At 66.5% G+C, this 56,988-nt stretch carries 51 protein-coding genes, 8 pseudogenes and 3 other annotated features (1 of these 62 only partly in view); of the genes and pseudogenes, 27 read left to right on the forward strand and 32 right to left on the reverse strand.

The window, feature by feature from the left end:
- Positions 1 to 8: 8 nt before the first annotated feature.
- Positions 9 to 1,000: pseudogene (locus GBRO_RS03370) on the forward strand (IS481 family transposase).
- 5 nt (positions 1,001 to 1,005) lie between these two features.
- On the opposite strand, the pseudogene GBRO_RS03375 reads toward GBRO_RS03370, so the two are convergent.
- Together GBRO_RS03375 and GBRO_RS03380 are read right to left on the reverse strand one after the other, a co-directional pair.
- A pseudogene (locus GBRO_RS03375) lies at positions 1,006 to 1,758 on the reverse strand (LLM class flavin-dependent oxidoreductase); the annotation flags it as partial.
- Positions 1,755 to 2,954, reverse strand: a complete 1,200-nt coding sequence (locus GBRO_RS03380; RefSeq protein ID WP_052298356.1) for an LLM class flavin-dependent oxidoreductase — start codon at positions 2,952 to 2,954, stop codon at positions 1,755 to 1,757. The gene GBRO_RS03380 and the pseudogene GBRO_RS03375, both read right to left, overlap by 4 nt.
- 164 nt (positions 2,955 to 3,118) lie before the next feature.
- Between GBRO_RS03380 and GBRO_RS26220 the strand changes: the two genes are divergently transcribed.
- Complete coding sequence (locus GBRO_RS26220; protein ID WP_012832596.1) at positions 3,119 to 3,295, forward strand: hypothetical protein; 177 nt, start codon at positions 3,119 to 3,121, stop codon at positions 3,293 to 3,295.
- Positions 3,283 to 4,406 (forward strand): annotated as a pseudogene (locus GBRO_RS03385) (LLM class flavin-dependent oxidoreductase). Before GBRO_RS26220 ends, GBRO_RS03385 begins: the two are co-directional and overlap by 13 nt.
- A 341-nt stretch (positions 4,407 to 4,747) precedes the next feature.
- Here GBRO_RS03385 and GBRO_RS03390 read toward each other — a convergent pair.
- Entirely contained in the window at positions 4,748 to 5,860 is a 1,113-nt protein-coding gene (locus tag GBRO_RS03390; protein ID WP_012832598.1) for an acyl-CoA dehydrogenase family protein, read from the reverse strand.
- A 52-nt stretch (positions 5,861 to 5,912) separates the two neighbouring features.
- Positions 5,913 to 7,109, reverse strand: a complete 1,197-nt coding sequence (locus tag GBRO_RS03395) for an acyl-CoA dehydrogenase family protein (RefSeq protein ID WP_012832599.1) — start codon at positions 7,107 to 7,109, stop codon at positions 5,913 to 5,915.
- Positions 7,110 to 7,237: 128 nt separating this feature from the next.
- On the opposite strand from GBRO_RS03395, the gene GBRO_RS03400 reads away from it, so the two are divergent.
- Positions 7,238 to 7,846 (forward strand): TetR/AcrR family transcriptional regulator, encoded by a 609-nt coding sequence (locus GBRO_RS03400; protein WP_012832600.1) that lies wholly within the window; start codon positions 7,238 to 7,240, stop codon positions 7,844 to 7,846.
- Between the two features lie 211 nt (positions 7,847 to 8,057).
- Entirely contained in the window at positions 8,058 to 9,476 is a 1,419-nt protein-coding gene (locus GBRO_RS03405) for an amidase (RefSeq protein ID WP_012832601.1), read from the forward strand.
- Between the two features lie 444 nt (positions 9,477 to 9,920).
- Here the strand turns inward: GBRO_RS03405 and GBRO_RS03415 are convergent, their stop codons facing one another.
- Positions 9,921 to 11,552, reverse strand: coding sequence for a solute symporter family protein (locus tag GBRO_RS03415; RefSeq protein ID WP_012832603.1), 1,632 nt, complete (start codon positions 11,550 to 11,552; stop codon positions 9,921 to 9,923).
- On the reverse strand, positions 11,549 to 11,905 hold the full coding sequence (locus GBRO_RS03420; protein WP_012832604.1) for a DUF485 domain-containing protein: 357 nt from the start codon (positions 11,903 to 11,905) through the stop codon (positions 11,549 to 11,551). Before GBRO_RS03420 ends, GBRO_RS03415 begins: the two co-directional genes overlap by 4 nt.
- Positions 11,906 to 11,934: 29 nt before the next feature.
- Here GBRO_RS03420 and GBRO_RS03425 point away from each other — a divergent pair, with 29 nt between their 5' ends.
- Positions 11,935 to 12,282 (forward strand): PIN domain-containing protein, encoded by a 348-nt coding sequence (locus GBRO_RS03425; RefSeq protein WP_052298214.1) that lies wholly within the window; start codon positions 11,935 to 11,937, stop codon positions 12,280 to 12,282.
- Here GBRO_RS03425 and GBRO_RS03430 read toward each other — a convergent pair whose 3' ends face one another.
- The 9 genes from GBRO_RS03430 to GBRO_RS03470 all read right to left on the reverse strand — a co-directional run bounded on the left by GBRO_RS03430 (position 12,283) and on the right by GBRO_RS03470 (position 20,426).
- The gene (locus GBRO_RS03430; RefSeq protein ID WP_012832606.1) at positions 12,283 to 14,025 is read right to left on the reverse strand and encodes a sodium/solute symporter; all 1,743 of its coding nucleotides are present in this window, start codon (positions 14,023 to 14,025) and stop codon (positions 12,283 to 12,285) included.
- Positions 14,022 to 14,432 (reverse strand): DUF485 domain-containing protein, encoded by a 411-nt coding sequence (locus tag GBRO_RS03435; protein WP_012832607.1) that lies wholly within the window; start codon positions 14,430 to 14,432, stop codon positions 14,022 to 14,024. The genes GBRO_RS03430 and GBRO_RS03435 overlap by 4 nt, the downstream gene beginning before the upstream one ends.
- Positions 14,429 to 15,256, reverse strand: a complete 828-nt coding sequence (locus GBRO_RS03440; RefSeq protein ID WP_012832608.1) for a LytR/AlgR family response regulator transcription factor — start codon at positions 15,254 to 15,256, stop codon at positions 14,429 to 14,431. Before GBRO_RS03440 ends, GBRO_RS03435 begins: the two co-directional genes overlap by 4 nt.
- A gap of 10 nt (positions 15,257 to 15,266) precedes the next feature.
- Positions 15,267 to 16,475 carry a histidine kinase gene (locus GBRO_RS03445; RefSeq protein ID WP_012832609.1) on the reverse strand — a complete coding sequence of 403 codons (1,209 nt, stop codon included), beginning with the start codon at positions 16,473 to 16,475 and terminating at the stop codon, positions 15,267 to 15,269.
- A gap of 163 nt (positions 16,476 to 16,638) precedes the next feature.
- Positions 16,639 to 18,192 carry a polyamine aminopropyltransferase gene (locus GBRO_RS03450; RefSeq protein WP_041920193.1) on the reverse strand — a complete coding sequence of 518 codons (1,554 nt, stop codon included), beginning with the start codon at positions 18,190 to 18,192 and terminating at the stop codon, positions 16,639 to 16,641.
- Positions 18,193 to 18,246: 54 nt separating this feature from the next.
- Entirely contained in the window at positions 18,247 to 18,678 is a 432-nt protein-coding gene (locus GBRO_RS03455) for a DUF350 domain-containing protein (RefSeq protein ID WP_012832611.1), read from the reverse strand.
- Between the two features lie 52 nt (positions 18,679 to 18,730).
- Positions 18,731 to 19,243, reverse strand: coding sequence for a DUF4247 domain-containing protein (locus tag GBRO_RS03460; protein ID WP_012832612.1), 513 nt, complete (start codon positions 19,241 to 19,243; stop codon positions 18,731 to 18,733).
- Complete coding sequence (locus GBRO_RS03465; protein ID WP_012832613.1) at positions 19,240 to 19,794, reverse strand: DUF2617 family protein; 555 nt, start codon at positions 19,792 to 19,794, stop codon at positions 19,240 to 19,242. The genes GBRO_RS03460 and GBRO_RS03465 overlap by 4 nt, the downstream gene beginning before the upstream one ends.
- Entirely contained in the window at positions 19,791 to 20,426 is a 636-nt protein-coding gene (locus tag GBRO_RS03470) for a DUF4178 domain-containing protein (protein WP_012832614.1), read from the reverse strand. The genes GBRO_RS03465 and GBRO_RS03470 overlap by 4 nt, the downstream gene beginning before the upstream one ends.
- A gap of 279 nt (positions 20,427 to 20,705) precedes the next feature.
- On the opposite strand from GBRO_RS03470, the gene groL reads away from it, so the two are divergent.
- Entirely contained in the window at positions 20,706 to 22,331 is a 1,626-nt protein-coding gene (gene groL, locus GBRO_RS03475; RefSeq protein WP_012832615.1) for a chaperonin GroEL, read from the forward strand.
- 265 nt (positions 22,332 to 22,596) lie between these two features.
- Positions 22,597 to 23,061, forward strand: coding sequence for a hypothetical protein (locus tag GBRO_RS03480; RefSeq protein WP_012832616.1), 465 nt, complete (start codon positions 22,597 to 22,599; stop codon positions 23,059 to 23,061).
- 114 nt (positions 23,062 to 23,175) lie between these two features.
- On the opposite strand, the gene GBRO_RS03485 is transcribed toward GBRO_RS03480, so the two are convergent.
- Positions 23,176 to 24,132 carry an ABC transporter substrate-binding protein gene (locus GBRO_RS03485; protein ID WP_012832617.1) on the reverse strand — a complete coding sequence of 319 codons (957 nt, stop codon included), beginning with the start codon at positions 24,130 to 24,132 and terminating at the stop codon, positions 23,176 to 23,178.
- Between the two features lie 82 nt (positions 24,133 to 24,214).
- Positions 24,215 to 24,832: a TetR family transcriptional regulator gene (locus GBRO_RS03490; protein WP_041920194.1), complete on the reverse strand. Its 618-nt coding sequence runs from the start codon at positions 24,830 to 24,832 to the stop codon at positions 24,215 to 24,217.
- Positions 24,833 to 25,069: 237 nt separating this feature from the next.
- Between GBRO_RS03490 and GBRO_RS03495 the strand changes: the two genes are divergently transcribed.
- A complete protein-coding gene (locus GBRO_RS03495) occupies positions 25,070 to 26,278 on the forward strand; it encodes an MFS transporter (RefSeq protein WP_223373281.1) in 1,209 nt (402 codons plus the stop codon).
- A 28-nt stretch (positions 26,279 to 26,306) separates the two neighbouring features.
- On the opposite strand, the pseudogene GBRO_RS03500 reads toward GBRO_RS03495, so the two are convergent.
- Positions 26,307 to 26,606: pseudogene (locus GBRO_RS03500) on the reverse strand (transposase); the annotation flags it as partial.
- 67 nt (positions 26,607 to 26,673) lie between these two features.
- Between GBRO_RS03500 and GBRO_RS03505 the strand changes: the two are divergent.
- The 3 genes and pseudogenes from GBRO_RS03505 to GBRO_RS25715 all read left to right on the forward strand — a co-directional run.
- Positions 26,674 to 27,912, forward strand: a pseudogene (locus GBRO_RS03505) (IS30 family transposase); the annotation flags it as partial.
- Between the two features lie 52 nt (positions 27,913 to 27,964).
- Positions 27,965 to 29,247, forward strand: a protein-coding gene (locus GBRO_RS03515) for an IS3 family transposase (RefSeq protein ID WP_370452859.1) whose coding sequence is annotated in 2 segments (ribosomal slippage) — positions 27,965 to 28,247 and positions 28,247 to 29,247 — 1,284 coding nt in all. Because the reading frame shifts where the segments join, the coding sequence is not laid out codon by codon here.
- Positions 28,243 to 28,371 (forward strand) — a sequence feature (AL1L pseudoknot). It overlaps the preceding gene by 129 nt.
- A gap of 28 nt (positions 29,248 to 29,275) precedes the next feature.
- Positions 29,276 to 29,419 (forward strand): annotated as a pseudogene (locus tag GBRO_RS25715) (IS30 family transposase); the annotation flags it as partial.
- A 7-nt stretch (positions 29,420 to 29,426) separates the two neighbouring features.
- Here GBRO_RS25715 and GBRO_RS26745 read toward each other — a convergent pair.
- Positions 29,427 to 30,382: pseudogene (locus GBRO_RS26745) on the reverse strand (IS3 family transposase); the annotation flags it as partial.
- Positions 29,967 to 30,098: a sequence feature (AL1L pseudoknot), on the reverse strand. It overlaps the preceding pseudogene by 132 nt.
- 80 nt (positions 30,383 to 30,462) lie before the next feature.
- On the opposite strand from GBRO_RS26745, the gene GBRO_RS03530 reads away from it, so the two are divergent.
- Entirely contained in the window at positions 30,463 to 30,744 is a 282-nt protein-coding gene (locus GBRO_RS03530; RefSeq protein WP_041919705.1) for a hypothetical protein, read from the forward strand.
- A 70-nt stretch (positions 30,745 to 30,814) separates the two neighbouring features.
- Here GBRO_RS03530 and GBRO_RS03535 read toward each other — a convergent pair whose 3' ends face one another.
- Together GBRO_RS03535 and GBRO_RS27345 are read right to left on the reverse strand one after the other, a co-directional pair.
- Positions 30,815 to 31,402, reverse strand: a complete 588-nt coding sequence (locus tag GBRO_RS03535; protein ID WP_256596628.1) for an MmyB family transcriptional regulator — start codon at positions 31,400 to 31,402, stop codon at positions 30,815 to 30,817.
- A gap of 18 nt (positions 31,403 to 31,420) precedes the next feature.
- Positions 31,421 to 31,636 (reverse strand): annotated as a pseudogene (locus GBRO_RS27345) (helix-turn-helix domain-containing protein); the annotation flags it as partial.
- A 173-nt stretch (positions 31,637 to 31,809) separates the two neighbouring features.
- Here GBRO_RS27345 and GBRO_RS26225 point away from each other — a divergent pair.
- The 4 genes from GBRO_RS26225 (at position 31,810) to GBRO_RS24580 (ending at position 35,533) form a co-directional block, all read left to right on the forward strand.
- The gene (locus GBRO_RS26225; RefSeq protein ID WP_155825219.1) at positions 31,810 to 31,974 is read left to right on the forward strand and encodes a hypothetical protein; all 165 of its coding nucleotides are present in this window, start codon (positions 31,810 to 31,812) and stop codon (positions 31,972 to 31,974) included.
- A 72-nt stretch (positions 31,975 to 32,046) separates the two neighbouring features.
- Entirely contained in the window at positions 32,047 to 32,856 is an 810-nt protein-coding gene (locus GBRO_RS03545) for a tyrosine-protein phosphatase (RefSeq protein WP_012832621.1), read from the forward strand.
- 17 nt (positions 32,857 to 32,873) lie between these two features.
- On the forward strand, positions 32,874 to 33,686 hold the full coding sequence (locus GBRO_RS03550; protein WP_012832622.1) for a tyrosine-protein phosphatase: 813 nt from the start codon (positions 32,874 to 32,876) through the stop codon (positions 33,684 to 33,686).
- Between the two features lie 92 nt (positions 33,687 to 33,778).
- Entirely contained in the window at positions 33,779 to 35,533 is a 1,755-nt protein-coding gene (locus GBRO_RS24580) for a protein kinase domain-containing protein (RefSeq protein ID WP_012832623.1), read from the forward strand.
- Between the two features lie 14 nt (positions 35,534 to 35,547).
- On the opposite strand, the gene GBRO_RS03560 is transcribed toward GBRO_RS24580, so the two are convergent.
- The 5 genes from GBRO_RS03560 to GBRO_RS03580 all read right to left on the reverse strand — a co-directional run bounded on the left by GBRO_RS03560 (position 35,548) and on the right by GBRO_RS03580 (position 40,102).
- Positions 35,548 to 36,375, reverse strand: a complete 828-nt coding sequence (locus tag GBRO_RS03560) for a glycosyltransferase family 2 protein (protein WP_012832624.1) — start codon at positions 36,373 to 36,375, stop codon at positions 35,548 to 35,550.
- A complete protein-coding gene (locus tag GBRO_RS03565) occupies positions 36,372 to 37,346 on the reverse strand; it encodes a glycosyltransferase family protein (RefSeq protein ID WP_012832625.1) in 975 nt (324 codons plus the stop codon). Before GBRO_RS03565 ends, GBRO_RS03560 begins: the two co-directional genes overlap by 4 nt.
- Entirely contained in the window at positions 37,343 to 38,434 is a 1,092-nt protein-coding gene (locus GBRO_RS03570; RefSeq protein ID WP_012832626.1) for a glycosyltransferase, read from the reverse strand. Before GBRO_RS03570 ends, GBRO_RS03565 begins: the two co-directional genes overlap by 4 nt.
- Entirely contained in the window at positions 38,427 to 39,506 is a 1,080-nt protein-coding gene (locus GBRO_RS03575) for a glycosyltransferase family protein (RefSeq protein WP_012832627.1), read from the reverse strand. Before GBRO_RS03575 ends, GBRO_RS03570 begins: the two co-directional genes overlap by 8 nt.
- A 116-nt stretch (positions 39,507 to 39,622) precedes the next feature.
- A complete protein-coding gene (locus GBRO_RS03580; protein WP_012832628.1) occupies positions 39,623 to 40,102 on the reverse strand; it encodes a PaaI family thioesterase in 480 nt (159 codons plus the stop codon).
- Positions 40,103 to 40,140: 38 nt separating this feature from the next.
- Here GBRO_RS03580 and GBRO_RS03585 point away from each other — a divergent pair, with 38 nt between their 5' ends.
- The 7 genes from GBRO_RS03585 (at position 40,141) to GBRO_RS03615 (ending at position 45,642) form a co-directional block, all read left to right on the forward strand.
- Complete coding sequence (locus GBRO_RS03585; RefSeq protein ID WP_012832629.1) at positions 40,141 to 40,743, forward strand: TetR/AcrR family transcriptional regulator; 603 nt, start codon at positions 40,141 to 40,143, stop codon at positions 40,741 to 40,743.
- A gap of 265 nt (positions 40,744 to 41,008) precedes the next feature.
- Positions 41,009 to 41,686, forward strand: coding sequence for a DUF4166 domain-containing protein (locus tag GBRO_RS03590; protein ID WP_012832630.1), 678 nt, complete (start codon positions 41,009 to 41,011; stop codon positions 41,684 to 41,686).
- Positions 41,687 to 41,751: 65 nt separating this feature from the next.
- Positions 41,752 to 42,192 carry an SRPBCC family protein gene (locus GBRO_RS03595; RefSeq protein WP_012832631.1) on the forward strand — a complete coding sequence of 147 codons (441 nt, stop codon included), beginning with the start codon at positions 41,752 to 41,754 and terminating at the stop codon, positions 42,190 to 42,192.
- Between the two features lie 168 nt (positions 42,193 to 42,360).
- Positions 42,361 to 42,876 (forward strand): DUF6764 family protein, encoded by a 516-nt coding sequence (locus GBRO_RS03600; protein ID WP_012832632.1) that lies wholly within the window; start codon positions 42,361 to 42,363, stop codon positions 42,874 to 42,876.
- A gap of 82 nt (positions 42,877 to 42,958) precedes the next feature.
- Entirely contained in the window at positions 42,959 to 43,906 is a 948-nt protein-coding gene (gene ppk2, locus GBRO_RS03605; protein WP_041920200.1) for a polyphosphate kinase 2, read from the forward strand.
- 49 nt (positions 43,907 to 43,955) lie between these two features.
- Positions 43,956 to 44,855 (forward strand): hypothetical protein, encoded by a 900-nt coding sequence (locus tag GBRO_RS03610; protein ID WP_012832634.1) that lies wholly within the window; start codon positions 43,956 to 43,958, stop codon positions 44,853 to 44,855.
- Positions 44,856 to 44,946: 91 nt separating this feature from the next.
- Positions 44,947 to 45,642, forward strand: coding sequence for a rhomboid-like protein (locus tag GBRO_RS03615; protein ID WP_012832635.1), 696 nt, complete (start codon positions 44,947 to 44,949; stop codon positions 45,640 to 45,642).
- A 10-nt stretch (positions 45,643 to 45,652) separates the two neighbouring features.
- Here the strand turns inward: GBRO_RS03615 and GBRO_RS03620 are convergent, their stop codons facing one another.
- Positions 45,653 to 46,807, reverse strand: a complete 1,155-nt coding sequence (locus tag GBRO_RS03620) for an alpha/beta hydrolase family protein (protein ID WP_085950391.1) — start codon at positions 46,805 to 46,807, stop codon at positions 45,653 to 45,655.
- 242 nt (positions 46,808 to 47,049) lie between these two features.
- Positions 47,050 to 49,095: a prolyl oligopeptidase family serine peptidase gene (locus GBRO_RS03625; RefSeq protein WP_012832637.1), complete on the reverse strand. Its 2,046-nt coding sequence runs from the start codon at positions 49,093 to 49,095 to the stop codon at positions 47,050 to 47,052.
- Positions 49,096 to 49,233: 138 nt separating this feature from the next.
- Here GBRO_RS03625 and GBRO_RS03630 point away from each other — a divergent pair, with 138 nt between their 5' ends.
- A complete protein-coding gene (locus GBRO_RS03630; RefSeq protein WP_012832638.1) occupies positions 49,234 to 50,889 on the forward strand; it encodes a serine hydrolase in 1,656 nt (551 codons plus the stop codon).
- A 45-nt stretch (positions 50,890 to 50,934) separates the two neighbouring features.
- Here the strand turns inward: GBRO_RS03630 and GBRO_RS03635 are convergent, their stop codons facing one another.
- Positions 50,935 to 51,951 carry an IS30 family transposase gene (locus GBRO_RS03635; RefSeq protein ID WP_012832639.1) on the reverse strand — a complete coding sequence of 339 codons (1,017 nt, stop codon included), beginning with the start codon at positions 51,949 to 51,951 and terminating at the stop codon, positions 50,935 to 50,937.
- Positions 51,952 to 52,042: 91 nt separating this feature from the next.
- The gene (locus tag GBRO_RS03640; protein ID WP_083775521.1) at positions 52,043 to 53,005 is read right to left on the reverse strand and encodes an IS3 family transposase; all 963 of its coding nucleotides are present in this window, start codon (positions 53,003 to 53,005) and stop codon (positions 52,043 to 52,045) included.
- Positions 52,919 to 53,047: a sequence feature (AL1L pseudoknot), on the reverse strand. It overlaps the preceding gene by 87 nt.
- A gap of 161 nt (positions 53,048 to 53,208) precedes the next feature.
- On the opposite strand from GBRO_RS03640, the gene GBRO_RS03645 reads away from it, so the two are divergent.
- A complete protein-coding gene (locus GBRO_RS03645) occupies positions 53,209 to 54,519 on the forward strand; it encodes an ISL3 family transposase (protein ID WP_012831990.1) in 1,311 nt (436 codons plus the stop codon).
- On the opposite strand, the gene GBRO_RS03650 is transcribed toward GBRO_RS03645, so the two are convergent.
- Complete coding sequence (locus tag GBRO_RS03650; protein WP_012832640.1) at positions 54,505 to 54,819, reverse strand: transposase; 315 nt, start codon at positions 54,817 to 54,819, stop codon at positions 54,505 to 54,507. The two genes, GBRO_RS03645 and GBRO_RS03650, sit on opposite strands and share 15 nt — an antisense overlap.
- A 385-nt stretch (positions 54,820 to 55,204) precedes the next feature.
- Between GBRO_RS03650 and GBRO_RS03655 the strand changes: the two genes are divergently transcribed.
- Positions 55,205 to 56,986, forward strand: coding sequence for an HNH endonuclease signature motif containing protein (locus tag GBRO_RS03655; protein WP_227892845.1), 1,782 nt, complete (start codon positions 55,205 to 55,207; stop codon positions 56,984 to 56,986).
- Here GBRO_RS03655 and GBRO_RS03660 read toward each other — a convergent pair.
- Positions 56,976 to 56,988 (reverse strand): IS3 family transposase gene (locus tag GBRO_RS03660; RefSeq protein ID WP_085950389.1); it runs 1,258 nt beyond the window's last position. Within the gene, positions 56,976 to 56,988 belong to an annotated coding region that runs on past the window's edge; the region does not span the whole gene. The two genes, GBRO_RS03655 and GBRO_RS03660, sit on opposite strands and share 11 nt — an antisense overlap.

The following is a 56,988-nucleotide window of genomic DNA, read 5'->3' on the forward strand; positions in this document are numbered from 1 at the left end:
GGAGTCCCATGTCCCACGCAAATGCCGCTCTGACTCCCCGTCACCGTTTCAAAGTCGCTAGCCTGGTCGTAGATGACGGCTGGCCGATCAGCGAGGTCGCCGCTCGCTTCCAGGTGTCCTGGCCGACAGTGAAGCGGTGGGCAGATCGCTACGCAAATGGCGAATCGATGCACGACCGGTCCTCGCGGCCGAAGACCTCGCCGCACAAGACGCGCAAGGCGACGACGAAGCGGTGCGTGAGCCTGCGCCTGCGACTTCGCGAAGGGCCGGTCCAACTTGCGAGCAGGCTCGGCATCGCGCCGTCCACCGTGCATCGAATCCTCACGACCGCCCGGCTGAACCGGCTCGCATACGTAGACCGCGCCACAGGCGAAGTTGTCCGCCGTTACGAGCATGACTACCCCGGGTCGCTCGTGCACGTGGATGTGAAGAAGCTCGGGAACATCCCCGACGGAGGCGGCTGGCGTTATGTCGGCCGCCGCCAAGGCGAAAAGAACCGCTCCGCCACCCTCCGGACAAGCCCCGCAATAAGTGGCACAACCCCAAGCTGGGGTACGCGTTCGTGCACACCGTCATCGACGACCACTCCCGCGTCGCGTACACCGAGGTCCACGACGACGAAACTGCCATCACCACCGCCGTCGCCGTCCTGCACCGGGCAGTCGACTGGTTCGCCAATCGCGGCGTCACCGTCGAGCGCGTGTTATCGGACAACGGCGGCGCGTACCGCTCGCATCTGTGGCGCAATACCTGCGAGGCCTTGTCGATCACGCCGAAGCGGACGCGCCCGTACCGTCCTCAGACCAACGGCAAGGTTGAGCGCTTCCACCGCACCATGGCTGACGGGTGGGCCTACGCTCGCTGTTACTTCAGCGAGCAGGAACGACGCGATGCCCTCGCCGATTGGATTCACCAGTACAACCAGCACCGTCCGCACACGGCCTGCGGCAACCAGCCGCCCTTCTCGCGGTTGACCAACGTCCCCGGTCAGTACAGCTAGGCAGCCCTGACGTCGGCGTAGAACGCAACACCGTCATCGAGCGTGGAGTGCCGGGAGAAGATCGCGTCGGCGTGGGCGGCGGCGAACTCGCGGCCCTCCTCGGAGTCGCCGGCCTGAAAGATGACCGGGCGTCCCTGCGGGCTGCGCGGAACCGGGAAGCGGCCGGCGATGTCGAACTGTTTGTCGCTGCGGGTAAACGCGCCCGCAGCCGGGTCGGCGAGGAATGTGCCGGTGGTCCGGTCGGCGGCGACGTCGTCGTCAGACCACGAATCCCACAGTTGCAGAGCAGTTTCCAGGAATCGACGCGCGCGAACGTAGCGCTGGTCCTCGGGCAGATAGCCGCCGCGCCGGAAGTTCTCACCGGTGAACTCATCCCACGAGGTCACCACATTCCACGCCGCGCGACCGTCGGACAGGTGATCCAGCGACGCGAATTGTCGTGCCACCTCGAAGGGTTCGTTGAAGGTGGAGTTGATGGTGCCGGCCAGACCGAGGTGCTCGGTGACGGCGGCGAGTGCGGCGAGCACCGTGAACGTGTCCGGGCGTCCGACGACGTCGAGGTCGTAGATCTCGCCGCCGTGATCACGCAGCCGCAGACCTTCGGCGAGGAAGAGGAAGTCGAACAGGCCACGTTCGGCGGTCTGCGCGAAATGGACGAACGAATCGAACTCGATGTGGCTGCCCGCCGCCGGGTCGCTCCACACCGTGGTGTTGTTGACGCCGGGGAAGTGCGCGGCGAGGTGGACCTGTTTGGTCATGACGGGACCGCCTCGGCGGGAACGGAATCATGATGGGCGACATAGCGGTTGACCGCAGTGGGGAGGCCGAGTCGCGTGCGCAGGTCGCCACGAGGCGCGACGACGGTGAGCGCCGACAACGCTTCTGCGAGGTGCCCGAGGTCATCCGGGATGGCTGCGGGCAGCAGGCGGACACCGTCGATGCCGGTGCCGGATGCGGTCAGTTCGCCGATCAGTTCGCCGAGTTCGGTGGGCGTCCCGGCGAATACCTGTGTGCCGAAGCCGAGATCGACACCGGCGAGTTCGTCGAGACGCTGACGGCGGTCGTGTGCCTGCGTCGCGGTGCGGTCGAGGTGGACCACGACATCGGCGAACACGAGCGGCGCCTGCTCGGCGATGCGCAGTGCCGTCGACGCCGCGGTGATCGACGTCGCGTCGGATGCGGACAGGAACGCGAGGTCGGCGGAGCGGGCGAGGAAATCGGTCGCGTCGTGTTCGAGATCGGGCCCGGCTCCCGGTCCCTCGAGGTCGACGGAGCCGGCGATCACCGGCCGGCCCTGGGGTGGTCGCGGGGTGATCGACGGACCGCGCACCGAGAAGAACCGGCCGTGAAAGTCGATGTGGTGCAATTTGTCCCGATCGACGAACCGGCCGGTGTCGACGTCGCGGATCTCCGCGTCGTCCTCCCATCTGTCCCAAAGCCGGCGCAGCACCTCCGCATACTCGCCGGCCTCGGCGTAAAGCGACTCGGTCGTCAGATCGTCGGGGGATCGGCGACCCACGAGCCGGACGCCGTCGGCGCTTGCATCCACGGCCACCAGCGCTCCGGCCCGACCGCGACTGACGAAGTCGAGAGTCGCGATGGCCTTGGCCGCATGAAACGGTTCGGTGTGGGTGGCCACCACGGTCGGCAGGATGCCGATGCCGCCGACCTGCGGCGCGACGCGCGCCGCGATCAGTACGGAGTCGAGACGGCCGGCGACCCGGTCGGTGTGCGCGTGTGCGTCGTCGGGATCGGCGACGGTACCCGGGTGGGTGCCGAAACCGTCGTCGATGGTCACCAGGACCGGTGCCGCGGCGGCGGCCGTGCCGATGACATCGCGCCAGTAACCGGCGGTCAACAGATCTTTCGGCCGCGCGGACGGCTCTCGCCAGGCCGCCGGATGCCAGCCGGCGCCGGACAGCCCGACGGCGACAAGGGGAGAGCTTCGCGTCATCTGGTCGACAATCTCCATCTCGTGGGTCGGGTTCACCTGGATAACGCGCCCGGGGTGTCGATCAGACCCCGTCGGAGTGGATGCGATCACGCTGGGCACAACCCTCGCGCGATGTCCGGGCAAGGTCGATCCTGGCACTTCGACGTCTATCCGGGAGTGTTGTCATGTCGTGGTTGAGTCGCGTGCTCGACGCCCAGCATCACCACCTGCTGCGCGGCGTCGAGGGCCTGATGCCCGAGGCCGCGAATGCCACCGCACTGTGCAACGGACCGCGGTGTGTCTGCGCCGAATCCGACTGCGACGCAGCGGCCGATCGCACTGTCGTCGAGTGGCCGCGGTGAGCCGGGTCCCGTTGTCGGTGCTGGACCTCGCGCCGGTGACCGAGGGCAGTACCCCGCAGGATCGGTGCGTCGCAGCATCGAACTCGCGCAGGTGGCCGAGGCCGCCGGATACCGACGGTTCTGGCTGGCCGAACATCATTTTGTCTCGGTCGCCAGCTCGTCGACGACGACGCTGATCGCGCTGGTGGCCGCGGCGACCCGACGCATCCGGGTGGGCAGCGCCGCCGTGCAGGCCGGCCACCACACCGCGGCATCGATCGTGGAGGCCTTCGGGACCGTCGACGCCGTCCACCCCGGGCGACTTGACCTGGGGCTGGGCCGTTCGGGGCAGCGTCGAACGGAGCTGTTGGGGCCGTCAGGGGCGCCGTCGAGGCCGCGGGAACCCGAACGCGTCGTCGACGGGTTGCTCATCCCCGAACCGTTCCCGGGGGAGAAGTTGCTGACCTCACCACTGGTGGCGGCGACCACCCGCGCCGTGGAGTTCGACGGTGCCCGCCAACCCGACTTCGCCGACGCCGTCTCCGACGTGATCGCCCTGCTACGTGGTGATTTCGCAGTTGAGGATGTCGCGCTGCGCGCGGTGCCGGGCGAGGGCGCCGACGTCGAGATCTGGATCTTCGGCAGCAGCAAAGGGCAGAGCGCGCAGGTGGCCGGCCACGAAGGGCTCCCGTTTGTCGCGAACTACCACGTCAGTCCGTCGACCGTGCTGGAGGCCACCGAGGTTTACCGGACATCGTTCCGGCCGTCGGACCGGCTGGCCGAACCCTACGTCGTGGTGTCGGCCGACGTGGTTGTCGCCGAAGATGATTCGACCGCCCGCCACCTTGCCTCCACCTACGGTCACTGGGTGTACGACATCCGCAGCGGCGCCGGCGCGGGTGACTACCTCGATCCCGCCACCGCCCCACCGCTGTCCGACGACCAGCGCGCCGTAGTCGACGACCGCGTCCGCACCCAGTTCGTCGGCTCACCGTCGACGGTGGCCGAGCGCCTCGACACCCTGGCCCGCGTCACCGGCGCCAACGAACTCGCGATCACCAGCGTCACACACGATTTCGAGGACCGGAAAAGATCGCACCGGTTGTTGGCGCAGGAGTGGGGGCTGGCTTGAGTCGGCCACTCGTGCTGGATCGGCGACCCACTGCCACTGCTGGTTGAGCCGCGACCCCCAACTGCTGGTTGAGCCGCGACGGCGAGCGCCAGCGAGCCGAGCGTGTCGAAACCACTGGTGAGACAACAATGTCCGCAACGACGGTGGTTGCGGACATTGTCGGCGTGCGGATGGTTTCGACACGGCGCGGGCTCGCTGCGCTCGCCCGTGCCGGCTCAACCAGCAGCGGGGGTGCGGCGCGGGCTCGCTGCGCTCGCCCGTGCCGGCTCAACCAGCAGCGGGGGTGCGGCTCGGGCTCGCTGCGCTCGTCCGTGCCGGCTCAACCAGCAGGACGGGACAGCTCAGCCGACCATCACCATGTCGTAGTCGCTCACCGAATTGGCAAGGGCGGCTACGTGGTCGTCGGCTCCGCCGAGGGTGTGTGAGATGGCGGTCAGGCGGCTCAGGTAGTGGCCCACCGGGTATTCGGCGGTCATGCCGATACCGCCGTGCATCTGGACGGCCTCCTGACCGATGCCGCGACCGGACCGGCAGATCTGCAGCTTGGCGCGGGAGGCGATCGCCGGATCGCAGATGCCCGACGCCAAGGCGGTGGTCGCGTACAGACTCATGCTGCGGGCGAGCTCGAGCAGCACGTACATGTCGGCGGCCCGTTGGGTGAGTGTCTGGAAGGTCGCCAGGGTGACGCCGAACTGCTTGCGCGTCTTGAGATATTCGACGGTGAGGTCGAGGGACCGTTCCATCGCGCCGAGGGCCTCGGCGCACAGCGCGGTCTGGATTCCGACCTCGGCGTCGGCGATGGCCTGCGTGGCGTCGCCGCTCCCGAGGCGCGTGGCCGGGGCGTCGGCGAACTCGAACTGCGCACCCCGACGACGGTCGCTGGTGCGGTAGGCGGTGCGGGTGACACCGCTGGCGTCGGCGTCCACCAGGTACAGGCCGATGCCGTCGTCGGTGCGGGCGGACACGACCAGCTTGTCTGCACAGTCACCATGGCCGACAAGGGTTTTGGTTCCGGAGATGGTGTCGCCGGACGCGGTGGTGGCGACCTTGGCACCGGGCCAGCGATCGCCCGGCTCGAGGTGCGCGAAGGCCATCAGCAGCTCGCCCGAGGCCAGGCCGCCGAGCAGCTCGGCGCGAGTGTCACCGTCGGCGGTCGCGGCCACCAGCGAGCTCGGAACGAGCACCGAATCCAGGTACGGCTCAGGGGCATTGGCACGGCCGAGCTCGGTCATGACACTGGCGAACTCGACGGGTCCGGCACCCATGCCGCCGTCCTCCTCGGGGATGGTGAGGCCGAGGATGCCGATGTCGGCCAGCGACTTCCACACCCCCTTGTCCCAGCCGAGCTCGCTGTCGGTGACCTTGCGCAGGGTCTCCACGTCGTAGGTGCGGGTCAGCACCTCACGGACGGTGTCCCGCAACATCGTCTGTTCGTCGGAGAGTTCGAAATCCATGAATGGTTCCTCGATGGTCTGAAGGTAGGGAAAGCTGTTGGGGAAGTGCGGTTTACAGGCCGAGCACGGCCTTGTCGATGATCTGGCGCTGCACCTCGGAGGAACCGCCGTAGATCGAGACCTTGCGGTAGTTGAGGTAGGTCGGCGCCGACAGCTGCGCCCACTCCGGTGCCGCCACATCGGCGGTCCCGTTGGCCGCACCCGCTTCGATACCGGACACCGGCAGCGAATCCTGGCCGGCGATGTCGGCGATCAACTCGGTGGCGGCCTGCTGCAGCTGGCTGCCCTTGAGTTTCAGCAACGACGACGCCGGGTTCGGCTTGCCGTCGGCCGAGGATGCCGCAACCCGAAGCTGCGTCAATTCCAGTGCGAGGAGCTCGTTTTCGATCTCGGCAAGACGCGCGGCGAACAGCGGGTCCTCGAGCAGGGTGCCGCCGTCGGCGGTCGGTGTCTCACGGGCGAGTTCCTTGGCGCGGGCCAGGCGGGTCTTGGTGTGACCCACGCGGGCGATACCGCTGCGCTCGTTGCCGAGCAGGAACTTGGCCTGCGTCCAACCCTCGTTCTCGTTTCCGACCAGGTTCTCCACCGGCACGCGGACGTCGTTGAAGAAGACCTCGTTGACCTCGAAGCTGCCGTCGATGAGCTGAATCGGTCGCAGTTCGACGCCGGGGGTGTCCATCGGGAAGAGCAGCATCGAGATGCCGGCCTGCTTCTTCACGTCGGGGTTGGTGCGGGCCAGGCAGAAGATCCAGTCGGCGTACTGGCCGAGCGTGGTCCACGTCTTCTGACCGTTGACGACGTAGTGGTCGCCGTCGCGGACCGCACGGGTCTTGAGGGAGGCGAGGTCGGAGCCGGCCTCGGGTTCGGAGAAGCCCTGGCACCACCAGATGTCGAGGTTCGCGGTCTTGGGCAGGAACCGCTCCTTCATCTCCTGTGACCCGAACTGCGCGATCACCGGACCGATCATGCCCGCGTTGAACGGCAGCAGATCCGGCACATGCATCAGCGCCATCTCCTCGCGGTAGATGTGCGATTCGATGGGGGTCCAGTTCTTGCCGCCCCATTCGACCGGCCATCCGGGCACCGCGACGCCGTGCTCGTTGAGGATGCGCGTGGTGGTGACGAGATCGTCGGGGTAGTTGAGCTTGCCGGCCTCGTTCCGCTCGCGGATGTCCTCGGGCACCTTGGCAAAGATGCCGCGGATCTCCTCGCGGAACGCCTCTTCTTCGGGGCTGAACTTGAGATGCATGGGTTCTGTCTACTCCTTGTTGAGGGACCCTGCGGCGACCTGACACAAAAGCAACCAGATTCGCGTTAAAACCAAATCTATCTGGTCCAGCGCTGTTAATGCAATGATCTTTGCAATAACCTGTCCCCATGACTACGGAGACACCTGCCGACGACGTCGCGGTCGGAGACCGGTCCGCGCGCACACGTCCCGGGGGACGGAGTGCGCGGGTCCAGCGTGCGGTGTACCGCGCGGTCGGCCAGCTCGTCGACGGCGGACACGGCGCGTCGATGACGATCCCGCAGGTGGCCGAGCGGGCCGGGGTCAACCCAACGACGGTCTATCGGCGGTGGGGAACAGTGGACGCACTGCTCAGCGAGGTGGCGGTGTTTGTCCTGACCCGCGAGGAGCACATCCCGGACCTGGGCCGCCTGCGCGACGACCTGCTCGAATGGGTCGACACCATGGCCGTCGACATCGACAAACCCGACCGTCGTGCCCACCTGCGAGCGATGGTGAGTGCGCGCGACGGCGAGATCGAGCTCTGCCCGTGCTGGGAGTTCCGCAAGCGGCAGGCCGTCGTCATGGTCGAACGGGCCGTCGAACGTGGTGAGCAGTCGCCGACGGTGGATCAGATCCTCGACCACATCATCGCCCCGCTCTACGGGAAATCGGTCTTTGGGCTCGCGATCGACCGGGAATTCGGGGCGCGGCTCGTCGAAGACGTCATGTCGATGGCGCCCGACCCCAGGCCCTGACCCACGCCCTCGCCCCGCCCTCGTCGACGGTCAGCTCGACCACACCGAACATCGCACCAGGTCTACAGCGGTCTGTCGGTCAACTCGACGGGATCGTCGGAGACCGTCGTCGATCTCGCGAGGGTGGACGCCGACACGGTGGGCGCCCTCGACGGCCACATCAAGGGTGTTCATCCGTGCGGGTGGGGCTGTTGACGCTATCCTCGCGCCCATGAAGCGAGTGCACGCGTTCGGCGACGATTGTCTCGGCGAACTCGACGGGGTGGGGGTCGCGCAGGCGATCGCGGCAGGGCAGTTCTCGGCGTCGGATGCGGTAGAAGCCGCGCTCGAGCGGATCGACGCCGTGAACCCGACGCTGGGAGCGGTGGCCCACGACGACCGCGAACGGGCCCGCAAACGGGCCGTCGACAACGACTTCCCGAGCGGTTCATTCGTCGGCGTGCCGTCGATCATCAAGAACAACACCGCGTTCGCCGGACTCCCGACGCAGCACGGTTCGGCCGCGGTGCCCGCCACCCCGGCCGCCGCAAATGAGGCATTCACCGACCAGTTGCTCGCCACCGGCATCAACATCGTCGGGGCGTCGACGTTGCCCGCCTTCGGGCTGACCGCGACCACCGAGTTCGTCGACCGTGATCCGACGCGCAATCCGTGGGACACCGACTACTCGTGCGGCGCGTCGTCGGGTGGTTCGGCCGCGCTGGTCGCCGCCGGCGCGCTGCCCATCGCCCACGCCAACGACGGCGGCGGCTCGATCCGCATCCCCGCCGCGGCCTGCGGACTCGTCGGACTCAAACCGTCGCGCGATCGCGTGGCGCCGCCGAAAGAGGGCGAAGCCGCGCCCATCGACATCATCTCCAACGGCATCGTCAGCCGAACCGTCCGTGACACAGCGCATTTCATTGCCGACGCCGAGCGATTCCGCGCTGCACCCGGAATGCCGGCCGTCGGACTGGTGGAAGGGCCGGGGCAACGCCGGCTGCGCATCGCGCTGGTGACCGAACCACTGACCGGCCAGCTTCTCGACCCCGACACCCAGCGCGCGGTCACCGCGATCGCCGATCTCCTGGAGAATCTGGGTCACCGTACCGAGATGGTGCCGTTGCCCGTCGACCGTTCCTACGCAACACAATTCACCGACTACTGGGCACTGATGGCCTATTCGCTGGACCACTTCGGCAAACGGATCATTGACAAGGGCTTCGACCGGTCACAACTCGATCCCTTCACCCGCGGCCTGTCGCGGATGGCGCTACGACGGTTCTGGCGCATCCCGGGTGCAATCCGCGGTCTCAAGCGCTCGACAGCGGCCTTCCGTGGCATGTTCGACCGCTTCGAGCTGGTGCTCTCGCCGACGCTGGCCCACATCACCCCCGAGATTGGATATCTCGATCCCGCAGGCGATTTCGACGAGATCTTCGAGCGGCTCACCCGGTATGTCGCGTTCACCCCGGCCAACAACACCGCCGGGATGCCCGGCATCAGTCTGCCGCTCGCCCAGGACAATCGCGGACTGCCGATCGGTATCCACTTCTCCGCCGACGTCGGGCATGAGCGCACACTGCTCGAGATCGGCTTCGAACTCGAAGCGGCGCAACCGTTTGCGCGGATTCAGGATGCGGTTGGCTGAGCGGGCGTAGTTGACCGCCCGAGGTCGGCGATAGTGCCGTTGGCGATCGTGGTGGGAGGCCGTGGATCCCGGCGCGACGGTCAGCGCAGGCCCACGATCTCCTTGGGGCAGACGGCTAGCATGGCTCCGGGAGCGGCGAGAAGCGCGACATTGACGCGGTCGCAAGGCGCCACGACCGAGCTGAATGAGCCATCGCCGGAGATTGCGAAGGGACCGGTCGTCCTCCCGTTGCCGCGGCGATCGATTGTCCCCTCCACGGACAATCGGAAAAGGAACAACCGGAAAACGTTGATGACGATGCACACCGACGATTGCCGCCGGGCCACCACACCCGGGTGAGCAACCGACGCAACGACAACTGCTCGCGTGCCTCCCATCCGCTCGCGATACGTCACGAGCAAACGGGAGACACGCGAGCAGATGCCAGCGTGCGACGGTCGAACCTTAGTGGGCGACAGCCTTTTCCGCACCGACGCCGGTGAGGGAGCGAACCTCCATCTCGGCGTTGCGCTCCGGCGTGCCCTTGTCGGCCGGCGAGGTGAACGTGCCGATGATGCCGAGGGCGAAGCCCAGCGGGATGGACACGATGCCCGGGTTGGACAGCGGGAACCAGGCGAAATCGGCGCCGGTGATCATCGAGCTCGAGCTCCCGGATACGGCCGGGGAGAAGATGATCAGGATGATCGTCGAGCCGAGTCCGCCGTAGATGCTCCACAGCGCGCCGCGGGTGTTGAACCGCTTCCAGTACAGCGAGTACACGATGGTCGGCAGGTTCGCGGCAGCGGCGATGGCGAACGCGAGGGCCACCAGGAAGGCGATGTTCTGGCCGTTGGCCAGGATGCCCAGGATGATGCCCATGATGCCCAGCACCACCACGGTGTAGCGGGACACGCGCACCTGATCGTCCTCACTTGCCTGACCACGTTTGATGACACTGCCGTAGATGTCGTGCGCGAAGGACGCCGACGCGGTGATGGCGAGCCCGGCGACCACCGCGAGGATGGTCGCGAAGGCGACCGCGGAGATCACACCCAGCAGCACCACGCCCCCGATCTCGAAGGCCAAGAGCGGTGCCGCGGCGTTCTGACCACCGGCGGCCGCCAGGATCTTGTCCGGACCCACCAGGGCGGCGGCGCCATAGCCGAGGACCAGCGTGAACAGGTAGAACGCGCCGATCAGGGCGATCGCCCACACCACCGAGCGTCGGGCTTCCTTGGCGGTCGGCACCGTGTAGAAGCGCATCAGCACGTGCGGCAGACCCGCAGTGCCCAGCACCAGGGCGATGGCAAGTGACACGAAGTTGATCTGGGATTCGAACGACCCGCCATACTGCGCGCCGGGTGCGAGCACGTCACGGGAGGCGACCTTCTCGCTGGTCGAATCGCTGATCATGTCCTGGGCCGAACCCAGGATCGACGACATGTTGAACCCGAACTTGGCGAGCACGATGAATGTCATGATCGCGGCGCCGGCGAGCAGCAGCACGGCTTTGATGATCTGCACCCAGGTGGTGCCCTTCATCCCGCCGACCAGCACGTAGACGATCATGAGCGCGCCGACGACGGCGATGACGATGGACTGGCCGGTCTTGGACTCGATGTCGAGCAACAGGGCGACGAGACCGCCGGCGCCGGCCATCTGGGCCAGCAGGTAGAACAGTGAGACGGCGAGCGTGGAGATGGCCGCGGCCAGTCGCACCGGACGCTGCTTGAGCCGGAAGCTCAGCACGTCGGCCATCGTGAATTTACCTGTGTTGCGCAGCAATTCGGCCACCAGCAACAGTGCGACGAGCCACGCGACGAGGAAGCCGATGGAGTACAGGAAGCCGTCGTAGCCGTAGACGGCGATGGCCCCGGCGATGCCGAGGAAGCTCGCCGCCGACAGGTAGTCGCCGGCGATGGCGATGCCGTTCTGCGGGCCGGAGAAACCGCGGCCGCCGGTGAAGAAGTCGGCGGCGGATTTGTTGTTCTTGCTCGCCCGGATGACCACGACCATCGTCACCGCGACGAACGCGAGGAAGATCGAGATGTTGGCGACGGGACTGCCGACCGTCGCAGCGAGATACTGGGTGTTCACGGACGTACCCCGTCTTCCATTTCGGCGCGGATGGCCTCGGCCTTGGGGTCGAGGTCGCGGTTGGCGAACCGGACGTAGAGCCCGGTGATGACGAACGTGGTCACGAACTGCAGCAGCCCCAGGATCAGGCCGAGGTTGATGTTCCCCCACACCTTGGTGGCCATGAAGTCATGGGCGAACGCGCCGAGCAGCACATACAGCGCATACCAGGCGAGGAAGAACGCGGAGATCGGGAACACGAACCGGCGCAGGGTGCGCTTGAGGTCCTGGAACTCCGGGCTGGCCTGCATCGCGACGAACTGCTCGCCGGTGGGTAGAGGGGGCTGCGGTGGTGGTTGGTCGACGGATGTCACGGGTTCCTCCCAGCTGTGATGGGTAACTGGTGATCAGGTTTGCTGAGGCCTGGATCACATCGCAATGGGTGGTGCAGGTCACACGCCGAAGGTTGTCGACTGTGCGCCCGGCGGTCGATCAGCGCCGACGAACGGTCGCGGGCCGGGCCACGATCCTCGAGAGATTCGCTTTCGTGCCCATGCTCTCCCCCGGCCGAGACGACGATATCGCCGCAGCGGACCTCCGCCGCCTCTGTCGGCAAGCGGGAGTTCGGTTGGGCACGATCGACGCCCTCATCGCAGCGCTGACGATCGTCCACGGTCACACGCTGTTGACCACGGACAAGGATTTCGTCCATGCCGCGCCCCATATCGGACTCGACGTGTGGTCGCCGTAGTCAGTCCTCGGGCAGCCGCTCGATACCCATGCCGAGCCGTTCGGGCACATGCATCCGGGCGAAGGTGCGCGACAGATCGGCGGGAAGCCGACGCCGGGTGAGCAGGCTGACGCCCACCATGGTGCCGAAGGCCAGCGGCACGGTGACCGCGGCCGGATAGCCGATGATCACCGCCGGCCAGCCGCCCAGTGCGTCGTCGTCGGCGACACCGGCGATGGCCAGGCTGGTGGCCACCCCGGACGACACCCCGCCCACGATCAGGCCGGTGATGGCACCGGGCGCCGTCAGGCCGCGCCACCAGATGCCGAGCACGAGTAGCGGACACAGGGTCGATGCGGCCACCGCGAACACGAGTCCGACGGTCCGCGACAACTCCAATGAGGTTGCCGCCAGCGACAATCCGACCGGGATGACCCCGCCGATGATCGCGGCCACCCGGAAGTCGCGGACCCGGCCCCGTAGGACGTCGGTGGCCAGCGCACCGGCCACCGACACCAGCAGGCCCGACGATGTCGCCAGGAACGCGGCGATGGCGCCGGCGGCCACGAGGGCACCGAGGATCTGCCCGCCGATGCCGCCGATCGCCGCGCTCGGCAGCAGCAGCACCGCAGCGTCGGCGGTGCCGGTGATCAACAGCTGCGGAACGTACAGTCGCGCGAAGACGCCCAGCAGCAGCGGGAACAGATAGAACAGCGAGAGCAGGGCGATCACGGCGAGCGCGGTCCGGCGGGCCGTGCGTCCGTCGGGGTTGGTGTAGAAGCGTACCAGGACATGTGGCAGTCCCATGGTGCCGAGGAAGGTCGCGATGATCAGCGAGAGCACCTGGTAGAGAGCGTGATCGCCGCCGAGGCCCCGACCCGGTGAGATCCACTGTTCACCGGTCACCGGGGCGCCGGCGATCACCGGGGTGGCGGCGTCGGCATCCAGCGAGATGACGCTGCCCGCCGAGATGTGGTGCTGCCCGGTCGTGGTGATCGGCGCGTCGGTCACCGCACGTCCGTCGAGCGTGCCGGAGACGCGGATGCCCGTGGTCTCCCCGAAGGTGACCAACACGTCGGTGGTGACGTCGACGGTCGTCGCGACGCTCACCCGCGGAGGTGCCGGCTCGCCGAAAGATGCTCGATCACTGGCGAACACACCCAAAAGGACCAGCGCCGGAACGGCGATCGCGGTGAGCTTGAGCCAGTACTGGAAGGCCTGGACGAAGGTGATGGAGCGCATCCCGCCACCGACGACGTTGACGATGACGATGGCGCCGACGGCCACCGCCCCCACCCACACCGGAACACCGATCAGGATGTTGAGAGTCAGTCCGGCACCCTGGAACTGGGGGATCAGGTAGAGCACGCAGACAACCACGACGACGACCATCGCGGTGGTGCGGACGGCTCGCGACGAGAGCCGGAACTCGGCGAAGTCGGGCACGGTGTAGGCGCCGGATCGCCGTAGCGGTGCGGCGACGAACAACAGTAGGCCAAGGTAGCCGGCGGTGAACCCCACTGGATACCACAGCGCGTCGGCCCCGTACTTGGCCACCAGCCCCGCGACGCCGAGAAACGATGCGGCCGAGAGATATTCACCGGAGACGGCGGCGGCGTTCCAGCGCGAGCCGACGGCGCGCGAGGCAACCAGGAAGTCGGAGGTGGTGCGGGAGAACCGTCCGCCGTAGGCGCCGACGGCGATGGTGGCGATTGCCGCGGCCAGCAACGCCACCGCGGTGAACGCGTCGACGTGCGTATTCACCGGGTGTCGGGGTCGGGGGTCTCGGGGCCGGGACTGTCGGTGTCATCGTCGACGACGCCCATGAAGTCCCGCTCGGCCTGCTCGGCGAACCGCACATACAGCCATCCGGTGAAATAGATGAGCGGATAAAGCAGTACGCCGAGCACAATCCAGTGCAACCGGATACCGAAGACCGTGATCTCACCGAGGGCCGGAAAGGCGATACCCAGCAACGGGATCGCCAGCGCGAGCACCAGCAGACTGCCACCGAGGCGCAGCGCCAGGCCGAGTTGGGCCCGCATCAGTCCACGCACCAGCGTATCGCCAACCTCGGTCTGCTCCTGCACCTCCACGCGGGTCCGGACGGTTCGGGCGCCGCGTCGGGCGGCGAGGACCACCCGCTCGCGGGGCGGGACGGGATCGGTCATGTCCGACTCCCGGAGTCGCCGGAGCGGTAGGTGCGCAACGGATCCCGGATGATGCGGTCCTTGATCTCGCGGAGCTGACGCCGGCTGACGGGCAGTTCCACCGCCTCGGACCGGCCGTTCTCACCCACGCAGACCACCGTCGTCGAACCGGTGGTCCGGAGGCCGGTGACGGCCGTGAGCCGGACCAGGTAGGAGCGGTGGATGCGGGCGAAACCCTGTTCCTGCCAGCGGGATTCGAGGGTGGACAGCGGAATTCGGACGAGGTGGGCACCGGAGTCGGCGTGTAGGCGGGCGTAGTCGCCGACGGCCTCGACCCAGGAGATGGAGTCGCGTCGCACCAGGGAGGTGACCCCGCTCATCTCGACGGGAATCACCTCGTCGGAGCCAACCGTGGTATCGGGTCCGGATGTGTTGTCTGCCTGCGGTTCTGAGTTATCCGGGGCCTCCCGGCCGCCGGTCACCCGCACCACGGCCTGCGCGAGGCGCTCCTCGCGCAGCGGTTTGAGCAGATAGTCGACGGCGCCGACCTCGAAGGCGTCGACGGCCTTGTCGTCGTGGGCGGTCACGAACACGATCGCCGGCGGTGCGGCATACCGGCCGAGGACGCCGGCGAGTTCGAGGCCGGACAGGCCGGGCATGTTGATGTCGAGGAAGATGGCATCCACGACGTGGTCGTTGAGTTGACGCAGGGCGTCGGTGGCATCCGACGCGGACAGCACCGTGGCGACCTCGTCCTGACGCTCGAGGAGGTAGCGCAGTTCGTCGAGTGCCGGTGGCTCGTCGTCGACGGCCAGGACCACCAGACCGTCGGCTGTGGCGCTCATCGATCACCTCCTACACATGGACGCCGGAGCGGAATTTCGGTACACGCATGCCCACCTTGGTTCCGGCGCCGACGGCCGTTTCGACCACTAGACCGTAGTCGTTGCCGAAGGCGGCGCGCAGCCGATGATCGACATTCGTCAGGCCCACGTGCGCACCGTCCGACGACCCGTCGGCGGTCGGTGGCTCCAGGGCGTCGAGGGCGCCCGAACGCAGCAGCTCGGGGTCCATCCCGACGCCGTCGTCCTCGACGGTGATCACGCAGTCCGAGCCCTCGTCGCGGGCGACGATGGTGATGATTCCGCCACCCTTGCCGGCGAGTCCGTGGCGTACCGCGTTCTCCACCAGCGGCTGCAGGGCGAGGAACGGAACCACGACGTTGAGTACCTCCGGCGCAACATGCAGGCGCACGTCCAGCGACGGGCCGAAGCGCGCGCGCTCGAGGGTGAGGTAGCGGTCGATGTTGCGCAGTTCGTCGGCGAGCAGGGTGTACTCACCGGCTGCGCGGAATGAGTAGCGGGTGAAGTCGGCGAACTCGAGGATGAGTTCGCGGGCCCGGTCGGGGTCGGTGCGGACGAACGAGGCGATCGTGTTCAACGCGTTGTAGATGAAATGCGGGCTGATCTGGGCGCGCAACGCGAGCACCTCGGCACGATCGAGGCGGGCCCGGGAGGCATCGAGGTCGGCGAGTTCGATCTGACTCGACACGTAGCGCGCCACCTCGGCGATCGCGCCCAGCATGCCGGGCCCCGGGCGTCGGGTGGTGGCCACCACCAGTACGCCGACGCCCAGGTCGCCGGCGACGAGGGGCTGGGCGATCAGGGCGCGCACAAAGGACTCGTCGCCCACCGGGTCGGCCACGAGTACCCGGCGCTGCTCGTCGGCGGCCGACGACGCGGCCCGGTCGGCGGCCGCGAGCAGCTCGTCGTCCCACAGGTCGTCACCGGGACAGTGATGCGCAAGGCGCGCGGATGCGTCGTCGTAGAGTGCGACGGCCTCGGCCGCCGTCAGCGAACACAGGTGGGGCAGCGCCTCTGCCGCCGAATCCACCGACAGCCCGGTCCGCAATGACCGCGCGGCCGACGACGCCGTGTGCAGCGCGGCATGCACCGCACGCTCGGTCGGCGTGGCGACCACCCGTCGCGTCCGGATCAACACCACGAGACCGCCGACGACGATCACCGCGAGTACCACGACCAGGATCGCGAGCCCACTAGACATCGAGACACCCCATCTGTCCATCCTCACCCGCACCCGCACCGAGGGCACCGTGTTTCACGCCGAGAGCACCGTGGTTCTCACCGACGGCACCCGCGTTTCGTCGCCGGCGTCGGCCCGGGATGCGCACGGTGAACGTGTTCGGTAGCACGGTCGACGGGGCGGGTCAGTAGACGCTCCACTCGCTCTGGGCGTAGCGCAGGATGCGCGGGTCCATCAGCGTCGACGGCGGCATGTCGAGCGGAGGACGATCCAGCGGGAGGACGGCAGCCGACGCGAGTTCGGCGGGGCTGAGGAAGCGCAGCGGGTGTGGCGCCCGGACCTCGAGGGGAACCGGCCGGACGGCGGCCAGGTGAAATCCCCAGTCGCCGAAGGACGGGACGTCGACGTGGTACGGCAGGGTCCAGAGTCCGGCGTCGCGGAGCGTCGACTGAATGCACCAGAACGACTTCGGTGCAAAGTACGGCGATCCGGACTGGACCACCATGCGTGCACCGTCGGCGAGGTGGGCGCGGGCCAGCGCGTAGAACTCCGTCGAGTACAGCTTGGCGGTGGCCGACTCGTCGGGGTCGGGCATGTCGACGACAATGACGTCGTAGGGCTCTCGGTGCTGACGTAGCCACGAGAAGGCGTCGGCGGTGATCACCTGTGCGCGTGGGTCATTCATCGATCCGCGGTTGAGTCGGGTGAGTCGTTCGTCGGTGCGGGCCAGGCGGATCATCTCGGGGTCGAGTTCCACCAGCGTGACCTGACGGGTGTCGGGGTAGGCGAGCACCTCACGCAGGGCCAGGCCGTCGCCGCCACCGAGGATGAGGACCCGGTCGTGGCGCCCGCTCATCGCCGGATGCACCAGCGCCTCGTGATAGCGGTACTCGTCGATCGACGAGAACTGGAGATCGCCGTTGAGGTAGAGACGGGTGTCGGGACCGTCGGCGGTGCGCCGCTCGGTGATCACGATGTCCTGGTAGGCCGTTCGTTCGGCGGCGACGACGGGGTCGCGATAGAGAGCTTGGCGTGCCGTCACCTCGAAGCGCGATGAGTAGAGCAGCCCGGCGACCAGGGCGGCGACGACGGCGAGTGCCGCGACCCCGAGAATCGCCATCCGCGCACGGCTCAGAGAATGCCGGAACACCACGAAGACGAGGAAGCATCCGGCCGCCGCGTTGACCAGACCGACCACCAGCGCACCACGCAACTGACCGAAGATCGGCAGCAGCAGGAACGGGAAACACAGGCCGCCGACGAGGGCGCCGATGTAGTCGACGGCGAAGATGTCGGCCACCGCCGAACCCGCCTCCTGGCGTCGAATCCGTTGCAGCAGAACCATCAGCAGCGGGATCTCGGCGCCGATCAGCACACCGAGCACAAAGGCGACGCCGATCATCGCCTGCGTGTAGAGCGACAGATAGGCAAATGCCGCATACAGGGCCATCACCGAGAGCCCGCCGAGCAGCGCGAGCGCCAACTCGATCACGGCGAAGGCGGTGACCGAGTGCGGCTGAAGGGGTTTGGCTGCCAGTGAGCCGACGCCCATCGCGAACACCATCACCGCGAGGACGATCGAGGCCTGCGTCGCGGTGTTACCGATCAGGAACGAACCCAGCGAGACCAGCGCCAGCTCGTAGACGAGACCGCAAGCGGCGCAGACGAAGACGACGGCGAGTAGCGCGGCCCGGGCGATCCGCGGGCGGCCCGGACCCGTGGATGCGGTGCCCTCCACCGCCGCCGCGTCGTCGGCGCCGGCATGAGATGACGGGGTGGTGGTCACGCTCTCTTACAGAATCGACGCGGCGATGATCAGTGCGACACCCACATGGGCCACCCCGTGCACCCACACCGCGGGATGCGGCTGCGGATCGATCACGAGTTCCCCGAGCTTGCTCGGCGTGAACAGGTCGATCACGACGAAGGTGAGAATCATCGCGGCGAGCCCGATCAGGGTGTAGATCACGGTGAAGGTCAGGCCAACCGCGAGGCGTCCCTCACTGGCGAAGATCGCCGCGGTCACGATCAGTGCCACCGCGAACAGATTGGAGCCCACCAGGATTCCCGCGTTGCGATTACGGTCGGCCCACAGCTGACGGCGCAGGTCGCCGGGCGTGAGGACGTCGACGACGGCGAAGGACACCAGCATCAGGAAGATGCCGACGCCCGCATAAGCGGCGGCGTACCCGGCGTTGAGCGCGATGTCGGCGATCGAGATCATGGGTGTTCTCCGGTTTCTCGTGGATGGTCGGTTCGGTTCTGGTGCGCGCGAGTCATTTTCCGCCACCACCACTTCCGCCGCCGCGGTTGTCGCTGCCCGAACCACCGAAATTCGGTGTGGGAACCCAATATCCGCCGACGTAGTTGTGGTAGTGGTTGTAGCCCGACCGGTAGTCGCGGCTGACCATCACGCGGGTTTTGTCGGTGCCGTAGGGGAACAGCCCGATCAGGTAGTTCGGATACTGCAGGAACTGCGTCCCCGCCTGGTTGCCTGCGGCCCCGGCGTCACCGGCACGCTGATCGATCGGATCCTCGGCGTCGCTGATCTGGGCGGCAACCTCCGACGGCGTGCCGTCGGCGACGTAGGCCTGCACATCCCCCTCGTCGAGGGACGACTGACCCTGATAGTTCGACGTCACGTAGTCCCGCGCACTGCTGCCGATGAATCCCTTGATGGTCGAATACCCACACGACCCGATCAGGAACAGGGCGGCCACACCGGCGATGACGGCGATGATGATGTTGCGGGTGCGGCGCAGTCCCCGGATCGGATCGGGCGTCGTCATGCCTGTACCACCGCGCCCCGCTGGATGACGCTGGTGGTCACCACCACCTCGCCGGCCTGCGGGTAGGTGTGCCAGGTGTGCCAGGAGATCGTCTCGGCGTCGGCGTCGGAGATGATGGCGGTCACGGCGTGCGGCTCGCCGGGGAACCGTCCGAGCAGCGCGGGTAAGCCATCGGCCCGACGATCGGCGACGCGGGTACCGAGGTCGTCGACGAGATCCGCGAGCGCATCGGCCTCGACGACGTCGACGTGGGAGGCGAAGTAGTAGCTGCTGCCCTGATACGACTCCGGGAGGGCCGAGGTCATCTCCGGTAGGCAGGCGACCGTCTCACACAGCCGCTGATGCCCGTCGTCGACGATGACCTGATGGCTCGCGCCGAGCAGCCGCAGCGAGATCGTGATGCCGTCGAAATCGGCGGAACACTCGGCCAGCGCGGGCTGTTCGGGCGCCTCGAGGGAGAACCCGAGTTGCGCGGCGCTGGTGTCGGCGTAGGCGACGTCGATCTCGGTGGGGCCGAGGTCGGTGGAGCCGCCGGAATCGGCAGTACTCATCGGGCCTCGGGTGCGGGGTTGCTCGGGTACACCCGGTACTCGCCGGTCGTGAGGACCTCGCCGCGCGCGCACTCCCATCCGCTGCCGAAGTCCTCGAAGGACAGGCGTTCGGTGCCTGCCTCGTAATCGTGGTAGCGCATCGAGCCGGTCGTGGCGAGCCCGGTGGTGCCGGCCGAGGTGAAGGTGGCCGAGCCGGCCTCGTCGAAGACGTAGCGCCGGCCCTCGAGTTCGACGGCGTCGGGCCCGGGCGTCACCGTCACGCCCTTGAGTTCACGCCACAGCACGACCTCGAGGTCGGGGTCGTCCTCGACGGAGATCCATGCCTTCTCGCCGAGGCCGGTGTCGATGAAGTTCTCCGTCCAGGTGAACCCGCCCTGGGTCAGGCGCAGCGTGCCGCGCACGGCATAGGTCTCACCGCGGATCTCGACGAGATCACTCGGCTTGAGGTTGCGCGGGTTGCCGTAGACGGCGTCGTCGTCGGCCGACGAGAACGGATCACCGGGGCGGTAGGTGCGGTTGCGCAGGGCCTCTTCCTCGGACTGACGCAGTTTGCGCTTCTCGAGGAAGTTGAAGATCACCACCACGGCGATGATGGCGAGCAAGGCCACGATGATGACGAGCAGATACTTCACAGGCAGACAATATCGGACATGCGTTCGCTCGCGATCCGACCGTCCACAGGCCGAATGACCGAGCCGACGACGCCGGAGCCGTTCGCGCCCCGCGAACAGCGTCGGCGACCTTGCACTCGCCTGGTGCGAGTGCTAAAACGGAGCTTGGCACTCACGGACCGTGAGTGCTAGGTCGGGACGGTGAGACCGGTACCGAATGACACACCGGTCGTCCGTCGCGGGCACCGAGTTCCGGCCATAGATACCTGGTGTCACCCCCTATCGGAGGATCACTTACCCATGGCCAAGCAAATCGCGTTCGACGAAGAGGCCCGCCGCGGTCTCGAGCGGGGCCTCAACAGCCTTGCCGACGCAGTCAAGGTCACGCTGGGACCCAAGGGTCGCAACGTTGTCCTGGAGAAGAAGTGGGGCGCCCCCACGATCACCAACGATGGTGTGTCCATTGCCAAAGAGATCGAGCTGGAGGACCCGTACGAGAAGATCGGCGCCGAGCTCGTCAAAGAGGTCGCCAAGAAGACCGACGACGTCGCAGGCGACGGCACCACCACCGCAACCGTTCTGGCTCAGGCACTCGTGCGTGAGGGCCTGCGCAACGTCGCTGCAGGCGCCAACCCGATGGGCCTCAAGCGTGGCATCGAGCAGGCTGTCGACGCAGTCACCGAGTCGCTGCTGAAGAGCGCCAAGGAGGTCGAGACCAAGGAGCAGATCGCTGCCACCGCTGGTATCTCGGCCGGCGACCCCTCGATCGGCGAGCTCATCGCCGAGGCGATGGACAAGGTCGGCAAGGAAGGCGTCATCACCGTCGAGGAGTCCAACACCTTCGGACTCCAGCTCGAGCTCACCGAGGGCATGCGCTTCGACAAGGGCTACATCTCGGGTTACTTCGTGACCGACCCGGAGCGCCAGGAAGCCGTCCTCGACGACCCGTACATCCTGCTCGTCTCGGGCAAGGTCTCGACCGTCAAGGACCTGCTGCCGCTGCTGGAGAAGGTCATCCAGTCGGGCAAGCCGCTGCTGATCATCGCCGAGGACGTCGAGGGCGAAGCCCTCTCGACCCTGGTGGTCAACAAGATCCGTGGCACGTTCAAGTCGGTTGCCGTCAAGGCTCCCGGCTTCGGTGACCGCCGCAAGGCCATGCTCGCCGACATCGCCATCCTCACCGGTGGCGAGGTCATCAGCGAAGAGGTCGGCCTCTCGCTGGAGGGCGCCGGACTCGAGCAGCTCGGCCAGGCTCGCAAGGTCGTCGTCACCAAGGACGAGACCACCATCGTCGAGGGCGCGGGCGATCCCGACGCCATCGCCGGTCGCGTGGCCCAGATCCGTGGCGAGATCGAGAACAGCGACTCCGACTACGACCGGGAGAAGCTGCAGGAGCGTCTGGCCAAGCTGGCCGGCGGTGTCGCGGTCATCAAGGCCGGCGCTGCCACCGAGGTGGAGCTCAAGGAGCGCAAGCACCGCATCGAAGATGCCGTGCGCAACGCCAAGGCTGCCGTCGAAGAGGGCATCGTCGCCGGTGGTGGCGTGGCGCTGCTGCAGTCGGAGCCGGCCATCGACGGTCTGTCGCTCGAGGGCGACGAGGCCACCGGTGCCAACATCGTGCGTGTCTCGCTCTCGGCTCCGGCCAAGCAGATCGCCGTCAACGCCGGCCTCGAGCCGGGCGTCGTCGCCGACAAGATCCTCAACTCGCCCAAGGGAACCGGCCTCAACGCCGCGACCGGTGCGTACGAGGACCTGCTGGCCGCCGGCATCAACGACCCGGTGAAGGTCACCCGCTCGGCGCTGCAGAACGCAGCCTCGATCGCGGCTCTGTTCCTCACCACCGAGGCCGTCGTCGCCGACAAGCCGGAGAAGAACGCCGCTCCGGCGATGCCGGGTGGCGACGAGATGGGCGGCATGGGCTTCTGAGTCGAGTCCCTGTTTGACGCAAGACAATACGAAGGCCGGTCACCCTCGCGGGTGGCCGGCCTTCGGCGTGTATGGGCGGTGATTGGCGTCATCGATAATGGCGACACGGGTTCGTCTGATCGACGGATACCTGATGTTGTGACCCTACCGATAGCGTCGTGGGTGTTCTTTCGTCACCATTCGAGCGACCGCCATCGGAGACGCCTTGCGTAACAACAGAATTCTCACGAGAGCTTCCGCTACTCTAATCGCCACGACAGTTGCGGTGATCGGCCCCCTCGTCGCTTCCGGTCACGCCGTCGCTGATCCGAACGGCTCGTCCGACTTGGATCCGGGCAGCCTCGAGGGCCTGAACCTCGACGACCTGAATATCGGTGACTGGGACTTCGGCAGCCTCGACGGTAGTGGCAAACCACCGTCGGTACAGCGCTGCAACCAGAAGACCACGTCTGGAGGGCAGGGGGTCACCGAGACCAAGTACCTCCTGGGAGGACGCGGACCGACGTCGTTCACGTTGCGGTACGAAACCCTCAAACAACCCGATGAGATTCGGGTGTTCTACCAGGGCCGGCTGATTCACAACACCGGATACGTCGGTGACAACAAGAACGAGGGGACAGGTTCGGCCCGGGTGACCGTACCCGTCGGGTTCCAGGACTTTGTCACCGTGCGAGTGACAGGGCCGGAGAGCGGGACCAAGTGGAGCTACACGGTGTATTGCCCGAGCTGACGGGTAGGAGGGAAAGAAATCCTTCCCCGAGGTTTGGTCAGATCCCCCAGAAACTTCTCGGGGACGAATTCGAAAGTGGGGGAAGGATTTCCTTCCCCCACTTTCCGCAGGCGACTACAGCTTCGACAGCACCGGCGTCATCGTCTCGACGACCCACGGCACCGAGTAGACCGTCGGCGATGAGAACGCCGACGCGGTCTCGTTGGACAGGACCACCAGGGTGCCGTTACGGACCGCCGGCAGCTGATCCCAGCCGGGAACCGAATTGAAGGACTCTGCCCCGCCCACCAGCGGCCAGAGGATCAGTACGTCGGAGTCGAGTAGGTCGACCCGTTCGCCGGAGACCGTCGTCCGAGGCCCTTGGTCGGCAAGACTTTTCACCGCCGGGTCCAGTTGCAGGCCGAACTGGGCGACCAGCTTGGTCGACGGGTCCGTCTCGCTGGTCACCAAACCGAACTGCTTCTGCGGCGTGAGCTGACCGAAGGTGAACGTCGTCCCCTGGCTCGCCGGGTATTTCGCCTTGGTCTCGGCGATCTGGTTCTCGACGTCGGTGATGGCTTCTTGCGCCTGGGCCTGTTTGTCGAAGATCTTTCCGGCCGTGGACAACACGTCCTGCCAACTGTCGGTGACCGTGCCGGCGGTCATCACCGGGATCGTGGGAGCGAGTTGGCTGAGCCGGTCGTAGGTGGCCTTGTCCGGCAGGTATCCGGCGAGGATCACCTGGGGGTCGAAGCGGGCGATCGCGGGGATGTCGGGTGCGCCGTTGGCGTAGTCGAAGTTGACGATGGTCGAGGTGTGTTCGGGCGTCCACTCGAATCGGTTGTTGGGGCCGGAGTAACCGCGGGGGAGGAACTCGGCCGTTATGGGCACGCCGAGTTTGATCAGCGAATCCGACCATGCCCCACCGAAAGTCACGACCCTCGTCGGGTTCACCGGTATTGTACTGGAACCGTATTGGTGTTCGATGGTGACGGTCTGCGACTCCGATGCGGCGTCGTCGCCGGGGGAACAACCGGCCAGGGTGAGGGCCAGGATGGTCAGGACCAGGGTCACAGTGCGACGCGAGAACATCAGGTTAGGCTAGGCTAACTTCGATGTTGCGGGCAAGGGCGTCCGTGGTCGTGTCGTGACCGCCGGGCGCAGTTGGTCGACGTCAGCCTTTAGCGTCGGTGCCGACCACATCACGCAGCGCGGCGTACGCTTCATCGAGGGCGTGCGCGCACATCGCGGGTCCGTCGGTGCCGAGTTTCTCCATGGCCAGGTGCATCATCGCAGTCCAGGTGGAGATGATCACCCGCACGCGCAGGTCGTCGGGGGTGGTTTCCATGCGTTCGGCGAGTGCCTCGGTGAGCGACGCCGTCTTGTAGTCGCTCATCTCCATGCTGCGTGCGCTCACCGCCGGGGATGCCTGCATGATGCGGTTCATCGCCTCGAAGCGGGCCAGATCGACCGAGGCATGGTCGGTGGTCATCAGTTTGCGGTGGACATCGACCAGCGTCGCCAACTCGTCGCCGGTATGTGGAGCCGCCTTGAGTTCGGTGCGGACGGCGGCGACCATGTCCTCGATCGGGGCGAGCACCACGTCTTCCTTGGTGGCGAAGTAGCGGTTGAAGGTGCGCGGTGAGATGTCCGCGGCCGCTGCGATCTGCTCGACGGTTGTCGCCTCGAAACCGTTTGTGTCGCATAGCTTCAGCGCTGCGGCCACCAATCGGTCGCGGGTCTGGAGCTTCTTGCGCTCGCGAAGCCCGCACGCCGCGGAAGTGACACTCATGAGCGCATGATAGCGCGGAATCGCCGGATGTGTGTCCGAATCTGCCAACTGGCAGTGAATGCAAATTGTCTGTTGACGCCAAGTGGCAGAGGCTGCCATTATTTGGAGGCCGGTCGACGAGATCTCCATCGCGCCGGTCCATGGGCGAGCCCCACCGTTGCAGTCCGCCGCAACTCACAAGACGCTCACAACTCACAAGACCCCCAGAACTCACAAGACGCACAGTCTGGAGAAACCGTGACCATCACCGACCTACCGATCGAGGAGCGCGGGCAGACGTCCGAACTCCCACCCGCACCACCCAATTCGCGCCGCTGGTGGGCGCTGGGCATCATCGCGCTGGCGCAGCTGATGGTGGTTCTCGACGCCACGATCATCACCATCGCGCTGCCGTACGCGCAGGCCGACCTGCACATCTCCGACGCCAGCCGGCAGTGGGCGATGACCGCCTACACCCTGATGTTCGGCGGTCTGCTGTTACTCGGCGGCCGCCTGGCCGACTATCTGGGCCGACGCCGGATGTTCCTGATCGGGCTCGCCGGGTTCGCGGCGTCCTCGGTCGTGGCGGGCCTTGCCTGGAACACCGCGTCGTTCTTCGCCGGCCGCGCACTCCAGGGTGCGTTCGCTGCGGTTCTCGCCCCGGCCGCACTGTCGCTGATCACCGTCACCTTCATCGAACATCGCGAGCGCGCAAGGGCTTTCGCCGTGTACGCCGCGGTCTCGGGTGGTGGTGCCGCGATCGGGCTGATCCTCGGCGGCGCCCTGACCGAGTACATGTCCTGGCGCTGGACGCTTCTCATCAACACCCCGATCGCGATCGTCGCGGCCATCGGTGCGGTGATGCTCGTTCTCCGCGACCGACCGGCCCTGCAGCGCAACGGATACGATCTGCCGGGTGCGATCACGGTGACCACCGGACTCGTCGCACTGGTCTACGGGTTCACCCGCGCCGCGGAGTCCGGATGGGGTTCGGCGTCGACGATCGCGTTGTTCGTCGTGTCCGCCGCGCTGTTGGCCGCATTCGTGATGATCGAGTTGCGGGCGAGCAATCCGCTTCTGCCGCTGCGTATCCCGGGTGAACGCAACCGGGGCGGCGCGTTCCTGGTGTCGTTCATCGTGCCGATCCCGATGTTCGCGATGTTCCTGTTCCTCAGCTACTACATGCAGAACACCCTCGGCCACACCCCGCTGGAAGCCGGCGTGTTGTTCCTCCCGTTCCCGGTCGGCATCATCGTCGCAGCCGGTCTGGCGAGCTCACTGTTGCCGCGAATCGGCCCGCAGCCGTTGATGATCGCGGGCACCGTGCTCGGTGTGGCAGGTCTGACGTATCTGGCCCAGCTGGGCATGGATTCCACCTGGCTCTCCGTGGTCCTGCCCAGTCAGGTGCTGATCGCCTTCGGCATGGGGTTGACCTTTGTGTCGATGCAATCGGTTGCGCTGCACTGAACCGTCCTGGATCGGATAGAGACCTGGTTCAGGCCACCTCCGCCACGGAGGCGACGCTGTCACGATAGCGCGTCTCGTACTCGACGGGTGAGCAGTAGCCCAGGGAGGAGTGCAGCCTCTCGGCGTTGAACCAGTGCACGTAGGCGGCGGTCTCTCGTTCGACCTCGCCGCGGTCCTTCCAGGCGCGGCCGGTGTCGATCAGTTCGGTCTTGTACAAGCCGATCGCCGACTCCATGAGCGCGTTGTCGAGCGCATCGCCGACCGATCCTATGGATCCGGTGATGTTGGCCTCGGTCAGCGCAGCGGTGAATGCCAACGATGTGTACTGATCAGGCTCAACCGGTGGAAGCAACACCCGAGATCAGGAGGGTGCTGTGGGGAGACCATCGAACTGGATGAAGGAGGTCACTCGACGGGCTCCGATGCGCTCGCCGGGGCACCCTGGACACAGACGCGAACTGGAGCGTCGATTCTGGGACAAGGTCGCCGAGGGGATGCTTCCGTCGGAAGCAGGGATCGCCGTCGGCGTGTCGCCGGTGCGTGGATCGCGGTGGTTCCGTGAGGCTGGAGGGATGTCTCCGTACTCGTGGCCAGCTCCGTCGGGACGCTACTTGAGCTTCGCTGAGCGTGAGCAGATCGCACTGCTTCGCGTGCAGGGCAAGGGGATCAGAGACATCGCGAAGCGTTTGGGACGGAGTCCCTCGACGATCTCCCGCGAGGTGCGACGTAACGCTGCGACACGTAGCGGCACCATCGAGTACCGAGCTTCGGTCGCGCAGTGGAAAGCAGAGATGTTTGCCCGCCGGCCCAAGCTGACCAAGCTGCAGACGAACCCGGCACTGCGTGAGTATGTGCACGATCGATTGTCGGGCAAAGTTATCGGCGAGGACGGCGCCGTCGTGATCGGCCCCGCAGTCGGTCGTTGGACGGGCCGCAACAAGCCGCACCGGGCCGATCGACGCTGGGTACAGGCGTGGAGCCCTGAGCAGATTGCGCATCGTATCCGGATCGATTTCCCTGACGACCCATCAATGAGGATCAGTCATGAGGCGATCTACCAGGCACTTTACATCGAGGGCCGCGAGGGTTTGGACCGAGACGAGATTTTGAGTTTGCGCACCGGCCGGTCGTTGCGGATGCCACGCGCAAGGTCGAAACGCACCGCATGGGCACACGTCACCGATGACTCGTTGATCAGCAAACGCCCTGGCGAGGCAGACGATCGTGCCGTGGCTGGACATTGGGAGGGCGACTTGATCATTGGAACCGGACGTTCTGCGATCGGCACGGTGGTGGAACGAAAGACTCGTTACACCATGCTTGTTCACCTGCCACGCGAGGAGGGCTGGGGCGTGAGCAAGCCGGTGAAGAATGGCGTCGCGCTCTCGGGATACGGTGCGGTGTCGATGAATGCCCGACTCGAGTCTGCACTGGCGAAACTTCACGGCGCCCTGAAGAAGTCCCTGACCTGGGACCGAGGCAAAGAGCTATCGGCTCATCTGGCGCTCACGGACAAGACTGGCGTTCCGGTATTCTTCGCCGATCCGCACAGTCCATGGCAGCGCGGAACGAACGAGAACACCAATGGGTTGCTGCGACAGTACTTCCCCAAGGGAACTGACCTCTCACGGTGGTGAACCGCCCCGGGTTCGTCGGAGGCTCTCGAACCTGTGAAGGATGGAGAGCATGGCAGCACCTCGGAAGTACAGCATTGAGCTGAAGGAGCGAGCGACGCGGATGGCGGTGGAAGCCCGCAAGGACCCGGCCACACGGCCGGGAGCGTTCAAACGGATCGGCGATCAACTCGGTGTGCACCCGGAGGCGCTACGCACCTGGGTCAAGCAAGCCGAAATCGATGGCGGGCAGCGGCCGGGTACCACGAGCAGCGATTCCGAGCGGATCGCGCAGCTCGAGCGGGAGAACCGCGAGCTGCGGCGGGCGAACACGATCTTGAAGCAGGCGTCGGCTTTTTTTGCCGCGGAGATCGACCGCCCACAGCGTTGATCGTGGAGTTCGTCGCCGCTTCTCGCGACGAACACGGAGTCGATCCGATCTGCGCGGCCCTACGCGACACGGCCGCCCAGATCGCTCCGTCCACGGTACGAGCCCACCTGAGTGCGAACAAGACCGAGGCGCCACGCACGGTGCGTGACCGGGAGATGCTCGGCGAGATCCGCACCGTGCACGCCGACAATCTCGGCGTCTACGGTGCCCGCAAGGTCCACGCCGAACTACGCAGAAAGGATATCGACGTGGCGCGCTGCACTGTCGAACGATTGATGAAAGCCGATGGACTGCAAGGGATACCGAGGTTGAAGACACGCAGGACCACCCGCAGCGATGGCGCCGAAACCCCGCAACCGGCCGACCGAGTCGGCCGGCAGTTCACCGCCGAGGCGCCGAACACCTTGTGGGTGGCGGACCTGACCTACATCCGCACCCACTCCGGGTGGGTGTACGCGGCGTTCATCCTCGACGTGTACTCGCGCGTGGTCGTCGGCTGGCAGGTCTCGACCACGATGCACACCGACCTCGCATTGGACGCCTTAGACATGGGATTGTGGGCGCGTGATCGTGCCGGCCAGGATGTGGCCGGACTGATTCACCACTCGGACCGCGGAGTGCAGTATCGAGCGATTCGTTACACCGAGCGTCTCGCCGAAGCTGAAGCGGTGACTTCGGTTGGCTCCAAGGGTGATTCGTATGACAACGCGATGGCCGAGGCGTTCAACTCGTTATTCAAGGCGGAATGTATCCGCAACCCGATCATGCGCCCGAAGAGCGGGTGGGGCGGTGTCGGCGACGTCGAGATCGCGGTCGCCGAGTACATCGAGTGGTTCAACCACCGCCGTCTGCACGGCGAGATCGGACACGTCCCGCCGGTCGAGTACGAGGCCGCCTACTGGGCGGCCCACACGGTCACCAGCTACCGTGAGAACCCGGTCCCAGCAGAGGCCGGAACCAACTAACCGAGCCTCCAGCAAACCCGGGGCGATTCAGTGGGCTGCCGACGAGGTCCAAGCCATTGCGCACGCACTCAACACGCGCCCACGCAAGACACTCGGGTGGCGCACACCCGCCGAAGCGATGGCCGAGGAGCTATCATCGATGAGTACACGTCGTGTTGCGACGACCAGTTGAATCCGCCCTGACTGCCCGCATCGCTGTGATGAACCAAACCGGTTGCGGTGAAGTCGAATCCGGATCGGCGGCGGGCGAACAACGCTTGCTCGACAACACTCGTCACCAACGGTGTGTGCTTGCTCGCCATGACTCGCCACCCGAGGATGCGTCGCGAAAACACATCCACGAGGAACGCGACGTAGACAAACCCCGCCAATGTCCACACATACGTGAAGTCGGCCACCCACCACTGATCCGGATGTGTCGGTGTATCCCATTGTCGTTCAACATGATCAGGGAATCGTGGCGCCCTATCGTCTCGGTGGGTCGTGGTGGTGCGATGGCTGCCGCGTACAGCACCGGAGATGCCGCAGATCCCCATCAGCCGGCCGACCTGATCACGACCCATCACGTGACCGGCGCGCCACATCGTGTGATACATCTTGCGCACCCCGTACACACCGCGGTTCTTCTCGAACTGCTGGTAGACGGCATGAGCGGCGTAGGCCTCCTCGAGCATCGCTGCCGAGACCAGGCCACGCTGCTTGTGGGCATAGTAGGTGGATGGGGCAATCTGCATTCCGTACTCGGTGAGTACCCGGCAGATCGGATCGACCCCGAACCTGTCCCTGTGATCGTCGATGTACTCGACGATCAACGAAGTCGGCGGTCGATCTCCGCCGCGGCGAAAAACGCCGACGCCGTCTTCAAACTCTCATTGGCTCTGCGCAATTCGGAATTCTCACGACGCAGCTCACGCACCTGAGCATCCAACTCCCCACTGGTCGTACTCACCCCCGAGGAGACCACCGGCGTGTCCTTCTCGATCCAGTTACGCAGCGTCGCCTGATTGATATCGAGCATCTCGGCGACATGCCGGCGCGCCGCCGACTTCGACCCGCCCACCTCGCCGAGCCGATCCTGATACATCCGCACGGCACGCTCACGCGTCTCCTGGTCAAACTTCCGTGGTGCTCCCATAACAGCATTCTCCTGGTGAGATCACGGTCTCCACCAGACCCAGGACGGTTCAGCACCGTATCGAGGAGAAGGACTCCGGGGTGGCCAGCGCACTGCTCAACACCACCCAGCAGATCGGCGGATCGGTGGGGCTCGCGCTGCTCAGCACCATCGTGGCCCAGGCCTTTGCCCGTCATCCTGGTTCGATCACGCTGCCCGGATCGGACACCTTCAACCAGGCGAGCATCCACAGCTACGACGTCGCGTTCTACTGGGGCGCCGGATTCATGCTGGCGGCGCTGGTCGTGACGCTGACGACCATCCGGATGGGTCGGCACGCGCTCGGCGACGAGACACAGAACGCGGCGGTCGCCGTGGTGTGATCGGTTGACACCGCCCGGCGAAGGTCGGCCACCGCGTCCGGGTGGCCGACCTTCGTCACGTGAACCACGGTCAGGAGGCGACGGCGCTGACGGGCGGTTGATCGAGGCCCATCTCCCCGAGTTGTGTCACCTTCGCCGCGGTGGGGTCGTCGGCGGGAGCGAACCAGACCAGCCGCGGACCCAACGATTCGTCGAGCCAGAGGCTGGTCATGGTCAAATTCAGTTCACCGAGACCGGCATGCCGTATGTGCTTGGGTGCGTTCGGTTCTGCCGTGACATCGCCGCGCTCCCACAGCGCGCGGAACGCCGGCGAGGCTTCCTGCAGTTCTTCGATGAACTGCTGCCAATGCGGTTCGTCGTGATGTCGGCCGAATCCCGCTCGCAGCCGTGCGGCGATGCGGGCCTGCGAGAAGGCGAGGTCGGCGTGACTGCGCTGCCACACCGGGTCGGTGAACAGGAGAAGCGCGCAGTTGCGTCGCTCCGGTTCGATCCGGTCGAGATCGCCGAACAGGAATCGATAGGCACGGTTGTAGGCGAGGATGTCGAATCGGGCCGTCTGCACCGCCGCCGGAAACGGCATGAACTTCTCGATGGCGAGCAGATGTCCGTCACGCAGACAACTGGTTTCGGCGCGGTCGGGGATGGGTACACCGGCCAACGCGAACAGATGGTCACGCTCGTCGTCGGTGAGTCGCAGGGCCCGCGCGATCGCGGTGAGCACCTGCTCAGACGCGGCGATCGGCCGACCTTGTTCCAGCCACGTGTACCAGGTCAGGCCCACCCCGGCCAGTTGCGCGACCTCTTCGCGGCGTAACCCCGCCACGCGGCGTCGGGTGCCCGCGGGCAAGCCCACTTCCGACGGCGTCAGACGCGCTCGACGGGTGCGCAGAAACGCCGCAAACTCTTCGGACCGGGTGGATCATCCAGATCGGCGCGATCATCTTCGCCGTCGCCTTCACCGAGTGGTATCCCGACTACGGCCCCAACAAACAGCTTGCCGCACAGGGAATCCCGACGGACCCACCCGCGCCGATCATCCGGCTCTTCGACTGGGTGCCGGTATTCGTGCTGATCGTGGGGATCGCCGGTCTGGTCACCGACTCCACCACAGCCATCGTCGGCTGGATTCTCATAGCCGTCGGCGCGGTGGGGATCTTCCTGCTGAGCAACCTGTTCCCGGCGACAACGTCGACCGACGAGCAGAGGCTGCCCGGGGGTGAGCAGGTGTAGGACCTGCACACCCCGATCCTTTCGTGCGGGTATGCCGTGGCCGCGGTGGTGTCGGTCTGAAACGATGTCCTCATGACGCCCACGCCCGGACAGTCGATCGCCCTGCCGACCCTGCCCAAGCTCCGTGACCTCGGCGGCTGGCCGACCACCGACGGCAGCCAGGTGCGCAGCGGCGTCCTGTACCGCTCCACAGACCTCAGCCGCCTCGACGATGCCGACCGTCAAACGTTGACCGATCTGGGCCTGCGCACCATCTACGACCTGCGCACGCTCGCCGAGCGCACCGGCGCACCCGACATCGCGATCGACGGCGCCACCGAGGTGGCCGTCGACGTGCTGGCCGACGCCACCACGTCGATCCCGGCCAATCTGGGTACCGTGCTCGCCGACCCGGCCGTCGTCGCGCAGGCCACCGATGCGCTCGGCGACGGGAAGGCAGCCGAGCTCATCGCCGGCACCTACCGCGAGATCGTGACCCTGCCCAGCGCGCTGGCCGCCTATCGCCGGTTCTTCGAAGGGCTCGCGGGCGGCGATCCGGGCCCGGTGCTGTTTCACTGCACCACCGGCAAGGATCGGACGGGATGGGCGGCGGCGGTGCTGCTCTCCCTGCTCGGCGTCCGCGAGGACGACGTCTACCAGGATTATCTGCTCACCAACGAGCAACTCATACCCGCGCTGACCCCGCTGTTCGACGATTTCGCGGCCGCCGGCGGCGATCCGGACCTGTTGCGCCCGGTCCTGGGCGTCGACCGCAGCTATCTCGACGCGGCCTTCGATGAGATGCGCTCGGTGTACGGCGACGTCGATGGCTATGTGACCGACGGTCTCGGCCTCGACACCGATCTGCGAAAGCGCCTACGGGACCTCTACCTGCACGCCTGAGCACGCCACCCGCCACAATGGGGGTTGTGACCGAGCAGACGACCGACACCATCGACCTGACCGCCGTCGCCAACTTCCGCGACGTCGGGGGCATGACGACCCACGACGGACGGACGGTCGCCACCGGGCGGCTGTTCCGGTCGGCGGCCCTGGGGAAGGCGTCCGACGACGACATCGCCACGTTGGCCGGACTGGGCCTGCGGACCGTCGTCGACCTACGCTCGGTCGCCGAGGCCGACGCCGCACCCGATCCGACGATCGGCGACGCGCGCGGCGTCCTGCTCGACGTGCTCGCCGACGCCGAGCGGATCAGTGCCCCCGCCGACCTGGACAAACTCATCGCCAACCCGGAAGCGGTGGCCGCCGCCAATGATCGGCTGGAGCAGGGCAGCGGTGTGGAGCACATGATCGGCGCCTACCGCGGTCTGGTGAACCTGCCGAGTGCCAAACGCGCCTACCGCGAGTTCTTCACCGGACTGCTCGACGGCGTCCCGACACTTTTCCACTGCACCGCGGGTAAGGACCGAACCGGTTGGGCCGCAGCGTCATTTCTCACCCTGATGGGGGTGGACCGCGACGACGTGTACAGCGACTATCTGCGCACCAACGACCTGTTCCTACCGGCGATGGCGCACGTCTTCGACGCCTTCGAGGCGGCCGGCGGCGACCCGGACCTGCTGCGCCCGCTGCTCGGGGTGTCGGCGTCGTATCTGAATGTCGCCTTCGACGAGGTGGCCATCCAGTACGGCTCCATCGGCGACTACTTCGCCGAGGCCCTCGGCATCTCCGCCGACGAGCAGGACCGGATGCGGGAGCAGTTCCTGATCTGATGCGAAGTTCGGTTGTTCGTGCGCCACCACCCGGCACATGATCGTGTGATCATGATGGCCATGACGCAGCTGACCGCCGGGTTGCCGAACCGATGACCGGGACCCTGCAGGAGGGCGACGAGTTCGCCGGGTATCGCATCGTCCGGCGACTCGGCGTCGGCGGAATGGGTGAGGTGTACCTCGCGCAGCATCCACGGCTGCCGCGTCAGGACGCACTCAAAGTCCTCGCACCGGCGTTTCAGAACGACGAACAGTTCCGCGAACGGTTCACTCGCGAGGCCGACGTCGCGGCGACGCTGCTGCACCCCAACATCGTCCCGCATTATGACCGCGGCGATCATCGCGATCGATTGTGGATCTCCATGGCCTACATCGACGGCTCGGATACCTTCGCGCTGGCCCAGACCTTTCCCGACCGGGTGTTCGCCGGCGATCTGGTTGCCGAGATCGTCTCGGCAATCGCCGACGCTCTCGACCACGCACACGACAATGGCCTGCTCCATCGTGACGTCAAGCCGGGCAACATCCTGGTCACCCACACGCGGCGTCGTCGAATCTATCTGGCGGACTTCGGGATAGCGAAAGCACAAGACGCCGGAACGGCACTCACGTCGACGGGCGCCTTCGTCGGGAGTCTTGCCTACTGCGCACCGGAGCAGGCGGCGGCCGACCACCTCACCGGCGCCGCCGATCAATACCAATTGGCCTGTACTGCTTTTGAATTGCTGACCGGTGCCCCGCCCTATCCCGGCACGAATCTGGTGCAGGTTCTCCATCAGCATCTCAATTCGCCACCGCCCTCGCCGCGTTCGCGGCGGCCGGAGCTGCCGGGAGAACTCGACGCCGTCTTCGCTCAAGCACTCGCGAAGGACCCGGCGCAGCGCTACCGCAGATGCTCGGACTTCGCCGATGCCCTGGTGGACGTGCTCGACTCGCTGCCCGCTCCGCCGCCGGGGATGTCTGCCGCGACGGGGCCTGCGTCCACCGTCGTGGCCACCACGCCGGTGCCGGCCGCCACGTCCGGGCCCTGGCACCAGCCCACCGTCTCCGGGACGCCACCCCCGCAACCGATCTGGTCCGGTGGCAGTGGACCCATGATTTTTGCTCCGCCGCAGCACTTTTCGTCCCCGGGATTTCCTGGGCCACCCATTCGGTGGTCGGGGTTTCCACTCCTGCCCGAACAGCTGCGCGGCCTGTCGTGCGGGGCCTACTTCGCCCTGGAGGCCACCTCTGACCCGGTCGACGATCTCTTCGTCACCGGGAGCAAGCGTCACCTCCGCAAGAAGCTGCGTGACACCTGGGGGATCGTCGACGCCGAATCGGCCGACGAGACCGTCGACCTGCTGCAGCTGGGCATGGATGCCCCCGACTACGACCCGACGTTGCGTACCATCCGAAATGTCGCGGGCGGTACCCCGCGTGGTGCCCTCGTCCACGAGCGGGATCGCATCCTGCGGGCAGCCCCGGGGCTGATCCCATCGATCCTCGACACCGTGCTCACGGTTGCGTCGTCGACCCGCGACTTTCCGGAGGAGATTCCCGGAAGTGTTGCCGCGTGGGATCTCTCGCGACTGGTGATCATCGTCCGATACTGCGTGTTCCTCGGCTACCTGGACCCTGATGTCGCGTGGTCGATTGTGGTGGACGCCGGTCGGCGGGCGGCAGGTGTGTATCCGCACTGGGGCGCATATGCGGCCGGATTCGAGGTGGGCCGGGCACTCTCGCGGGCCGAGGGTGATCGGCATCCGGCGCGGGCGGCGGACGGCGTCTTCGCCGAGTCCCGCCCGATCATCCTTCGCCTGCTGTCTGATCCGACGAGCCCGTGGATCCGATTGCCCCTGCGCTGACCGATGGCGGGGAATTACTCGATTACGGTGCGGCGCCACAAGTCTCGTTGCTCATCGTGCACGATGAGACCCGCAGCCTCGAAGTCGCGCAGCCATCCACCCATCGGCCAGTGTCCCCAGCGTCGCCGGAACATCTCGCCATTGCGGAGAATGTCGTCCACGTGCTCGACGGGCGGGTCGGACACCGGGTGGTGTTGGTGATACGCGTCGGCGCCGCCGACCCAGGCGATCGCGAACCCGCGATCGGCGGCCAGCATGGCGAAATCGGTGTCCTCGCCACCGTACCCGCGGTATTCCTCGTGAAAGCCGCCGATGGCCTGCCAGTGATCAGCGGTGAGCGCGAAGGACAACGACCAGAACAGCGTCATCTGATCGTCGACGACGACGTGCCCGGGTACGGGTGCCGGCCGGGCCGGATGCGGATTCGTGTAGGCGGTTAGGTCGTCGGAGGTCTGATCCGGCCGCAGGTAGGTGACCGGCCCGCAGAACAGGAGGCTTTGTCCGGCATGGGTTTCCGCGGCACGTCGATAGTGTTCGACCAGCTCGGTGCCAGGAATGCAGTCGACGTCGAGAAAGACCAGCAGCTCAGCGCCGGCCTCGATCGCCCGTCGCGCACCGACGTTGCGTGCCCGTGCCAGTGGCAACGTCTCGGTCCGCGCCGGGAGGTCGATTACGATGGTGGCGGGATGATCGCCGGCTACGGTGCGGATCTCGGGATCACTCATCGCGACCACGATGTGCAGATCCGGTGGCCGTGTGGTCCGTGCGACTCCCTGGATCTGCCGTCGCAGATGGCGGTGACGTCCACGTGCGATGGTGATGAGCGCGGTGCGCCGCATCATCGGTTCGCGGACGCCAGGATCGCGTCCGCGGCGCGTCGGGCCGCACCCCGGGTTCGCCACGCCGACCAGTCGGTCACGGGTGGCCGGTCCACCACCGACTCCCATTCCCGTGCCGACGGCCAGCGCGCGCAGACCCTGGCCAATCCGTTGTGGCACAACGTGTGTGCTGTGGCCACCTGTTCGTCGAACGGACGCTGCTGCGGCATCACCAGGGCGGGTCGGCCAGCGCACGCCACATCGGCGACGCTGCCCTGTCCAGCGTTGATGACGACGAGTCCGGCGGCACACAGATCCGGCCACGGGTCGTCGACCCAGGTGCCGAAGGCGGGGCCCAGTCCACGGACGACCAGGCCGGGATGAGCGGCGCGGATCGTGGCCAGGTCGGCAGCCGCGGTGTCGACGCCGCCGGTGCCCGACATGACCAGCACGTCGGCACGCCGACCGACATCGACGGCCGGGACGCGGCCGTCGTGACGGCTGATCCCGCCGGTGAAAGTCGTTTTGGTACGGAACCTTTCGAGCCAGTCCGGTCGGTACAGGTGTTCCGGCCAGGGCGCGATGATTGCATCCGCGAGCCGATAGGCGAGTTGGTGCGCGGCGTCGTCGCGCCGGCCGGGCATGGCGACCACGACAACCGGTACGCCCATCGTCCGTACGAAGACCGCCACCTCGACCGAGACGTCGACCACCATCGCCGACGGCGAGCGGGTGGTCACGAACTCCGCGATCTGCGCCATCCGGTCGCGCAGTCCGCGGTCGCGTCGCGGAACCCAGTGCAGCGCACCGTGAGCGGTGACTTCAGTGGGATGTGTTGCGTGGTCGTCACGTTCGAGCCGCAGCACGTCCACGCCTGCGCCGAGGTCGGTGTCCAGACTGGTCAGTGCCACCACCGGGGTATCGAGGTGATTGATCACGGCCTGCGCGCGGGTGCGGTGCCCGCTGCCCTGATGATGAATGTAGTAACCGATCATCGTCGCACCTCCCGGCCGTCGACGAGACCGGCGTAAAGATCCTGATAGCCGTCGAGCATCGCAGCCTCCGAACACCGGCGCAACGCATGCTCGCGAACCCGTTCGCGGTCGATGCCGGCGGCCGCGATCGCGCCGGACGCGAGTGCGTGGGTGTCGTCGGCGTCGACGAGAATGCCTGCATCCCCGAGGAATTCCGGAATGCCGCCGCGACGAAACGATGCCACCGGGGTGCCGCAACACAGCGATTCGGCGACCACCAGGCCATACGGCTCGTCCCACCGGGGGGTGACCAGCGTGACCGCCGACGAGCCGATCATCGCGACAAGGTCACGCTGGGCGAGGTGACCGACGTAGCGGATCCGGTCGTCGAGTTGCGGGGCGATGCGAGTCGTGAAGTACTCGCGATCACTGACCGGTCCGGCGATCCGCAACCCCCGGCCGGCGAGGCGAGCCGTCTCGATCGCGAGGTGCGCACCCTTCTCCGGCACCAGTCGTCCGAACCAGGCGAAGTCGTCGCCGCCCTCGCCGACGGGCCAGCGGTCGGCGTCGATCCCGTTGGGTATCACCGGAATCGGCCCGGTCACGTGACCCCACGACGCTGCGGTGTGGGCGCTGACGGCGACGCAGTTGGTCGGTGGCGACATCGTCATCGCCGACTCCAGCCACGGCGTCGGCGGCGTGTGCAGCGTGGTGACCATCGGTGTGGCAACAGCGGGCGCCATGGCGATCGGCAGATAGTGCAGGCTGTGGTTGTGGATGACGTCGTAGTCCTGCGACCGTTCGGCGAGATTGAGCATGAGTGACAGGTAGGCGTGGTGTTCGCGCATCGCCATCACCGGGGGCATCGACACATCGGCCCGCGCACCGGCCGACGGCTCGAAGTGATCGGCACGCAGCAGGGCAGTCCGCGGTGGTACGTCTGAACCGGGCGCGGCGAACAGGGTGACGCGATGTCCGGCGCCGGTCAACGCGCGAGTGAGATGCCAGACGTGGGCCTCGAGGCCGCCCGCGAAGGGCTCGGCTACGGGGTATCGACTCGACGCGATCATCGCGATCCGCAGCCCGGATCGCCTGGCGTGCTCAAGCATTGAGGCTCTGCCGATACAAGTCCCGATGCGCCGCGGCCAGCTTGGCGCGCTGCTCGGCACGATGGTCCCAGCTCGGACGGTACGCCGTGGACCGATAGACCTCGTCGACAGCGACCGCCAGCGAGTCGGCGTCGAAGGTCGTCTCGTCGTGCCGGTACACGGCGCAGCGCTGCTGCTGCCGGTAGTACCCGCAACTGGGTGCGATGACCTGCGTGCCCAGATCATGGCAGGCTTCCAGCCACCCGGAGTGGGTCCCGAACCGGTACGGCAGTACCGATACATCCAGCGACGCCAGATAGGACCACAATTCGTCGTCGGAGAAGTAGGGATGAATGTGCAGACGGGCGCGCGGGTGATCACCGAGGGCGACGATGGCCGCGCCCACCTGCGGGTTGTACCAGTGATCGTCGGGGTCGAAGACCTCATCGTGGACGTTGATGGCCACGACGACGTCGTCGTAGCGCTCGGCGATCCCCAACAGGGCCTCGATCACCGACAGCGGATCCATGTTCGCGCGAACGCTTTTCGCGTGCACCCCGATCACGAACGGGCGGTGTGGTTCGCGGCGTCCGCCGAATCGGTCCGGCGGGATCACGTGCGGATGCGGCAGCACCGTCGCCTGACGCTGCCACCGGTTCGAGATCTCCTGTGCGGCACCCGGTGTCAGGGTGATGATCTCGTCTGCTGCGTCGAGGAGAACCTCGAGGACATCCTCGTGGGCACCCGGCTCCGGATGGTGAGGATTGCGCAGGTCGTGCAGGGTGTAGACGAGCGGCTTGTCGTGGCGGGCCAGGTCGTCGGCGACGCCGGCGATCGTCTCGGGCGGGAGGGCATCGAAGCCGAAGTGGACGTGGAAGACGTCGAATTCGCGGTGATGTCGTGCGACCCAACCGGGTTCGAGCATCAACGGTGGCCACCATCCACCGGGCACCGTGGCCCCGTCGGCCGGCCGTGGGTCGGGTAGCCGGGTCACGGCGTCGTCGCCGGTGGGCGGCGACAGGTGCCGCACGTAAACGTGCGACGCGGGGACGGATGCGACCCGGATGGGACCGTCACCGACGGGATTCGACATCAACCTTCGACCTCACTCACGCGGTACGACGACAGGGAGGCGGCTGCTGTCTGAACCTCCGATGTGGCCTGGTTACCCCGTGCAGGTGCGCATCAAACCAGATGCGCTGACCGGCATCAGCGGAACACGATGCACGTGGTGGTGCCGTGCGCGACGAGCTTCCCGTCGTCGGAGAACACCTTGCCCTCGGCGGTCGCGGTCTTGCGGCCGGCATGAATCACGGTGCCCACGGCGGTGAGTTCGCCGGCATTCACGGCCACCGAGCGGATGTAGTTGATCTTGAGTTCCAGCGTCGTGTAGCCGACGCCGGCGGGCAGGGTGGTGTGCACGGCGCAACCCATCACCGAGTCAAGCAGCGTCGCGCAGATGCCGCCGTGCACCGTGCCCAGCGGGTTGGCGAAGTCGGGTTTGGGGGTCACCGCGAAGCTCACCTCGCCGGAGTCGATGCGCACCGGCCGCATACCGAGGAGTCGTCCGATGCTCGGGTGGTCGTCGCGATTCGGGCTGTCACGCCAGGCCCGCAGTAGTTCGAGGCCGGAGAGTTGGAGCGGGTCGTTTTGGACATCTGTTGTGGTCATGACTATGTATGCTTGCATAGAAGTCGTCGATTATGAAGGTCTGCATAGGAGTGCGCATGGCGTCACACACCTCGACCCCGGTGGCGCAGGGTGCCGACGAGCGGGGCCCGCGGGAGCGGATGGTGATCCATGCCGCCGATCTGATCGGGCGTGACGGCGTGGCCGCCACCTCTATCGGCGACGTCATCACCGCGAGCTCGGCCCCGCGCGGGTCCATCTACCACCACTTTCCCGGCGGCAAGACACAACTCATGACCGAGGCGGTGCGCTACGCCGGTGACTTCATCGCCGACCGCATCGGCACACTCCGCTCGCACACCGCAGCCGAGGCGGTCAGCGACATCGGCGACGTCTGGCGACGCATGCTGGTCAACACCGACTATCAGTTCGGCTGCCCGGTTCTGGCCGGCGGCCTGGCCCGCGGGACCGAACCGCAGGTCGCCGACGCCGCCGAGGAAGTTCTCACCCAGTGGATCGAGATGGTCGCCGCGCGGCTCGTGCTCGAGGGCGTCGACGCCGATCGGGCGGGGTCGCTGGCCAATCTCGTCGTCGCATCCATCGAGGGTGCGGTCGGGCTGTGCCAGACACGGCGCAGCGTCGAACCGCTCGACAAGGTGATCGTCGAGCTGGCCGCGTTGTGTGAGACTCTCGTGCGCTGATCGGGGCCGGTCACCCCGGTGTGAATTCGGGGGTCCTCAGACGGGTGGGCATCGCACTATATGCAATGCCACCACCTCAGAACCCGGCGAAATTCGCACCACCGTCGACACCCACGCGACCGGACGTTTCCATACCAAGGGTTCAGGTGTCGTTCATCACGTAGTAGGTTCATCCCTCGAGTGGGCGTACCTGTCGGGGGTCCGGGCCGCCCGGATGACGCCTGCGCGCAGCGCCGCGCACGAACTGTGGGGGAGCACGACCGAGATGACGCCGGTGTTCATGCAGGCTCTGGGGTCGGATTTCGACCGCCTGCATCCGAATCTGGCGTGGCGCTACAGCATCGACTCGACATCGGGTGTCGCGCTCAACGGGCACGGCATGTACGAGTCGGTGTACATCAATTCCGCACTCACCCCGCCGGTCATCCGCTACTACGGCAACCGCGCGGCCATGCCGGCGCGCACCAGCCGCATGGTGCCCTTCACCGAGGAGCACTACTGCTATCGCGACGAACTCGGACGCGAGTGCCTCGCGATGTTGCGGACCTTCGAGTACTCGAATGGGACCAAGAAACTCAACTCGGTCAAGGTGCCGGCCAGTTCGGGCATCGTCGACTTCTTCGGTGACGGTCCCGAATTGTTGTATCCCGTCGAACTGTCGGTGAACAGCCGTGGCGATCTGCTGATGGAGAGCGGCCCGCTGCGCTGGCTGGGCAAGGGACCCAAACTCGGGATGCGCGGCCTGTTCGGCGCGCAGATGCGCTACATGGAGGGCTGGGACGAGAAGAACGATCGTTTCCGCTGCGACGCGACGGTCCGCAACCCCGTGATCGGCGAGATCCTGCATTTCCGGGGCTGGTTCACCACCGCCGACCGCCTGTGCACCCTGCAGGACATCCCCGACGAGGCGTGGACCGAGAATCTGATCGACCGGGAGAGCTGACCGCCCGAATCCCGATGCCGGTGGTTGGCTGCATGCCCGCGCAGGGGTGGGGGTAGGTTCTGCTCATGGCTGTCTCCGCGAAAACCGAATTCGACGTCGCCGCACCCCCCGCCGTGGTGATGGAGGTGTTGATGGACATCGAGTCCCTCCCGGAATGGTCGGGACCGCACAAGGAAGCGGAGATCCTCTCCGAGCACGAGGACGGTCGCCCCGACCAGGTGCGCATGGTCGTCACCGCCGCCGGCATCTCCGACGAGCAGACGTGCAACTACGAGTGGACCGACACCACCTGCGAGTGGCACCTCGTCGAGTCCAATCAGCTCAGTCAGCAACACGGCAAGTACACGGTCAGCGAAACCGACAAGGGCGCCCACGTGGAGTTCGTGCTCGAGGTGGACCTCAAGATCAAACTGCCCGGTCTGATCGTCAAGCGCGCGCAGAAGATGGCCGTCGACACCGCGAAGAAGGGGCTCACCGCAGAGGTGGAGCGCCGCGCGTCGGCCTGATCGATTCGACGACGCAGCCGCCGCGACTCCGGTGGGCGTGACGGATGGGACGCGACGTTGCCGATCCGTGACTCAGGGGAGGCCCGTCGTGGCTCGATCGGCGATCCGCGTTCGGTACGCTGGCATCATTCCCCCCCGCACCACTCCCGCCATTGGAGGCCAATTAAATTGCATATCAACAGGATTGCCGCACGAGTCGCGGTCGCGGTCATCGGTGGCGCCGGGCTGGTGTGGTTCGCGGGAATCGGTGGGGGTGAGGCCGCGGCGGCCACCTGTACCGCCTCCAACGGTCACCAGATGCAGGTGATCAAGGGCCAAAGTGGTTGCGGCGCCAAGGCCGGACGCGGGGCCACCGCCAACGCCGAGGACTCCAGCGGCGCGGGCACGGCAGTCGCGGTCTCCGACAACGGCGGCAACGCGCGCGCGCTGAACATGCAGCCCGGATCGTCGGCGCTCGCCGGGGCCAACACCCGGGGCCAGGCCTACGCGGTGACCACCGGCCCCAAGGGACTCTCGGTGGCGCAGGCCCGCCAAGGTGGGGTCTCGGTGTCTGTCGGCGGCTGGGGCGGACAGGCCTACGCCGGCCCGGCAGGTGCGGCATGCAGTGGCGGATTCGCCGCGGCCGTGGACACCACCACGGGCAAGGGCTGCCTGCACGCGGGTTCCATCGATCTGCGGAACTAGGGAGCACCAGGGAGACACGGCGCCAGATCCGAGTTCACCCCTTCGCAACGCGCTGTTCGGGAGCCCGACCTATCGTTGGGTGGTGACCGAGTTACACGACCTTGACCAGATCGGCCCCGATTTCAGCGTGCTCAACGGCCGGGAGGCCCTGCAGCAGCTCGTCGATCTGCACGACACCACCCAGTTCGCCGTCAACGACGACGATGACGACGACCCGGTGCTGCTGACGCTGCCCGAACGCAATGTCGTCGACACGTGGCGGCAGGACTACCCCTACGACGAGCGGATGAGCCGTCGTGAGTACGAGGTCACCAAGCGTCGCCTGCAGATCGAGCTGCTGAAGCTGCAGAAGTGGTCCAAGCAGAACGGCCAGCGTCATCTGCTCGTCTTCGAGGGGCGTGACGCCGCGGGCAAGGGCGGCACCATCAAACGCTTCAACGAGCATCTCAATCCGCGCGGCGCCCGCGTCGTCGCACTGGAGAAGCCCAGCGAGCGCGAGTCCACCGAGTGGTATTTCCAGCGCTACGTCCAGCATCTGCCGGCCGGCGGCGAGATGGTCTTCTTTGATCGGTCCTGGTACAACCGTGCCGGTGTCGAACGGGTGATGAACTTCTGCACCCCCGAGCAGTACGACCAGTTCATGAGTCAGGTACCGGCCTTCGAGAAGATGCTCGTCGACGACGGGATCAACCTGGTCAAGTTCTGGTTCTCGGTGACCCCGCTCGAGCAGCGCACCCGCTTCGCGATCCGGCAGATCGATCCGGTGCGGCAGTGGAAGCTCTCGCCGATGGACCTTGCGTCACTGGACAAATGGGACGCCTACACCGAGGCCAAAGAGGCCATGTTCGCTGCCACCGACACCGACCACGCGCCGTGGACGGTCGTCAAGAGCAACGACAAGAAGCGGGCACGCATCAACGCGATGCGCCACGTGCTCAACCTGTTCGACTACGAAGGTAAGAACCTCGAGCTCGTCGGCACACCGGATCCGCTGATCGTCGGACGTGCCGCCGACGTCATCGGGGAGTAGCGGCCGGAGCCGCTGCGGGCATCGTCGTCGGCGTCGGTAGCCTCGTGCTGTGCGAAGTTTCGTGAGCGGTTTGCTGACCTTGATCGCGGTGGTCGCGAGCGTCGTCGCGGTACCCGGGATGTGGATCGCCGAACGCCTCGTCGACGAGGACGGGTTCATCTCCGTGGTCACCCCGATGGCGTCCGACGACAACGTCAAAACCTTCCTGGCCGACCAGATCACCGACCAGGTGGTCTCCCGTGCCGACCAGATCGGCGCGGGTCAGCTGGACCGGCCCATCGCCGCGGTGGCCAAACCGGTGGCGCAGCGATACACCGAGAGTCCCGGATTCCGGGAGGACTTCGTGACGCTGGTGCGCCAACAGCATTCCTGGCTGTTCGACGAGCCGCAGCCCGGGGCCGAACGGTCGGTGATGCGGGTCGATATCACCCCGATGGTCAATCGGGTGGTGCGCGAGGTCTTCCCGGCCGCGCAACCCGTGCCGGGGCCGATCGAGATCGAACTGGTCAATCGCGACATCAGCCTCGAAGCCGGCCACTATCACCGGTTCGGCAACCAGATCACGCTGCTCGCCTGGACATCGACGATCGTGGCCGTCGTCGCGGGCATTCTCGCGCTGCTCTTCGCCCGCCGGCGCGGCACCGTGCTCGCCTGGCTGGGCATCGGGCTGGTGCTGTCCTGTGCCGCGGCCTGGGCGGCCGGCGCGCTGCTGGGGCGGGAGGCTCGCAGTCGGGTCTCCGACGCCGACGACACCGCCCGAAAGGTCGCCGACCTGTTCATCGACCGGTGCGCGGAGGATCTCACCCACGTCGTGCTGATCGTCGGTGGCGTGGGTGTCGGGCTGGTGGTGCTGGGCGTCATCGTGCGGCTCGTGTTCCCCGGCACACGTCGCAGGCGTGCCACATACGACGACGCCGGTTATGCGGCGAACGGCTGGAGCCCCCGCTGAGCAGTTTCCGGTAGGACACCGAATTACCGCTGCCGTGTTGCCGTCGAGGTGGGACACTGGACGTCGGGTCTGGTTTTGCGGAGGTGGCGAGATGGACGTGACGACGCGCACCGCCCGGCTGCGGTCCGTACCCCGAGCGGTGTGGTCGGTGGTGTCCTCGGCACCGCTCACCTGCGCCTGGCTCGTGGTGATGCTCGTGACGACGATCGTCCAGCACAGCGCGAGTCCCGAACAACTGCACCACATTCTGGTGACCCGGTCGACCAACCTGCACCACCTGACGACCGACCCTCTGCACGTCCTGTTCACCAGCCTGTTCTGGCTCGACGGCGCGTACTGGCTGCCGTATCTGCTGGCGTTCGCCATCTTCCACATCCCGGCCGAACGCTGGCTCGGTTCGCTGCGCTGGCTGCTGGTGGGCCTGAGCGCTCACGTGCTGGCGACCTATATCAGTGAGGGACTCCTCGGGCTGGCCATCCGAGACGGCGTTGCCGGCGAATCGATGGTGCACGTGACCGATGTCGGGGTCAGCTACTTCCTGGCCGGCATCGTCGCCGTACTCACCTACCGGATCGCCACCCCCTGGCGCTGGGTGTATCTGGCCGGCGTGATCGTCGTCTACGGTGCGCCCCTGATCACCGCGCTGACCTTCACCGCCATCGGGCACTTCGCGTCGGTGCTGATCGGTCTCGCGTTCTATCCCATCACACGAGGCCGCGACACGGCGCCGTGGAATCCGCTGGATACGGTGCGGGCGTTGCGATCTCGTCTTACCCGAGCAGGTTGAGTCCGCCGGGTCACCGCAGAATGCGGGCGAGGAACGGTGTCGAGTCAGGCATCGATGCCAGCACGGCACTGGAATGGTCGTCGGCGGGGTAGACGTGCAACGTGACCGGCTGATTGTTCGCCTTCATCTGCGCGTACAGAGACAGGGCCGACGGGGCGGGCACATCCACGTCGCGCAGACCTTGACCGAGGAAGATCGGTCGGTCGTAACCCTTGTACGGCGTGGCCATGTAGGAGTGCAGTGCCGAACTCAAGCCGGGAATCGTCAACAGCGGCTTGATGAACCACGTCCGGACGTCATCCCCGGCCAACGCGGACTTCAGGACCGGATAGCAGGTCGATCGGCCCTGGGCGAGACGCGCCAGGCCCTTCGGGCTCATCACCGAGGTGACGTTCAGGTCGGGGCGGGTCTCATTGAAACCGGCCAGGATGTATGCGGTGTAGGCGTTGAGGCCGCCGGGAAGATTGACGGGCGGGACCGCCGGGCCGAGATTCTGGTAGAGATACTCGAGGTTCGCGGGGATACCGGTCGCGACCACGCCGCGATAGTCCAGCCCGGTGCCGCGACTGAACGTCGTTGCGTACCGAGCACCGTTCAGCGCCGCCGCCGCACCCTGCGATTGGCCGATGATCGCCCAGCGTCGGGCCAGTGGCAGTCGCATCTGCGCGGCGGCGACGACGACATCGACGATGGAGTGCGCTGCGGTCACCCCGTTCAGATAGGCCATGAGGCCCGGAGTGCCGAGCCCGACGTAGTCGGCTGCCACCACCGCATACCCCTGCTGTAACCAATGTCCGAGGTACTTCTGGTCGCGGGCGCTACGAGGGAACGCCGACGGGGTGCACTGGTCGGCCATTCCCACCGTGCCGTGCGCCCAGGAGATCACCGGCCAGCCGCCACGCGGCGGAGCGCCCTCGGGGAGGAAGACCGCACCGGTGCTGGTCGCCATCCGATGGTGCTGGTCGAGGGAGCTGAACTGGATGCGGTAGGCAGCACCGGCGTCCGGCAGATTGAGCGAACGGGCAAGCGGCACAGAGGCGATGAGGGTACCCGCTCGCAACGGCACCGGCCCGCGGTAGGCGGTGACGTCCAGTCCGGACCACTGTGGGACGCCGACCGACACGTCGTCGTCGGCACGCGCGGTCCCGGCCGCGGCGAGCGACATGGTGGTGATGACCACCGCGATCACAGCGGACACGATCATCGGGGGTACGGCGCGTCGACGGCGGGCGCGGAGCTGGAGATTCACGTCTGAGGACTCTATTCATCCACAGCGCACGTACGCCCGCCTCCGGGCCGATCGGGCACAACTGTGCGCTCGGGATGTCACTGTTCGGCCGGGAGATGACGTGCTGGCCGGTGACGCGCGAGCTGGGCGGCGACACGGGGTGCGCCCGCCTCGCGGCGTCAGTCGGCCGGAGACAGTGTGCGCCAGAGGAACTCGTAGGCCAGCGCAGACTTGAAGGCCGCCTGCTTGTTGTCGGCGGCACCGCCGTGGCCGCCCTCGATGTTCTCGTAGTAGGCCACGTCGTGGCCGGTCTCCTCGAGCCGGGCGACGAGCTTACGGGCGTGGCCGGGGTGGACACGATCATCGCGGGTGGAGGTGGTCACCAGGATCGGCGGGTACTCGGCGTCGGCACTGATGTTCTGGTACGGGGAGAACGGTTTCATGAACTCCCACTGATCCGGGTCGTCGGGATCACCGTACTCAGCCATCCACGAGGCGCCGGCGAGCAGCAGATGATAGCGGCGCATGTCGATCAACGGGACCTGGCACACCAACGCGCTGAACAGGTTCGGGTAACGCGTGAGCATGACGCCCATGAGCAGTCCGCCGTTGGATCCGCCCTGCGCGCCGAGCTGACTCGCGGTGGTGAGTCCGGTGTCGACGAGGGTGCGCGCCACCGCGGCGAAGTCCTCGTACACCTTGTGGCGGCCCGCCTTCTGCGCCTGGGTGTGCCAGGCCGGGCCGTACTCGCCGCCGCCGCGGATGTTGGCGATCACGTAGATGCCGCCGCGATCGATCCAGTTCTGCCCGGCGATCGTCAGATAGCCCGGCGTCAGGGAGTTCTCGAAGCCGCCGTACCCGTAGAGCAGGGTCGGTCCCGTGGTCACGTCGCGTCGTCGGACCACGAAGTAGGGAATTTGCGTTCCATCGTCGGAGGTCGCGAAATGCTGTTCGGCAGTGACGTTCTCGGCGTCGAAGAACGACGGGCTGCGCTTGATGACCGTGGCGTCGACGCCGCTGTCACCGTGCAGCAGGCTCGGTGGGTCGGTGAAGGACGTCGCCGACCAGAAGACCTCGTCGCTCTCGTCGGGGTCGGTGTCGAGGACCGAGATGGTGGCGAGCTCCGGCAGGCCGGGCATGTCGACGGGCGTCCAGTCGCCGACGCTGCGCACCTCGACGCGGGTGTGCACATCATGCAGGGTGACGATGATAAGATGTGAACGCGTGAAGGCATAGTCGACGAGGCTGGTGTGCGCGTCCGGACGGAACAGCACCGTCGCGGTGCGGTCGCCGGCGAGGTAGGCCGGGTAGTCGAAGACGAGGAGTGTCCCCGGTGCGTGTGTGTCGTCGCCGACGGTCCACTCCGAGCGGGTCAGCACCAAGAGCCAGTCGCGTCGCACACCGGCGTGGGCGTCGGTGGGAACTTCGACGAGTTCGGTTCGGCCGTCGTGCAATTCGTAGAACAGTGAGTTGAAGAAGTCGGTGGAGCGGCGCAGGAAGTGGCGCTCGAAGCCGGGGGTGTCGTCGTAGACGGCGCGGACCGACACATCGCTCACCTCGCCGGCGAAGACGGTCTCCGCTTGGGCCAGTGGTGTGCCGCGTGTCCAGCGTTTCACGATGCGGGGGTACCCGGAATCGGTGAGCGCGCTCCGGCCGTCCGGCTGCTCGCCGAAATCCGTTCCGACGTAGACGGAATCGCGGTCGATCCAGCTGACGCTGGACTTGTTCTCGGGTAGCTCGAACCCGCCGTCGACCCAGCTGCGGGTGGTCAGGTCGAATTCGCGGACCACGGTGGCGTCGGCGCCGCCGCGGGACAACGAGATGAGTGCCCGCTCATGGTCGGGCCGCAGCACCGTGGCGCCCGCCCACACCCAGTTCTCGTCCTCGGCGCGGGCGAGCTCGTCGACGTCGATGAGGACGTCCCACTCGGGGTCGTCGGTGACGTAGGAGTCCAGCGTGGTCCGCCGCCACAGGCCGCGCGGGTTGGTGGCGTCCTTCCAGAAGTTGTAGAGGAACTCACCGCGCCGTCGTACATAGGGGATCCGGTCGTCGGTGTCGAGGGCGGCCAGGGTGGCCGCTTCCATGTCCCGGAACCGATCCGACGACGTCAGATCGTCCACGGTCGGCTGATTGTGCGTGCGTACCCAGTCGAGGGCGTCGTCTCCGGTGACATCCTCGAGCCACAGGTAGGGGTCGGCATCATTCGTCGGGTCGTGCTGGGTCATGGCAACCAACTTACGCGGCCGCCGATGCCGAGCCGCCGTCGGCGTTCCCGGCAGATCGCGTGTGACCTGCGCAATCCGCCCCTCGGCGATACCGGTGCGGCGTACTGTTTTCCCAGGGTCGGAGATCGAGGGTGTGCCATGACTGCTGGGTCGCCGGCTGATGATCGGACGATCGCACCGCACGGCGGCCTGCGCCGCACGTTCCGGGTGCCCGTGCTGGTGACCGCGATGCTGACCGTCGCGGTCCTTGCCGCCTGTTCCACCGACTCGTCATACCGGCCCGGTTCGTCGACGGTGCAATCCGAGGCCGGGAATCCCAACGCTCAGGTTGCCTCTCCGCTGCCCGCAGACGCGGTGGCCGACGCGGTGTCGCGGCTCGATGATCTGGTGTCGTCGATGATGCGCGACACCGGCATCCCCGGTTTGGCCGTTGCGGTGGTCGCGGGCGCAGAGACCAAGTACGCGAAGGGCTTCGGCGTCGCCGACGTCACCACCGGGGCGAGAGTCGACGCGGACACCGTGTTCCCGCTGGCGTCGATGTCGAAGTCCATCGGATCGACGGTGATCGCCACCCAGGTGTCCAACCGTGCCCTCGGGTGGGACGACCCGGTGATCACCGGTCTGCCAGGCTTCGCGCTGGCCGATCCGTACGTCACGCGGACCGTCACCGTCGCGGACATGTACGCACATCGGTCGGGGCTGCCCGACCACGCGGGCGACAAGATCGAGGATCTCGGCTATTCGCGGGCCGAAGTGCTCAACCGGTTGCGGTTCCTGCCGCTGGAACCGTTCCGGATCACCTACGAGTACACCAACTTCGGCGTCACCGCTGCAGCCGAGTCGGTGGCCAACCGGGTGCGCAAGGACTGGGAGACGTTGTCGGCAGACGCGGTCTACGGCCCGCTCGGCATGTCCCGCACCAGTTCTCGATTCCGCGACTTCGCCGCCCGCGAGAACCGTGTCGTCGGGCACGTCAAGGTCGACGACAAGTGGGTGACGACTCCGGCTCAGCGCGAACCGGATCCGCAGTCCCCGGCCGGTGGGGTCAGCTCATCGGTGAACGACGTCTCGCACTGGCTTGCCATGCTGCTGGGTGACGGCACATATCAAGGCAGGCAGCTGATCTCGCCGGAAGCACTGCTGCCGGCGATCACCCCGCAGATCGTGTCGTCGCCGGCGGCCGCCCCGGATGCGCGCGCCGGCTTCTACGGTTACGGGTTCAACGTGTCGGTGACCGAGGGCGGACGCACCCAGGTGAGCCACTCGGGAGCCTTCTCGATGGGTGCCGCCACCAACTTCCTGGTGCTGCCCTCGGCCGACGTGGCCATCGTCGTGCTCTCCAACGCCGCCCCGGTGGGCGCCGTCGAAGCGCTCACCGGCGAGTTCGCCGACCTCGTCCAGTTCGGTGCCATCAGGCACGACTGGCGCACCCTCTACGGGCAGGCATTCGCCGAGATGAGCACACCGTCGGGAAGCCTGGTCGGTAAGCCGCGGCCGGCGAACCCCGCTCCGGCGCAGCCACTTTCCGTGTATGCCGGAACCTACGACAATCCCCTGTACGGGCCGGCGGTGGTGCGCGAACAGGACGGCCGGCTCGTGCTCGCAATGGGACCCGGGGGCCGCGCGGTCCGTGAACTCACCCATTGGGATGCGAATACTTTCACGTTCACGATGCGTGACGAGAATGCCGAACTCGGGACCATTTCCAAGGTCACCTTCGACGGCCCGCGGATGACGATCGAGTATTACCAGGACGACGATGACCCGGGCGGAGGCGTCTTCACCCGCAGATGAGCGATGGGGGTGAACTCATCGATATCGGGAGAAACAGGGGCGATGTCAACCCGTGCAAGCAACGTTGTCTCGTAGGAGGGCTTCGAACTTTTCGCGTGGGGTGTAGAAGCCGAGTGTCTGTCGGGGGCGTTCGTTGAGTTCGCGGGCGATGGCGTCGAGGTAGGCCTGGTTGCTGGTGATAGCAGTCCCTTTGGGCAGGTACTCGCGGATCAGGCCGTTGGTGTTCTCGTTGGACGGGCGTTCCCACGGTGAATGCGGGTGTGCAAAGTAGATCGGCAGGTCAGCGGCCACGGTGATCGAGGCATGCTCTGCCATCTCGGTGCCCTGATCCCAGGTCAATCCTTGCCGCATGAACTCCGGCAACCCCTGGAGGTGATCGATCAACACATCGGCGACACCGTCGGCCTTCTTCCCGTCGGGCAACCCGAGGATCAGGGTGTAACGCGTGCTGCGTTCGACCAGGGTGATCGCGGCGGTCGTGTTGCCGGCCCCCACGATCAGGTCACCTTCCCACCAGCCGGGCACCCGCCGGTCGGTGGCGTCGGCGGGGCGATCATCGATGGACACCATGCCCACGATCCGCGCCGTGCGCTCACCGGGCTTCTTGCGGGATCTTCGTTGGGACTGCTTGCTGCGCCACATGATTCCCTGCCTGGCGAGTTCTTTGCCGGGATGGGCGTAGATCCACCGGTAGATGGCTTCATGCGAGACCCTGCGGCCCTGGGCGTCGAGGGAACCATCCATAAGTTCCACACTCTCGCCTGAGGCCTCCAGCCGCAACCGTCCCGCGATCTGCCGGGGTGTGCGGGAGGCCTTCAGATCCGCCCGCACCCGCGCCGCCAGCACCGGATCGGCGTCGATCGCACGGATCTGCGGGCGCGCCCTCGCCGCGGCGGCCTTCTTGTCCGCAGCCACCACCCGATACCCTGCCGCGGTGCAGTTGCGGCGGATCTCGCGTGAGATCACCGACTTGCACCGGCCCAGATGTGCTGCGATCGCGGTGACCGTCCAACCGGCTTTCACCCCCGTGGCGATCTCCGCTCGATCCTCGATCGTCAACATCCTGCGCCCCACTACAACCCCTGTCCACCAACGCCTCTCGGCTACCGTTGCTTCGAGGGTATGAATCGCCCCGGGTTTGCTGGAGGCTCGGTTAGTTGGTTCCGGCCTCTGCTGGGACCGGGTTCTCACGGTAGCTGGTGACCGTGTGGGCCGCCCAGTAGGCGGCCTCGTACTCGACCGGCGGGACGTGTCCGATCTCGCCGTGCAGACGGCGGTGGTTGAACCACTCGATGTACTCGGCGACCGCGATCTCGACGTCGCCGACACCGCCCCACCCGCTCTTCGGGCGCATGATCGGGTTGCGGATACATTCCGCCTTGAATAACGAGTTGAACGCCTCGGCCATCGCGTTGTCATACGAATCACCCTTGGAGCCAACCGAAGTCACCGCTTCAGCTTCGGCGAGACGCTCGGTGTAACGAATCGCTCGATACTGCACTCCGCGGTCCGAGTGGTGAATCAGTCCGGCCACATCCTGGCCGGCACGATCACGCGCCCACAATCCCATGTCTAAGGCGTCCAATGCGAGGTCGGTGTGCATCGTGGTCGAGACCTGCCAGCCGACGACCACGCGCGAGTACACGTCGAGGATGAACGCCGCGTACACCCACCCGGAGTGGGTGCGGATGTAGGTCAGGTCCGCCACCCACAAGGTGTTCGGCGCCTCGGCGGTGAACTGCCGGCCGACTCGGTCGGCCGGTTGCGGGGTTTCGGCGCCATCGCTGCGGGTGGTCCTGCGTGTCTTCAACCTCGGTATCCCTTGCAGTCCATCGGCTTTCATCAATCGTTCGACAGTGCAGCGCGCCACGTCGATATCCTTTCTGCGTAGTTCGGCGTGGACCTTGCGGGCACCGTAGACGCCGAGATTGTCGGCGTGCACGGTGCGGATCTCGCCGAGCATCTCCCGGTCACGCACCGTGCGTGGCGCCTCGGTCTTGTTCGCACTCAGGTGGGCTCGTACCGTGGACGGAGCGATCTGGGCGGCCGTGTCGCGTAGGGCCGCGCAGATCGGATCGACTCCGTGTTCGTCGCGAGAAGCGGCGACGAACTCCACGATCAACGCTGTGGGCGGTCGATCTCCGCGGCAAAAAAAGCGGCTCTTCCTGATTGACGGTGCGTGGAACAGGTTCTTGCGACCACAAGATGTAGGGGTGAGCAAGATCGCGGGGTGATGGGCGGTGTCGCTGGAGGTGTAGGCGGGTCCTGCGGTGTGAGGATGAAAGCTCTCACACCATCAGCCCGACACCGACAGGACCCATGTTGCAGCGTAGCGCTATTGCCGACACCATTTGCCGCACCATCGAGCTCGGGGTGACGATCACCGGTGCCGCCCTCGACGGCGAGGACCGCACCCACGTGTTCTGCGAGGTCCTGGAACCGAAGAACACATGTCCCGGATGCGGGCTGCCGGGTCGGCTGCGTGACCACATCGATCGTGAGGTCGCTGATCTGCCGATCGTGGGGCATCCGACTCGGCTGCATATCTCGGTGCCGCGCTATCTGTGCGACAACCCGGACTGTCCCACCACGATCTTTCGTGCCGACATCTCGACGATCGTGGCGCCGCGGGCACAGGTCACCCGGCGCACCACGACCTGGATTCTGCGGGCGATGATCGTCGACAAGATGTCGGTGACAGCGGTCGCCGCTGCGATCGGGATGAGTTGGAACACCGTGAACAACCTTGCGTTGGACGCGGCCCGCTCGTTGGCGTCCGCACCGGCCCGCCTGGACGGTGTGCGAGTCCTTGGGGTGGATGAGCACAAGTGGAAACACGTTCGCGGCAAGGGGGATTCGAGTTTCGTGACCGTGCTCGTCGACCTGACACCGATCGTCGATGGTACCGGGCCGGCACGTTTGTTGGACATGGTCGCCGGCCGTTCCAAGGCGGCGTTGAAGGATTGGCTGACCGCGCGCGATCCTGCGTTTCGTGACCGAATCAAGGTGGTGACGATGGACGGCTTCTCCGGGTATCGCACCGCGACCGCTGAAACCCTGGACAAGGCGCGTGCGGTGATGGATCCGTTTCATGTCGTGCACTTGGCCGCCGACAAGCTCACGGTGTGTCGTCAACGCGTACAACAGGATACGTGCGGACACCGCGGCCGTAGCGGGGACCCGCTCTACGGCATCCGCCGCCCTCTGCTCACCCGAATCGGCTTGTTGACCGACAAGCAGAAGACCCGCATCACCAACGGCCTCCAAGCGCGTGAGGAACATCTGGCGGTCGCGGTCACCTACGCCGTCTATCAGGACCTGATCGACGCCTACGACCAGCCGCACAAGCGAGACGGGAAGATCGCGATGTACAAGCTGCTCAAACGCATCCACACCGGCGTGCCAAAAGAACTCGCCGAACTCGCCCAACTCGGCCGCTCGCTGTGGGCTCGACGGACCGAGATCCTGGCCTACTTCGACACCGGCGCCTCCAACGGGCCCGTCGAAGCGATCAACGGCCGCCTGGAACACCTACGCGGGATCGCGCTCGGCTTCCGCAACCTCAACCACTACATCTTGCGGTCACTCATCCACTCCGGCGGCCTGGCAGAACACCTACACGCACTCTGAATCAGGAAGAGCCAAAAAAGCCGACGCCTGCTTCAAGATCGTGTTCGCCCGCCGCAGCTCGCGGTTCTCCCGCTCGAGCTGCGCGATCCGCTCGGAATCGCTGCTCGTGGTACCCGGCCGCTGCCCGCCATCGATTTCGGCTTGCTTGACCCAGGTGCGTAGCGCCTCCGGGTGCACACCGAGTTGATCGCCGATCCGTTTGAACGCTCCCGGCCGTGTGGCCGGGTCCTTGCGGGCTTCCACCGCCATCCGCGTCGCTCGCTCCTTCAGCTCAATGCTGTACTTCCGAGGTGCTGCCATGCTCTCCATCCTTCACAGGTTCGAGAGCCTCCGACGAACCCGGGGCGGTTCAGTATGACACCGCCAGGGTTGTCGGTGTGGCGTTCTATTCTTTCGGTAATGAGAATCGTGACTCGAGGGCATGGAGACGACGTGGCTGGGTCGTCAGGAATTGTCGGTGCGGGGTGATAGGCATGAATCATGCTGTACGACTTGGTTATCAGACACCTGTGGATTGCCGCATCGGCGGAATTGTCGGTGGCGTGAGATAGCGTGTGGTTATCGGTTGCACAGGCTCGTAGGTCAACACCGAGGGAAGGGGGTGAGGTGGATGTCGGTGGTGTGGTCGCAGATCCCGTCTGCGGTGATGGGGCTCCCCGCGGTGGATGGACCTGAGGTCTGCGGGGTGAATGATCTGGTGTTGTCGTTGGGTCAGGCCGAGCGTGGTCATTCCTATCTGTCCTGGTACACCTTGCGGGTTGCTGCTGAGTTGCATGCGAGGCTGGTGGAACCCGCGGGAGAGAGCGATCTGCGTGGTGTGGATGGCTTTGCTCAGTGCGCGGCGCGGATGGCGATCTCGTTGGCCATTTCCCAGGCGACTGCGGAAAAGCTGCTGCGGGAGGCCGTCGCTGTGCGTGATCGCCTGCCCCGGGTCGGGGAGTGTTTGCGTGACGGGTTGCTCACCGCGGGCAAGGTGTCGACGATCATCGCCGGTACCGATCTGTGTCATGGGCAGGAGTATGCCGGTGCGGTGGATGAGGCGATCGCCTCGGCCATCCGCGGTCGGGAGGGGGTGTGGTCGCGGGCTGCGGTTCGTGATCTGACCGACCGTATTGTGTTTCGCCATGATCCGGGCGCGGTGCGAGAACGCCGCCGCCGGGCCAACGAGGATCGTGCGATCTGGGTGGATGACGACGGTGACGGGATGGCGGTGGTGGCCGCGTCGATGAGCAGTGAAGACGCCCAGATCGCGATCGCGTCGGTTCGGTCGTTGGCCGAGTGTGTCTGCCGGCATGATCCACGTGGTGTCCGGGCGCGCGGTTCGGATGCCTGTTTCGCACTGTTGACCGGCACCCGGTTCGAGTGTTTGTGTGCGCGGGCGGACTGCACCGCCGAGATTCCCGAACCGGGGATGTTGCCGCCGGCGCAGGCGCGCATCGTCATCCACGTCGTTTGTGACGAGAAGACGCTGTCTGATCCTGAGGACACCACCCCGGGTTACCTCGATGGCGACGGTGTGATTTCCGCCGATCATGTCCGCGACCTCGCTGACCGGTCTGATGCGCTCATCCGACCCATCAACCCTCAACCCGCCACCGCCACACCCGCCGAGCCGGCCGTCCCCTCGGAGGACTCTGTGCTGGCGGAGGATATTGGTGCACCGCAAGACATTCCGTCCGCATCGGCCGAATCAGACCCGGTTGGGGACACGCCCGCGGCACCCGAATCGGCGCCGCGCACGTCGAATATCGTCGGTCCCGAGCCCGGTCCCGAGCCCGGTCCCGAGCCCGGTCCCGAGCCCGGTCCCGAGCCCGAGCCCGAACCCGGTCCCGAGCCCGAACCCGAACCCGAACCCGAACCCGAGGCCGAACCCGAAACCGGACCTGAGTGCGAGTCGGCCAACAAGGCAGACACCCTCATCGATTCGACACCACGTGGCGGGGGCGGGTTGGCGCCACACCTCCCCTCGGATCCGTACCGGCCGACGGCTGCGCTGACCAGCTATGTCCATTCCCGTGACGGCCGCTGCAGTGTGCCCGGCTGTACCCGCCCGGCCTGGTCCTGCGATCTCGACCACATCACCGAATACAACCACGACAACCCGGCCGCCGGTGGTCGCACCCACCCATCGGGAATCGCTGACAAATGCCGCTTCCATCACCTGCTGAAAACGTTCTCCGACTTCCTCGACGACATGGTTCTCGACGATCAGGGGCGCCCGCACACCACGTTTGTCACTCCGGAAGGTCTCGTCCTGCCCGGTCGCGCCGACTCGGTCATCGACGTCATCCCCACGCTGGGCCGGGTCCGGTTCGTTGACCCCGGCACCCACCACCCGCCACCGCGCATCATCTACGGTGCCGACACCCCACCCGCGCGGCGTCAGACCCGCACCGCCGCCAAACACGCACGCCGCCACCAAGAACGCATGATCCACCCCGGCTTTTCCGGAGAGCTCAGGTTGTGAGT

The organism is Gordonia bronchialis DSM 43247 (assembly GCF_000024785.1).
In the GTDB taxonomy this organism is placed as follows: domain Bacteria; phylum Actinomycetota; class Actinomycetes; order Mycobacteriales; family Mycobacteriaceae; genus Gordonia; species Gordonia bronchialis.

Excerpts from the sequence above, each read along its gene's own strand:
- GBRO_RS03380 (WP_052298356.1), bottom strand. The coding sequence starts at position 2,954 with ATGACGCGAAGCTCTCCCCTTGTCGCCGTCGGGCTGTCCGGCGCCGGC.
- GBRO_RS26220 (WP_012832596.1), top strand. The coding sequence starts at position 3,119 with ATGTCGTGGTTGAGTCGCGTGCTCGACGCCCAGCATCACCACCTGCTG.
- GBRO_RS03390 (WP_012832598.1), bottom strand. The coding sequence starts at position 5,860 with ATGGATTTCGAACTCTCCGACGAACAGACGATGTTGCGGGACACCGTC.
- GBRO_RS03395 (WP_012832599.1), bottom strand. The coding sequence starts at position 7,109 with ATGCATCTCAAGTTCAGCCCCGAAGAAGAGGCGTTCCGCGAGGAGATC.
- GBRO_RS03400 (WP_012832600.1), top strand. The coding sequence starts at position 7,238 with ATGACTACGGAGACACCTGCCGACGACGTCGCGGTCGGAGACCGGTCC.
- GBRO_RS03405 (WP_012832601.1), top strand. The coding sequence starts at position 8,058 with ATGAAGCGAGTGCACGCGTTCGGCGACGATTGTCTCGGCGAACTCGAC.
- GBRO_RS03435 (WP_012832607.1), bottom strand. The coding sequence starts at position 14,432 with ATGACCGATCCCGTCCCGCCCCGCGAGCGGGTGGTCCTCGCCGCCCGA.
- GBRO_RS03440 (WP_012832608.1), bottom strand. The coding sequence starts at position 15,256 with ATGAGCGCCACAGCCGACGGTCTGGTGGTCCTGGCCGTCGACGACGAG.
- GBRO_RS03445 (WP_012832609.1), bottom strand. The coding sequence starts at position 16,475 with ATGTCTAGTGGGCTCGCGATCCTGGTCGTGGTACTCGCGGTGATCGTC.
- GBRO_RS03455 (WP_012832611.1), bottom strand. The coding sequence starts at position 18,678 with ATGATCTCGATCGCCGACATCGCGCTCAACGCCGGGTACGCCGCCGCT.
- GBRO_RS03460 (WP_012832612.1), bottom strand. The coding sequence starts at position 19,243 with ATGACGACGCCCGATCCGATCCGGGGACTGCGCCGCACCCGCAACATC.
- GBRO_RS03465 (WP_012832613.1), bottom strand. The coding sequence starts at position 19,794 with ATGAGTACTGCCGATTCCGGCGGCTCCACCGACCTCGGCCCCACCGAG.
- groL (WP_012832615.1), top strand. The coding sequence starts at position 20,706 with ATGGCCAAGCAAATCGCGTTCGACGAAGAGGCCCGCCGCGGTCTCGAG.
- GBRO_RS03485 (WP_012832617.1), bottom strand. The coding sequence starts at position 24,132 with ATGTTCTCGCGTCGCACTGTGACCCTGGTCCTGACCATCCTGGCCCTC.
- GBRO_RS03490 (WP_041920194.1), bottom strand. The coding sequence starts at position 24,832 with ATGAGTGTCACTTCCGCGGCGTGCGGGCTTCGCGAGCGCAAGAAGCTC.
- GBRO_RS03545 (WP_012832621.1), top strand. The coding sequence starts at position 32,047 with ATGACGCCCACGCCCGGACAGTCGATCGCCCTGCCGACCCTGCCCAAG.
- GBRO_RS03550 (WP_012832622.1), top strand. The coding sequence starts at position 32,874 with ATGGGGGTTGTGACCGAGCAGACGACCGACACCATCGACCTGACCGCC.
- GBRO_RS24580 (WP_012832623.1), top strand. The coding sequence starts at position 33,779 with ATGACCGGGACCCTGCAGGAGGGCGACGAGTTCGCCGGGTATCGCATC.
- GBRO_RS03560 (WP_012832624.1), bottom strand. The coding sequence starts at position 36,375 with ATGATGCGGCGCACCGCGCTCATCACCATCGCACGTGGACGTCACCGC.
- GBRO_RS03565 (WP_012832625.1), bottom strand. The coding sequence starts at position 37,346 with ATGATCGGTTACTACATTCATCATCAGGGCAGCGGGCACCGCACCCGC.
- GBRO_RS03570 (WP_012832626.1), bottom strand. The coding sequence starts at position 38,434 with ATGCTTGAGCACGCCAGGCGATCCGGGCTGCGGATCGCGATGATCGCG.
- GBRO_RS03575 (WP_012832627.1), bottom strand. The coding sequence starts at position 39,506 with ATGTCGAATCCCGTCGGTGACGGTCCCATCCGGGTCGCATCCGTCCCC.
- GBRO_RS03580 (WP_012832628.1), bottom strand. The coding sequence starts at position 40,102 with ATGCAAGCATACATAGTCATGACCACAACAGATGTCCAAAACGACCCG.
- GBRO_RS03585 (WP_012832629.1), top strand. The coding sequence starts at position 40,141 with ATGGCGTCACACACCTCGACCCCGGTGGCGCAGGGTGCCGACGAGCGG.
- GBRO_RS03590 (WP_012832630.1), top strand. The coding sequence starts at position 41,009 with ATGACGCCGGTGTTCATGCAGGCTCTGGGGTCGGATTTCGACCGCCTG.
- GBRO_RS03595 (WP_012832631.1), top strand. The coding sequence starts at position 41,752 with ATGGCTGTCTCCGCGAAAACCGAATTCGACGTCGCCGCACCCCCCGCC.
- GBRO_RS03615 (WP_012832635.1), top strand. The coding sequence starts at position 44,947 with ATGGACGTGACGACGCGCACCGCCCGGCTGCGGTCCGTACCCCGAGCG.
- GBRO_RS03620 (WP_085950391.1), bottom strand. The coding sequence starts at position 46,807 with ATGTCGCTCGCCGCGGCCGGGACCGCGCGTGCCGACGACGACGTGTCG.
- GBRO_RS03625 (WP_012832637.1), bottom strand. The coding sequence starts at position 49,095 with ATGACCCAGCACGACCCGACGAATGATGCCGACCCCTACCTGTGGCTC.
- GBRO_RS03630 (WP_012832638.1), top strand. The coding sequence starts at position 49,234 with ATGACTGCTGGGTCGCCGGCTGATGATCGGACGATCGCACCGCACGGC.
- GBRO_RS03635 (WP_012832639.1), bottom strand. The coding sequence starts at position 51,951 with ATGTTGACGATCGAGGATCGAGCGGAGATCGCCACGGGGGTGAAAGCC.
- GBRO_RS03645 (WP_012831990.1), top strand. The coding sequence starts at position 53,209 with ATGTTGCAGCGTAGCGCTATTGCCGACACCATTTGCCGCACCATCGAG.
- GBRO_RS03650 (WP_012832640.1), bottom strand. The coding sequence starts at position 54,819 with ATGGCAGCACCTCGGAAGTACAGCATTGAGCTGAAGGAGCGAGCGACG.